Consider the following 56,709-nt stretch of genomic DNA (forward strand, 5'->3'; position numbering starts at 1 on the left):
GTCCGGGCTGACGCCGGGAAGCGCGACCAGGATCAGGAGCTCATGCTCGGTCTCGAGCACGTCGATCGGCGGCTCCCAGCAGGCTTCCTGGCGGCCGAACTGGTGGCGCAGCCGTTCGCCGCGGGTCAGCTGGTCCAGGGCTTCGGACAGCATCCAGTCGAAGGGGTTTTTGGGTTGCATGGCAAAAACTCGGGGAAGGCGCTGTGGTTGGAAAGCGAGGATATGGTGATGGTTCCAGCAAATTCCAGCATCGCGCGCTTGGAGCATGCCTGGCTCCTCGAAGCGGAGCAGGCCCTTGCAGTCTGACGCATCGACGCCGCGGAGTTGTTCCGCGGCGCCGAAGGCGATAGTCGCGATCATTATCGCGATCGTGTTCGCGGTCTGCCTGCTGTGCGTGCTCTGTTTCGTCTCGGCGAGCCTGATCGCGCGGACGCTGGGGCGCACCGGTAATGCCGTGCTGTCGCGCGTCCTCGGCATGCTGCTCGCGGCCTATTCGGTGCAGTTTGTGATCAACGGGATCGCGGCCGTCCGGGCGAGCCTGTCATTAGGCTGCGGCAATCTGTTAATCTGTTGATTTTACGATATAATTATCGGTGTGGCGGGCTCGCCGGCACGACGGCGCCTGAACAGGTCCGCTTTCGCTTGCACTGCCATGTTGCTTTGACGTACTTCGGGTCTAACAAGCGCCCATCGCCAAGAAGGTCGACAAGAAGGTCGAGATGAAATCGGGATGTCGATGACAACGGACGAGCTCGACAAGAGACAGGCCATCATCGACGCCTGCCGCCGCATGAACGCGCTCGGCATCAACCAGGGCACGTCCGGCAATATCAGCCTGCGGCATGGGGACGGGCTCTTGATCACGCCCACCAGCGTACCCTATGACGTCATGATGCCGGACCAGATCGTCTTCATGGCGATGGACGGCTCGCATGCCCCCGGCCAGAAGCCGTCCAGCGAGTGGCGCTTCCATCTGGACATCCTGAAGGCGCGTGCCGACGTCAACGCCGTCGTGCACGCCCATCCGACCTATTGCACCATTCTGGCGATCATGGGCATGGACATCCCGCCCGTGCACTACATGATTGCGGCCGCCGGCGGCGACAGCATCCGCTGCGCGCCCTATGCCACTTTCGGCACGGCGGACCTGTCCGGGCACGCGGTGCGCGCGCTGGTCGACCGGCTCGCCTGCCTGCTCGACCATCACGGCATGATCGCGATCGGCGCGACGCTCGACAAGGCGATGTGGCTCGCCGTCGAGGTCGAGACGCTGGCGCGGCAATATCACGGCTGTCTCCAGATCGGCAAACCGCCGCTGCTGTCGAGCGCCGAAATCGAACGGGTCCGCCAACGCATGGCCGGCTACGGCATGTCGGAGGGGTAGGGCAGGCGGTGTTCGCGCGGATCAGATATTTCGTCGACGGCAAGGGGACGAACCGCACCATGGTCCGGCTGCGCGCGCTCCTGCGCAGCAACGAGTTCTACCTGATCCCGCTGGCGCTCGTGATCGGCACGCTGGCCGGCGCGATCGTGACGCTGATGGCCGAGATCGCGCAGATCGCCCATGTCGTGATCTACGGCATTCCGATCGACGTGCGCCTCTCCGCCAACACCTATATCAGTCCCTGGGCGGCGATGATCGCGCCGGCGCTTGGCGGCCTGGCGCTCGGCATCATGGAATGGTGGCGGCGACGGCTGAAGCTCTCGAGCGCAGTCGACCCGATCGAGGCCAATGCGCTGCGCGGCGGCAATCTGTCGATGCGCGACAGCGTGGTGGTGTCGAGCCAGACCCTGATCTCGAACGGCTGCGGCGCCTCGGTCGGCCTTGAGGCCGGCTACACCCAGATCGGCTCGGGCATCGCCTCGCTGCTCGGCAAGTTCTTCAATCTCCGCCGGAACGACCTCCGCTTGATCGTGGGCTGCGGCGCTGCGGCGGCGATCGCGGCGGCCTTCGGCGCGCCGATCACCGGCGCCTTCTACGCCTGCGAGCTGATCGTCGGCGTCTATTCGGTCGGCAGCGCAGCCCCGATCCTGGCGGCCTCGCTTGCGGGCGCGCTGACCGCGCAATGGCTCGGCGGTGCGCCTTACTCGCTCGAAATCCCCAAGGTCAGCGCCGTCGGCGTCGAGCAATATCTCGCATTGATCGTGCTCGCACTCGTCACCAGCGGCGTCGGCATCGCGGTGATGCGCTCGTCCTCGGTGTTCGAGCGGCTGTTCAAGTGGCTGCCGGTCTGGCTGCGCCCGGTGATCGGCGGCCTCATCGTGGGCGGCTTTGCGATCATCACGCCGCAGGTGCTCGCGGCCGGCCACGGCGCCATGGTGCTCGATCTCTTCCACGACATGACCATCGGCCTGATCGCGATCATCATCGCGCTGAAGGTGACGGCCTGCCTGATCTCGCTGGCCTCCGGTTTCCGCGGCGGTCTCTTTTTCGCCTCGCTGTTCGTCGGCAGCCTGATCGGAAAGTTCTTCTCGGCTGTCCTGCTGCTGATCAGCCCGAATTTCGTGATCGATCCGCTGGTGGCGATGCTGACCGGCATGGCGACGCTCGGCGTCGCCATCGTCGGCGGTCCCCTGACCATGTCGTTCCTCGTGCTCGAGATGACCCGCAACGTCGACGTCACCGCCGTGGTGCTGGCCGGCTGCATCGTCACCTCGATCTGCGTCCGCTTCATGTTCGGCCACTCCTTCTCGACCTGGCGCCTGCATCTGCGCGGCGAGACCATCCGCAGCGCCAACGACGTCGGCTGGCTGCGCAACCTCACCGTCGAGCGGCTGATGCGCTCCGACGTCGGCAAGGTGCCGTCGACCACCACCATCGCCGCCACACGGGGGGAATTCGCGTTGGGGTCGCGGCCCGGCATCGTCATCGTCAACAATGCTGACGAATATGTCGGCCTCGTCCTGCTGCCCGATTTGTTCTCCAGCGACCTCGACGCCATCGCCGACGATATCCAGGTCATCGAGCTCGCACGCCTGACCGAGATCGTTCTGATCCCGGAAATGAACGTGAAGAGCGCGATGGCGGTGTTCGACGAGGCCGAGGCCGAGATGCTGGCGGTGGTCGATTCCACCGACAGCCGCAAGGTCGTCGGCTTCCTCACCGAGACCTTTGCCCGGCGCCGCTATGTCGAGGAAATCGACAAGGCAACGCGCGGCGTGCTGGGCGCATTGTCGTAAAGCGCGCGCCGCGCCCCGGGCAAGTTGACGCTGGCACGCGCAGCGGACTTGCCAGATCGTTCACAACCTCTAGGCTAGCGATGGACGGCGGGGCTGGTGCCTGGCCGCATTCAGCGACGAGGGACGTGCGATGTCGGACACGCTTCGCCTGTTGCTTGCCTTGCTCGAGCTAGGGCCCCGGTTGAAGGATCTGCTGGGCGACAAATGGCCGCCTTATGGCGAGGAATTGCAGGAGCTCGCCGGGCGCGCCGGCCGCGGCGAAGATCCGGACAAGCTTCGCCGGTCGCTCGACCTGCTGGTCGTACGGCTGCTTGCGGAGCCGCCGGCCATGGAGCTTGTCGAGCGCTTGATGGCAGACATGGCGGCGCCCACCGCCGCCAGGGAGACCGTGACCCGTCGCGGCCGGGTGTCGCCGCCCGTCGTCCCGGACACAGTCCGGCCGACCACGAATGAGACGACCGGCGTCGTCACCATCCCGGTCTTCTACGGCACCGACCGCGCCCGGGACGACGACACGCCGGCGCGTTATTTTGGCGGCGCGCGCGGCACGCTGTCCTTAGGCGTCGCGGAGGTCAGCGTGCCCACGCGCGGCCGCGACCTCGGCGAGCTCACCGGTCCCAGTTGGTGGCACTTCGAATTCTCGGCCGATCCCGAGAAGCACGTGATCCTCAAGACCGTCGGGGCGCTTGGCCGGGATGCCTTCGTCACGAGCCTGAAGGACTCGCTTGCCGCGGCGGGCGATCATGACGTCCTGATCTTCGTGCACGGCTACAACGTGACGTTCGAGGATGCGGCGCGGCGGGCCGGGCAGCTTGCCGTGGATTTGAAATTCGCAGGCCGGACGCTGCTGTATAGCTGGGCGTCGGCGGCTGACACCAGGAAGTACACGGTGGACGAGAGCACGATCGACTGGTCGCGCGATCATTTCGAGGCGTTTCTCCAGCTCGCGCTCGGCGAAATCGGCGCCGGCAAGGTTCACATTATCGCCCACAGCATGGGCAACCGCGCGGTGATCAACACGCTCGAACGCGTCACCTCCTGGCAGCTGCCGGCGGGCGCCGCAAAGCTCGGTCAGATCATCTTTGCCGCGCCCGACATCGACCGCGACCGCTTCGTCCAGCTCGCGGCGAAGTTCAAAGGCTGTGCTGCGCGCGTCACGCTCTACGCCTCGTCGCGCGACGTGGCGCTGCTGGCCTCGAAATTCGTGCACGGCTATCCCCGGGCGGGCGAGGCCGGCGAGGCCCTGACGATCGTTGACGGCATCGATACGATCGATGCGTCGCTGGTCGACACCAGCCTGGTCGGCCTGCACCACTCCTATTTCGGCGAGAAGCGTTCGATCCTGAACGACATGTTCAATTTGATCGCACAGCAACTCGCCCCCGACCGGCGCTTCGACCTCCAGGCCTCAGGCGATGCGCTCCGGAAATACTGGAGCTATCGGGCCTAGAGGTCGTGCGTGGTGTCATCCGGGTTGATCCAAAGCGTTCCAAGCGTGGCAGATTGCCGCGATCACGAAACCATTTCAGTGCTTTGCGCATTATATGCTGTTTCCATATCTTTCATTGGGCGAGAACAGAGGACGTGAAGATGAGTGACAGGTCCGTGAATTCGAGAGTTGGCCGCAACGCAGCGCTGGCCGCGTTCGCCAGTCTGGCCCTGGTCGCGGCGTCTATCTCGCCGTCGGCCGCCGCGTCCCCGACGCCGGCCAGGGCAACGCCCTCGACCGTGGCAGGGCAAGGCTCATCCAATGCTACCGATTTCAGCTCTGCGCGGCGTCGCCACTATTACCGGCGCGGACCGAACGCTGCGGGCCTCGCCTTCATGGGCGTCGCGGCCGGTCTGATCGGAGGCGCGATCGCCGAGAGCCGGCGCCAGGAGTACTACGACAACTATTACTATGGCGGCCCGCGCTATTATGGTCCCGGCTACGGGTACTATGGCGGCCCGCGCTACTACAATCCGTATTGAGGGTTGCCCGACGGGCAAAACACCTGCGCGGCCTGTCAACCTCTCCCGGTAAAAATATTCCGCTTTACCGAAATTCGGAAATGACGTATGTATCGCCCATCCCGGCTCGACCTGGAGGGGCGATCGTACGTCGTCACTGATCGAGAGCCGGACTTGCGGTGGACGCGGCAGCGTCGGCACGAGAGGTTAAGGGCAGGGCGGGTAGTCCCCGTGAGTCCGCGGCCACGTGTAGACGGACGGCGCTGAGAGCGTACGGCAAAATCGTGTGGTCCTGGCCGTCGTCGCTACGGCCAAGCCTGCTGCGGAGGTGCGGAGCGCCCAACCGGGTTAACCGCATCGCTAATCTGCGAGGCGAGGGAGGCCAGAAGGAATTCGGCTCCCGGGAGAGCACGGCATAAGCCGTCAACCCATTGCGCAGGGAAGGCCGTGTGTTCGGCTCCACCTGTATGCCGCTGTGCATTTTTCCTTGCGCTATATGCGCACAGCGGACCGTGGGTGCGAGGTCAGCACCCGGTCTTCCCTGCGCCCTCTTGGACAAGAGGGCGGAGTGACCAGGCAAAGCTCGGGCGAAATCAGCCGCGAGAATGCGAAGGTGTGTCTGCGAGTTGAAACATGCATTGGAGGATGGCAATGCCGCCCCTTGCTCCGTCATTGCGAGCGCAGCGAAGCAATCCAGTCTGTCTCCGCGGAAAGACTCTGGATTGCCTCGCTGCGCTCGCAAGGACGACGCTGAAGCAACCGCGCTCTACCCTCCCAACATCACCTGCCCGCAGGCGCCGACATTGCGCCGTTGGCGTAGCGCGACCAGTCGGGGGCGGTCGGCTGCGATGGCCACATGGCTGCGCTGGAGTCGCGGACCGATTGGGTGATGGGAGCAGGCTGGGGCTTGCGGGCGTGATGGCGGTCGCTCGCCGCGGCGGTCTGGATGGTGATGGCGGTTATCAGCATAGCGCCAAGAATGGCAAGAGTCTTCTGCATGGTTGTTTCTCCCGTGACGACGCTTCCGACTGAGGACGATCTCATCTGCGCGTCGTTGACGCTCACATGGCGATGCGTCCGGCCGAGTGTCACCGTCGCCGGCTTCACGATCGGCAACGCGGCTTCACGATGGTGCGAGCAACTTTTTTGGTCCCGGCTAAATATTCGGCAATCGCCCGGCCGGGCCCGATGGACTTGACCGGCGCAATCCGGTTGAATAGGGCCAATGAAGGTTTCAGGCGCGACAACGATGTCGAAATATCTGCTGGTCCTGCTTTTGATCGCCTCGCCGGCTATGGCACAGGTGAAACCTGCTCCCAAGACCTCGGTGGCGCATCCCGACCCCTGCGTGCCGATCGGACGAACCGCGGACGGCAAGCTGGTCTATTCCATGAAGTGCGACAACCTGCCGGCGCCGCCTCCGCCCCCGCCGCAGGCGGAACTGAAAGAGGCGCCCGCACCGGCTGCAGAGCCCGAGCCGGAGGTGCGGCGGAGCGGCCTGTTCGGCTGGTCTTACGACCGCAGGTGAGGGGGCGGCGCCACTTGCGCGAAGCTCGCTGGAATGCTCTTTGCTTGCAAGTTCCCCGTGGGGCCACCGTCCCCGATCCAGAGAGATGAGATGAGCAAACTCGTTATCCGCGCCGGCGATTTCACCTTCGACGCCCGCTTCGAGGAGCAGGCGGCGCCCAAGACCGTCGCGGCGTTTCGCAAGGCGCTGCCGTTCGAGAGCCATATCATCCATGTGCGCTGGAGCGGCGAAGGCGTCTGGATGCCGCTCGGCGATCTCGACTTCGGCGTCGGCTACGAGAACCACACCAGCTATCCCGCGCCCGGCCAGATCATCCTCTATCCCGGCGGCATCAGCGAGACCGAAATCCTCATGGCCTATGGCGGCGTGCACTTCGCCAGCAAGATGGGCCAGCTCGCCGGCAATCACTTCATCACGGTGACCTCGGGCCTGGAGAATCTGGCGACGCTGGGCAAGAGCGTGCTGTGGAAGGGCGCACTGCCGATCCGCTTCGAGGAAGTCTGAGTGACCAACGCCCGCTACCCGCGCGATCTCCGCGGTTACGGCCGCAATCCGCCGCATCCGCAATGGCCCGGCAACGCGCGGGTCGCGGTGCAGTTCGTCGTCAATTTCGAAGAAGGCGGCGAGAACAACATTCTGCACGGTGACCGCGCGTCGGAAGCGTTCCTGTCCGACGTGCTGGGCGCGCAGCCCTGGCCCGGCCAGCGTCATGCCAATATCGAATCCATGTTCGAATATGGCTCGCGCGCCGGCTTCTGGCGGCTGTGGCGGATATTCAACGAGCGCAAATGGCCGACCACCGTGTTCGGTGTCGCCACCGCGCTGAAGCGCAATCCGGAAATCGTCGCCGCGATGAAGGAGTCCGACTGGGATATCGCGAGCCACAGCCTGAAATGGATCGAGCACAAGGACATGACGCAAGCGCAGGAGCGCGCCGAGATTGCCGAGTCGATCCGCGTCCATACCGAGGCGACCGGTTCGCGGCCGCTCGGTTGGTACACCGGGCGCTCCTCGATCAACACCAACCGTCTGCTGATGGAGGAGGGCGGCTTCCTCTATCTCTGCGATTCCTATGCCGACGATCTGCCCTATTGGGTCAAGGGCGCGAAGGGCAAGCAGCTCATCATTCCCTATACGCTCGATGCCAACGACATGCGCTTCATCAATCCGCAAGGCTTTGCCGAGGGCGAGCAATTCTACACCTATCTGAAAGATGCCTTCGACGTGCTCTATGCCGAGGGTGAGACCGCGCCGAAGATGATGTCGGTGGGCCTGCACTGCCGTCTCGCCGGCCGGCCGGGTCGCGCGGCAGGCCTGATCCGCTTTCTCGACTATATAAGCAAGCACGAGCGCGTCTGGGTGCCGACGCGGCTGCAGATCGCGCAGCATTGGCACGACAAGCTTGCGCATCTTGCCACCGACGCGTTCGAGATCGGGTAGGGAAGCAATGTCGCAGATCGCCTTGTCTGATCTCAATGCCGCGAGCTTCGACGATTTCGTCGCTGTACTTGAAAACGTGGTCGAATATTCGCCTTGGATTGCTCAAGAAGCCGCGGCGCGCCGTCCGTTTGCCGGCATCAATCCACTGCTCGACGCGATCAAGGCGGCGATCGCGAGCGCTGAGCCCGAGGTGCAACTGGCGCTGATACGCGCTCATCCCGACCTCGCCAACAAGACCCAGCGCGCAGCGGGACTCACGCCTGACTCGAGTGCCGAGCAGAACAGCGCCGGTCTCGACCGTCTGTCGGACACCGAATATGCGGCCTTTGAGCGGGCGAACAATGCGTATCGCGAAAAATTTGGCATCCCGTATATCGTCTGCGCGCGCCGGCACACCAAGGATTCCATCCTGCAGGACTTCGAGGCGCGACTGCAGAACATCGCTAAGACCGAGACACGCCGCGCCCTCGAGGAAATATCTCGTATCGCTGCTCTGCGGCTCGACCAGCTCGTCATCGCGGATGACAAGCTCAAGGTGCACGGCCGGCTCTCGACGCATGTGCTCGATAATCACGCGGGCAAGCCCGCGCCGGGCATCGCGGTCGAGTTGATTGAGCTCGCGAGTCTCGGCGAGAGCCGCGTGATCGCGCGCACCCTCACCAATGTAGACGGCCGCACTGACCAGCCGCTGATCGGCGGGCGTCCGCTGCCGATCGGCCGCTACGAGCTTCGCTTCAGCGTCGCCAAATACTACGCCGAGCGCAACGTGCAGCTGTCAAATCCGCCATTCCTCGACGATATCCCGCTGCGGTTCGCGATCAGCGAGCCGGAGAGTCACTATCACGTGCCGCTGCTGGTGACGCCCTGGAGCTATTCGACCTATCGCGGCAGTTAGTCGCCGAACTTCTCGTGCAGCGCCGGAAACAACCGATCCGGCTTGAACGGCGGTGCGGTGAAGCGGATGCCGGTGGCATCGGCAATCGCATTGCCCAGTGCCGCTGCGACCGGATTGTACGGGCTCTCGCTCATCGACTTCGCCCCTAACGGTCCGATCGTGTCGGATGTCTCGGCGAACAACACTTCCGTGCGCGGCACGTCCGCGAAGGACGGCAGATGGTAGTCGCGGAATTTGGGATTGGTGACGCGGCCATTCGCATCGATCACCATCTCCTCGTAGAGCGCCGCGCCGAGGGCCTGCGCGACGCCGCCCTCGATCTGGCCGCGGCACTGCATGGGATTGGCGACGACGCCCGCATCCGCCGCCTGCACGCTCCTGAGAATCCTGATCTCACCTGTGCCCTTGCTCACGGCGACGCGAAAGCCCTGCACGTTGAAGCCGACGGATCTCGGCGTTCCCTCGGAATTGCCGTGCGCCACGAGCGGACGACCTGTCTCGCGTGCGAGCTTCGCCAGCTCAATAAAGGACATTCGCCGCACGCCGCTGACGACGAACTCCCCCTCGAGCGTGCAGATCCCGGCATCGCAAAGCCATGCACCGGCAGCGGCCGCCTTCAATGCGGTCGCAAGCTGCATGGCCGCGGCTTGGGTCGCCTTGCCGGCAACGAAAATGCCCGTGCTGCCATAGGCGCCGGTGTCGTGGCCGCCGTGGGCGGTGTCGGATTGGCGCAGGCGGATCCTGTCGACGGAGGTCGCGAGAACGGTCGCGGCGATCTGCCGGTGCACGGTGCTGGTGCCGTTGCCGAACTCGGCGGTGCCGACGGTGAGATCGAAGCTGCCATCGTCGTTGAGCGCGATCATCGCGTCGGCGATGTGGCCGGCGGGCGGCACGGTGTCGATCATGGTCAGCGCGATGCCGTCGCCGGTCAGCCAGTCCGGCGACAGTTCAGGTTGCGGATGATCCGCCTGCATCGCGCGCTCGACGAGGTCGATGCACTGGTCGAGCCCGTAGGAGCCGTACAGCACGTCGTGATATTCCGACGGCGGCGGCGACAGCATGGGATTGCCGGGCTTGACGATGTTGCGCCGGCGCATCTCGTAAGGGTTGATGCCGAGCTGCTTGGCCAGCTCGTCGATCGCGGCCTCGACCGCGATCAGCGTCTGCGGCAGGCCATAGCCGCGAAATGCGCCCGCCGGCACCGTGTTGGTGTAGACCGCAAAGCCGTCCACCTTCTTGTTCGGGCAATTATAGACGGCAATGGACTCGGACAGCGAGTGGAACATCACGGGGCCGGCGTGATTGCCGTAAGCGCCGGTATTGGAGAGCACGTCGAGCTGCAGCGCGGTGAGCCTGCCGTCGGCATCGGCGCCGGCCTTGATATGAACCCGCATCGGGTGCCGCGTCGAGGTCGCGATGAACTGTTCCTCACGCGTGAGCTCGAGCTTGACGGGCCGCTCCGTCCTCAGCGCGGCGAGTGCCAGAATATCCTCGACGAACATCTCCTGCTTGCCGCCAAAACCGCCGCCGACGCGCTCGCAGAACACGCGGACCTTATCCATCGGAAGTTGAAAGATGTCCGAAAGCGCACGCCGGGTCAGGAACGGCACTTGCGTCGAGGTGCGGATGTTGAGGACACCTGCATCGTCAAGCCAGGCGAGGCCGCCATGGGTCTCCAGCGCCGCGTGCTGCACACGGTGGCTGTGGAAGGTGGCATCAAAGGTGACCGCGGATGTGGCGAGGGCGGAGGCCACATTGCCGAATTCGCCATGCGTCTCCGCGACGAGATTGCGCCGCGCGTCGGCAACGCGGTTCGCGCTGGTCCGATCCGGATGCACGAGCGGCGCGCCCGGCATCATTGCCTGTTCGGGATCGATCAGCGCAGGCAATATCTCGTAGTCGACCTTCAGCAATCGGCATGCCTCCTCGGCAGCGCCTTCACTCTCGGCGACGACGGCGGCGACCTTCTGGCCAATGAAGCGGACGACGTCATCGAGGATGCGGGTGTCCTCGGGGTCCATCCAGTCCTTCTCGTGCCGCGCCGTCGAGAACAGCACCGATGGGGCGTCCTCGTGCGTCAGGACCGCGTGTACGCCGGGCACGGCCATTGCCGCCGATCGGTCGATCGCGACGATTCTTGCGTGCGCATGCGGCGAGCGCAGCAGCTTGATGTGCAACAGGCCTTCGATCGTGGTGTCGAACGTATAGCGCGCTGTGCCGCGGACGACGTCCGGGCCCGCGGGCGCCGGCAGGCTGCGGCCGAACGCGCCGCCGGCCTCGACGCTATTATCGACATTGGACTTGCCGTGGATCGCGTCCTCGATCGCGCCATAGCCAGTGCAGCGACAGATGTTGCCCTTCAGCGCGGCGCCGAGATCGGTGCGCTGCGCCTGGTCCAGCGAGGCGCAGGTGAGGATCATGCCGGCGGTGCAGAAGCCGCACTGGAATCCCTGCGCGTCGAGGAAGGCTTGCTGCATCGGATGCGCGCCATGTTCGCCGCCGAAACCTTCGATCGTGGTGATTGCGCGTCCCTCTGCGCGAAACGCGGGGATCAGGCAGCTGTGCACGGGCTCACCGTCGAGCAGCACGGTGCAGGCGCCACAGTCGCCGGCGTCGCAGCCTTTCTTCACCCCGAAATGGCCAAGCTCGCGCAGGAACGTGCGCAGGCACTGGCCGGCGCGTGGGGCTTGCGGAAATGTCGCGCCATTGACCTCGAAGCTCATGGCGGCGTTGCTCCCAGGAGCTCGACGCGGATCTCCTCGGCGAGCCGCAGCGTCATGTGCTTGCGCCAGAGCGGCTTGCCATGAATGTCGGTGTGATAGAGATCATCCGTGATTGCCTCGGCTACTGCCGAGCGAAGCGCGTTCGCATCGGGTGGCTTTGGAAACGACAACGGAATCGGGCGCACGGTCGATGCGGTCACGGTGAGCTTCAGCGCGCCAGCGCTGTCAAGGCTTCCGATCAGAAGGGCCGCGGAGCGGCCGACCGGCGCGAGCGAGATCTGGCGAAACGCGGAGCGGCGCTTCAGTGCGGCAAGTGGAATGTCGATCTGCCGCAGCAGATCGCCCGGCGACAGGCGGTTGCGCTGGTTGCCCGTGACGAATTCGACGATCGGAATCCTCTGCTCGCCGCCGCCGGCTTTCCAGATCGTGCAGACGCCATCGAGCGCGGCGGTGAGCGAGATCATCGGTCCTGCCGGCAGCGACATGCAGAGATTGCCACCCACGGTCGCCGTCTTCCAGATTTTGAAGGAGGCGAGAAAAGCGCGGCAGCATTGGCTGATCAGCGGTGCTGCGAGCCAGTCGGTTGGGCAGGTGAGCGCATCGAGTTGCGAGATCGTGCAGGTCGCGGCGATGCTGAGGTGGCTCCCGGTGATCGTCAATGCCGGCCATTTCAGATCGGTGAGATCGATCAGCCGCATGAGGTGGACTTGCGGCTCCGAGAACAGCCACGTGCCGCCCGCGAGCCAAGCATCGCCTGGCGTCCAAGCGGGCAATTGCGCGCGCGTTTGCGGATGGGCGACCGCTGTGATGGTATTCAAGTCCATGGCTGCGCCAACGCTTCCACCGAACGCATTATTCTCCCGGAAAGTCTTGCAAGACCAGCGCCAACTGGCAACAACAAGTCGCAGCAATAACGCGCTCGGAATGGCCTCTGCCTTGCAGGCCATTCGTTGACGAGGGCGAGGAGAAACAGGATCATGAGCGACGCAGAGCCGATCTGGATCAGGGATCCCCTGGCCATTCTCGCCGATGGTGCCGGGCGCGGTGTAGTCGTGAGGGATGGTCGAATCATTGAACTCGTGCCGGTGGGCGGCACGCCTGCGACGGCAGATGTCACGGTGTTCGATGCGAGCGAACATGTCGTGCTGCCGGGTCTCATCAACACCCATCATCATTTCTACCAGACGCTGACGCGGGCACTGCCGGCGGCGATGGACCGCGAGCTGTTCCCCTGGCTGCAGGCACTCTATCCGGTGTGGGCGAGGATGACGCCGGAATCGCTGGAGCTCGGTGTTACCCTGGCGATGTCCGAGCTGCTGCTGTCCGGCTGCACCACCACGACCGACCATCACTATGTTTTCCCGGCGGGGCTCGAAGAGTCCGTCGATATCGAGGTCGGCGTCGCAAAACGACTCGGCGTGCGCGTGCTGCTGACGCGCGGTTCGATGAACCTGTCGCAGCGCGACGGCGGCTTGCCGCCGGATAGCGTCGTGCAGGACGAGGATACGATCCTCGCCGACAGCGCGCGCGTGGTCGCCAAGCATCACCAGCGCGGTGCGGATGCCATGGTGCAGATTGCGCTTGCCCCTTGCTCGCCCTTCTCGGTAACGACCTCGCTGATGCGCGCCACCGCCGATCTCGCCGACAAGCTCGACGTGCGCCTGCACACCCATCTCGCCGAGACCGAGGACGAGAACAAATTCTGCCAGCAGAAGTATGGCTGCCGTCCGCTCGACTATCTCGAGCAATGCGGCTGGCTTAATTCGCGGACCTGGCTCGCCCACGGCATCTTCTTCAATGCCGACGAAATGAAGCGGCTCGGCAAGGCCAAAACCACCATCAGCCATTGTGCGTGCAGCAATCAGTTGCTGGCCTCCGGATGCTGTCCGGTGTGCGAGATGGAAGAGGCCGGTGTCGGCATCGGGCTCGGCGTTGACGGCTCGGCCTCCAACGATGGATCGAACCTGATGCAGGAGGTGCGGGCCGCGTTCCTGCTGCAGCGGGCGCGCTACGGCGTGACCAGGGTTAGCCACAAGGATGCGCTGCGCTGGGCTACCAAGGGCTCGGCGGCGTGTGTCGGTCGGCCGGAGTTGGGCGAGATCGCGGTCGGCAAGGCCGCCGACCTCGCGCTGTTCAAGCTGGATGAGCTCCGCTTCTCCGGCCACGGTGATGCCGTGGCTGCACTGGTTCTGTGCGGGGCGCATCAGGCCGATCGGGTGATGGTGGCAGGGAATTGGGCCGTGGTCGACGGCGCGATCCCGGGACTGGACGTGCCGGACCTCATCCGCCGGCACAGTTCCTCGGCGCGGGCGATGCAGGCGGGGTAAAATAGAAGGAGGGGGCGACCACAAGTGCCGGGTGCTTCTGGCCACCCCCTCCGAACCTCCTCCGGGAGGAGCAGGTGATTTAGTCAATGCAAGAAGCGTGCTACTTGCCCGGCAGCTTGTCGTCGATACCCTTGACGTAGAAATTCATGCCGAGGATCTGGCCGTCGGCGAGATTGGCGCCGCCCTTGCACTCGATCTCCTTGCCGTCCTGCCCAATCACCGGGCATTTGAACGGATGCAGCTTGCCCGCGGTGATTGCCGCCTGGGCATCCTCGGCGATCTTCTTCACGTCGTCAGGCATGTTGGTATACGGCGCCATCGCGAACATGTGGCTATCGAGACCGCCCCAGCTGTCCTCGGATTTCCAGGTGCCGTCGAGCTCGGCCTTGACGCGTTCGATGTAGTAGGAGCCCCAGGTGTCGAGGATCGAGGTCAGCTGGGTCTTGGGCCCGAACTTGATCATCTCGGAATCCTGGCCGAAAGCGAGCTTGCCGCGTTCGCTGGCGATCTGCATCGCGGCGGGCGAATCCGTGTGCTGCATGATGATATCGGCACCCTGGTCGATCAGTGCCTTGGCGGCGTCGGCCTCCTTGCCTGGATCGAACCAGGTGTTGGCCCAGATGATCTTGACCTTGATGTTCGGGTTGATGGTCTGCGCCGCGAGGATCGTCGCGTTGATGCCGGAGACGACCTCGGGAATCGGGAATGAGCCGATATAGCCGAGCACGCCGGACTTCGACATCTTGGCCGCGATCAGGCCTTGAATGTAGCGGCCCTGATACCATTTGGCCGAATAGGTCGACATGTTCTTGTCGCGCTTGTAGCCGGTGGCGTGCTCAAAATGCACGTTCGGATATTTTTTGGCGACCTTCAGCGTCGGGTCCATGTAGCCGAACGAGGTGGTGAAGATCAGCTTGTTGCCGGCGCGGACCAGTTGCTCGATCGCGCGTTCGGCATCGGGTCCTTCCGGCACGTTTTCGAGATAGGTGGTCTCGATCTTGTCGCCGAGCTCCTTTACCAGAGCCTGCCGGGCGAGCTCATGCTGATAGGTCCAGCCGAGATCGCCGATCGGGCCGAGGTAGATGAAGCCGACTTTCAGCTTGTCGGCGGCGGAGGCTGCACCGATGCTCCCGGCAATCAGAAGGCCGGCAGCCAGCGCAAGAAGTGATTTCCTCATTATCAATCTCCAAACATCAGGGGAAAGCCACGATCCGCAACGTGCGCGCCCCATCGCGCACGTTGCGAAAATGAAAACGCTAGCGGTCAGGCACGAACACGGTGCCGAGCGCGGCCGGTGCGGTCGAGCCGCCGGTGCGCGCACGGGAGAGCAGGACCAGCACGATGACGGTCGCGAGATAAGGCAGTGCCGACATGAATTGCGAGGGAATGCCGACGCCCCAGCCTTGCGCATGCAGTTGCAGGATCGTCACAGCTCCGAACAGATAAGCGCCGACCACCAGCCGGCCCGGGCGCCAGGATGCGAACACGACCAGGGCCAACGCAATCCAGCCGCGGCCCGCGGTCATGCCAGGAATGAAGAAGGGCGTGTAGGCGAGCGGCAGATAGGCCCCGGCCAGCCCGGCGCAGGCGCCACCGAACATCACGGCGAGGGTGCGAATGTGCAGCACGCGATAGCCGAGCGCGTGCGCGGAGATGTGGTTGTCGCCGCAGGCACGCAGGATCAATCCTGCGCGCGTGCGGTACAGGAACCACCAGACGCCGATGATGAGTGCAATGGAGAAATAGATGAAGGCGTCTTCGCCGAACAGCACGCGACCTACCAGCGGAATGTCGGTGAGGCCGGGAATGTTGAGATGAGCTGCCGGCGTGATGCGTTCGCCGACGAAGCCGGCACCGATCAAGCCGGAGAGACCGACGCCGAGAATGGTCAGCGCCAGCCCCGTCGCAACCTGGTTGACGGCGAGCCCGAGCGCCATCAGCGCGAACATCAGCGACATCAGCGTGCCCGCGACGATGCCGAACAGCGCGCCGACGAAGATCGAGCCCGTCAGCCACGCGCCGCCAAAGCCGCAGGCCGCGCCGACGATCATCATGCCCTCGACGCCGAGATTGAGCACGCCGGAGCGCTCGGTCACGAGCTCGCCGGTTGCCGCGATCAGGAGCGGCGTCGACGCCGCGAGCACCGACAGGATGATGGCTTCAACCAGCTCCACGGGCCACCTGTCGGCTCGGGAAGACCAGCTTGAAGCGGTAGAGGATGAGGGAATCGCAGGCGAGCACGTAGAACAGCAAGATGCCCTGGAAGACCTTGGTGACGTCCAACGGGATCTTCATTGCGATCTGCGCCTGCTCGCCACCGATAAAGGTTAGTGCGAGAAAAAGGCCTGCAATTAATATTCCAATCGGGTTCAACCGGCCGAGGAACGCGACGATGATCGCCGTGAAACCATAGCCGGGCGAGATGCCGGGCTGGAGATGTCCGACGGGACCGGCGACCTCGATGATGCCTGCAAGGCCAGCCAGCGCGCCCGACACCGCGAAGGTCAGGATGATCAGCTGGTTGGCGTTGAAGCCGCCGAACCGTGCCGCGCGCGGCGCGGCACCGACGACGCGAATTTCGAACCCCTTGATGGTGCGCCCGAGCAGGATCGCAGCCGCCGCAACCACCAGCAGCGCGATGATCGAGCCGAGATGCAGCCGGCCGCCTTCGATCAGCAGGGGCACCGTCGCAACCGGATCGAACTCGGCCGTCGTCGGGAAATTGAAGCCGTTCGGATCGCGCCAGGGACCGCGCACGAGATAGTCCAGCAGGAGGTCGGCGACATAGACCAGCATCAGGCTGGTCAGGATTTCACTTGCGCCGAACTTCACCTTGCAGATCGCCGGGATCAGCGCATAGAGCGCGCCTGCGGCGGCCGCGAGCACCAACATCGCCGGCAGCACCCAAGGGCCGGCGTCGGTGCCTTGCGTCTTCACCGCGATCCAGCTTCCGGCGACGGCGCCGATCAAGAATTGCCCTTCTGCGCCGATGTTCCAGGCGTTAGCGAGATAGCAAAGCGACAGCCCGATCGCGATCATCACCAGCGGTGTCGCCTTGACCGCAATCTCCTGGAGCGAATAGCTGTCGATCAAAGGCGCGACGAAATAGGCTTGCAGCGCGAGAAACGGATTCTTGCCGAGGATCGCGAACAGGATGGTCATGGTCACGATCGTCAAGCCGATCGCGATCAGCGGCGAGACCAGCGCGATCGTGTTGGAGCGCTCGGCGCGCTTCTCAAGCACCAACTGCATGCGCGGCCTCCTTCGGCTCCAGGCTGCTGCCGCCCATGAGAAGGCCGAGCTTTTCGCGTGTTGCGTCGCGTGTGGCGAGCGGCTCCGAGAGCCGGCCGTGGAACATCACGGCGATGCGGTCGGCGATTTCGGCGAGCTCATCGAGATCCTGGCTGGTCACCAGCACCGCGGCGCCTGCGGTGGCGAGATCCAGCAACGCCTGGCGAATGACGGCGGCGGCACCGGCATCGACGCCCCAGGTCGGCTGGCTCACCACCAGCACTGCAGGGTTGCGCAGGATTTCGCGGCCGACGATGAATTTTTGCAAGTTCCCGCCGGAGAGGGATGCTGCTTCCGGATCGCGCTTGGCCTTGCGCACGTCGAAAGTTTCGGTCGCCTTGTCCACGGTCTTCAGCGTTGCCGCGGTGTCGATGAAGCCGTGATGGACCATGCCGCTGGCGGCGTGTCCGGTAAGCAGCGCATTCTCCGACAGCTTCATGCGCGGTGCGGTGCCATGGCCGAGCCGCTCTTCGGGCACGAAGGCGGCGCCGAGCTTGCGCCGCTTGGTGATCGAGAGGTGGCCGGCGGCGATGCCTTCGATCACCACCGTACCGGGATCCTTCGACAGCCGTTCGCCGGACAGTGCTGCGAACAACTCGTCCTGGCCGTTGCCGGCAACGCCGGCGATGCCGAGGATTTCGCCGCCCTTCAGCTCGAAGGAGATGTGCTCGAGCCGCACACCATGCGCCTCGTCGGGCGCGAGCGAGAGATCGTTGACGACCAGCCGCGGTATCGTGGTCTGCCGGCCGGCGGCTGCCTTCACCTCCTTGATCTCGCCGCCGACCATCATGCGCGCGAGCGAGGCGGCGGTCTCGAGCCGGGGATTGCAGGTCTGGATTTTCTTGCCGCCGCGCAGGATCGTGGCGGTATCGCAGAGCCGCTTCACCTCCTCGAGCTTGTGGCTGATGTAGAGGATGGCGCGGCCTTCGGCCTTGAGCCGCTCCAGCACGATGAAGAGCTGGTCGGCCTCCTGCGGCGTCAGCACCGCGGTCGGCTCGTCCAGGATCAGGAATTTCGGGTCCTGCATCAGCGCGCGGACGATCTCGATGCGCTGGCGTTCGCCGACGGACAGCTGCCAGACCTCGCGCCTGGGATCGAGCGGCAGGCCATAGGTCTTCGACACCTGCTCCAGCCGCGCCGACATGTCCTTGAAGGATTCCGTGCCGTCGAGCCCAAGCGCGACGTTCTCGGCGACGGTGAGATTGTCGAACAGCGAAAAGTGCTGGAACACCATGCCGATGCCGCGGCGGCGCGCTTCCGACGGGCCGGACAGCACGATTCGATCGCCGTGCCAGCGGATCTCGCCGGCAGAGGGCTGGATCAGCCCATAGATCGCCTTCACCAGTGTCGACTTGCCGGCGCCGTTCTCGCCGAGCAGCGCGTGGATTTCGTTCGGCCAGATCTCGATGTCGATGGAATCGTTGGCAAGGAAATCCCCATAGCGTTTGGTGAGTCCCACTGTCCTGAGTAACGGGGACTCGCCGGAATGCAGGCCGTTGGATGTCGGATCTAACATTCGCTGATGCGCTTGCATGGGATGAAGTGCCTTAATACTGGGCTAGTTTGAACCGCTGCGTAAGGTGTGAAAAAGCGTCATCCCTTGCTTAACGCTTCGGCAGAAGGCCGGTCGCGCGAGTCGCGGCTGTTTCGGGGACGCCAGGCGTCCGCAATGGCCCCTTGCACGGCTCTTGCGGTTGCGCGCTGCACGCGGCGGCTGTTGCAAATTTGTGACGGTTCTAGCCAAATCGGAACCCGCTAGGCAGGCCTGACCTGAAGCTGAGCAAAGTCGCGCCACCCGCCTGTATGCATTTCTCCGTGACCACGACGGCCGCCTTCGACAGTCGCGCTTGGGTTATCGCGCCGATGCAAAAGCTAAACAGAATCAAACGGGAATGTTCGGCAAGACGTTGTCCACGGCCGTTGACGATGTCGCATCGGATACCCTCAAAATTCCGCAGTGAAATGCGATACGCTGCCGAAACAAGCGCCATGCCTTGAAAGAAGTTGAGGCTTCTCACTTCGGGACTTCGGCGCAAGTGTCGCTCTCAAGGGACATTAATTTTTGCGTGTCCAAGCTTGGGGGTATTCAGAATGTCGTTTCGTTTCAGGGCAATTGCAGCTGCAGTGCTGTCACTTGCTTCGCTCGCCACCGGTGGTCTGGCGCAGGCTGCGGATCTGCCGGTCAAGGCCGCCAAGAAGGCTCCTGATCTCCCGTTCTTCCTGGTGATCGACGACCGCGTGTCGTTCTCCTGGATGCCCAAGGGCACCGACCCCGGCATGTGGAGCACCCGCCCGGACGGCAGCATCAACGGCACCACCGCCAAGCAGGTCTATTCGTTCACGCACTTCGACCTCTGGGCCTACGGCACCAACTTCTTCACGATCTCGATGTTCAAGTCGGGTCATAACGACCCCGCCTCGCCCTGCGTCGCGCCGGGCGTGACCATCACCGGCGGTGTCGGCAACTGCGCGGGCGCAACCGAGATCTATGGCCTGTTCCGCTCGACCTTCGGCTGGAACGAGCTGTTCAACACCAAGACCTTCACGATGGGGCCGCTGCACAACATCTCGTTTGAAGTCGGTATGGACGCCAATACCGAGAACAACTTCCTTGCGCCTGCCAAGCGTGACGTGGTCGCTGGTCTCCAGTTCGCCTTCGACCTTCCCTACAAGGGCTATATCAACGTCGCTCCGTTGATGTATTGGGAGTTCCTGAACCACAACGCCTTCACCCAGTGCGGCCTGTTCGGTGCCGGCGTCGCGGGCGTGACCTGTAATTCCGACGGCAATGTCAGCTACAACCCGACTTGGGCCGTCGAAGTCAACTACTACATGGACCTCGGCTTCCTGCCGCCGAACATGCAGTTCTGGTCGATCAGCGGCCGCGCCGGCTGGTACGGACCGAAGGGCGACTCGAACGGCCTTCCTGCGCTTTCGGGCACCGGCATTTTCAGCACCAAGTCCAAGACCGAGTTGAACAGCGAACCGATCCGCCTGACCTTCGATGCGTCGAAGGCGGCTTTGGGTGACAAGTACTCGCACTTCGTCGACCTCTGGGTCGCCTACCGCTACTGGCAGAACAAGTTCGGCCTCGACCACAATGCCATGGCTGGCGTCTGCACGGTCGCCGCGACCGGCCAGAGCACCAAGAGCTGCACCGAGTCCACGGTCTACGGTGGTATCACTGTGAAGTTCTGATCGGCTGAAGGTTTCCGAGCTACAACGATGGCGCCGCGCAGCAACGCGGCGTCATCTTGTTTTCTTCACCTCGCCCCGCCTGCGGGGAGGTCGGATTGCATCGTCAGATGCGATCCGGGTGAGGGGGATTCTCCGCGAATCCAACTCTTACGATATTTGCGGAAGCAGCCCCTCACCCCAACCCTCTCCCCGCAAGAGCGGGACGAGGGAGCGCATCGACCCCGCGGCGCCTACTTCGTCCACACGCCGTCGTGCAGCGCTTCGGCCTCGTCTTCGAGCAGCGGTCCGACCACCGTCGTCGGCCGCTGGCCGCTGGCAAAGACCTCACGGCAGGGCAGGTCGAGCGTCGGGTTCTCCGGGTGATTGCCGGTGACGCCGCGCAGGCGGTGCTCGCTGAGGCCATAGACCACGCGGCCGATGCCGGCCCAGTAGATCGCGCCGGCGCACATCGCGCAGGGTTCGGCGGAGGAATAGAGCGTCGCCGTCGCCAGCACCCCGCGGCTCAGCGTGCGGCAGGCCTGAGTGGCCGCAAGGCGCTCGGCATGTGCGGTGCCGTCGTGGTCCGGCATGTAGCCGTTCTCGGCCTCGATCAGCACCTTGCCATCGGCGTCGACGACGATGCAGCCGAACGGATGGTTGCCATGGGCAAGGGAACGGCGGGCGACCGCGAAGGACAGACGCAGGAAATACTCGTCGCGTTCGCTTGCGCCGTCCATCGATGCTCCCACAGCATGATCCGGAAAAGTGTGCAGCGGTTTTCCGAAAAAATCATGCTCAAACGATTAGTCAGTGCCCCGCCATGTGCCGGCCGACCTCGGTAAGATCGGCTTCGCTGGTCCGTGCTTCATACACGAATTCGCCGTGGAACATCACCACCAGCCTGTCGGAAAGTTCTAGCAATTCGTCGAGATCCTCGCTGACCAGCAGCACTGCGGCGCCGCGGTTGCGCGCCGCCATGATCTCGGCGTGGATTTGCGCCACGGCAGCGAAATCGAGGCCGAAGCAGGGATTGGCCGCGATCAGCACCTCGACATCGCCCGCAAGTTCGCGGGCGAGCACGGCACGCTGGACATTGCCGCCCGACAGCGCCGAGATCGGCGTATCCGGGGTGCGGGTCTTGATCTTGTACTGCCCAATCTTCTTCTTCGCGTCGTCGCGGAAGGCGCCGCGGTTGAGCCACCAGCCGCCGCTGGCGAAGGGTGCGCGGTCGAACTCGCGGAAGGCGATGTTGTCCGCAACGCTCATGCCGCCGACGCACGCGTTCTTCAGCGGCTCTTCGGGCAGAAGCGACATCCTGTGGCGCCGCATCTCTTCGCGGCTGGCGTGATAGGGATCGCCTGCGACGCGGATTTCACCGCCCTCCGCTTCGCGCTGGCCGGCCAGGACTTCGACCAGCTGGCGCTGGCCGTTGCCGGAGACGCCGGCGATGCCGACGATCTCGCCGGCACGCACGGTGAGGGAAACGTCATGCACGGCGATGGCGCCGGCATCGTCGAGCGCGCGGACTTTTGCCAGCTCCAACCGCGCCTGTCCGGCTTCGCCGGTCCGCGGCGGCTGCACGGTCAACTCCTCTGCGCCGATCATGGTGCGCGCCATCGCGTCCGGCGTCAGCTCGGCGACCTTGCCGGCACCGGCGAGCTTGCCGCGGCGCAGGATTGTGACCTCATCGGCGAAGGCCATGACCTCGCGGAACTTGTGTGTGATCATCAGGATGGTGAGCTCGCCCTTGACGACCATGTCGCGGAGCATGCCGAGCACCTCGTCGGCTTCGGCCGGCGTCAGCACCGAGGTCGGCTCATCCAGGATCAGGAAGCGGCGCTTTAGGTAAAGCTGCTTCAGGATCTCGCATTTCTGCCGCTCGCCGGCCGAGATATCGGAAACTTTTGCCGAGAGCGGCACCTTGAAGGGCATCCGCGCCAGGAACGCCTCGAGCTCCTTCATCTCCTTCGACCAATCGACCACGGCCGGCACATTGTCGCGCGCCAGCACGAGGTTTTCGGCAACCGTCATGGCCGGCACCAGTGTAAAATGCTGGTAGACCATGCCGAGGCCGAGCGCATGCGCGTCCTTCGGATTGGCGATCGCCTGCTCGCGGCCGCCGACGAGGATGTCGCCTTCGGTCGCGTGGTAATAGCCCATGATGCATTTGACGAGGGTCGACTTGCCGGCGCCGTTCTCGCCGAGCAACGCATGGAACGAGCCGGGCCGCACCTTCAGCTCGACATTGTCCAGCGCAACGAAATCGCCAAAGCGCATGGTCATGGCGATGGCGTCGACGCCGAAGGCGCCGGAGGGCGGAGGCGGTTCGCCGATGATCACGAAATCGCTCCGATGAAAGCATCCGATGTTGAGACGGCGCCGAACACGCCGCCCTGCATCTTGATCATCTTCAGCGCATGGTCGTGGTTGCTCTTGTCGGTCGCGCCGCAGCAATCATGCAGCAGCACGCATTCGAAGCCGCGGTCGTTGGCCTCGCGCATGGTGGTGTGGACGCAGACATCGGTGGTGATGCCTGTGAGGACGATGTTCTCGATGCCGCGCACGCGCAGGATCAGCTCCAGGTCGGTGGCGCAGAACGAGCCCTTGCCGGGCTTGTCGATGATCGGCTCGCCCGGCAACGGCGCGAGCTCTTCGATGATGTCCCAGCCGGGCTCACCGCGCACCAGGATGCGACCGCAGGGGCCGGGATCACCGATGCCGGCGCCGATCTGGCGCGAGCGCCAGCGCTTGTTGGCGGGAAGATCGGAGAGATCTGGGCGATGGCCTTCGCGGGTATGGATGATGTGAAAGCCTTGGCTCCGCATGGCGGCGAGCAGCTTCTTTATCGGCTCGATCGGCGCTCGCGTCAGCGACAGATCATAGCCCATTTTGTCGACATAGCCGCCGATGCCACAGAAATCGGTCTGCATGTCGATGATAATGAGCGCCGTGTTCTCGGGACGGAGATCACCATTGTAAGGCCAGGCGTAGGGCTCCGACTTAATATAACGCTCGGGCATGGTTTTGCTCTCTAGCGGGTGATCGACAATTCGGCCGGGGCTCCGGTCAGCGTGCGTTTCGGCGAGCAGGTGATGATCATGATCGCCAGCGTCAGGATGTAGGGCGCGGCGTTGAAGAGGTGATAGCCGGAGGTAACGCCGACCGATTGCAGTGCCGGTCCGAGCGCCGCGGCGCCGCCGAAGGCGAGCGAGGCCCACAGGCAGAGCAGAGGATCCCAGCGCGCGAAGATCACGAGCGCCACCGCGGTGATGCCTTGGCCCGAGGAGAGGCCCTCGTTCCAGCTCCCGGGATAGAACAGCGATAGGAAGGAGCCGCCGATGCCGGCGAGGAAGCCGCCGACCATGGTCGCGCGCAGGCGGATCAGCAGCACGGAGTGGCCCATTGCACGCGCGGCGTCTGAGCTCTCGCCCGCGGTGCGGATGAGCAAGCCCCAGCGCGTGGTGCGGAAGGCCCAATAGAGGATCGGTGCCAGCGCGACGCCGATCAGGAACAGGACATTGACGCGCAGCGCGGCGCGGAGCTGCGGGATGTCGCTCCACCAGCCGAAATCGATTGCGGGTAGCCGCGGCGCGGTCGGCTCGATCAGCGGCTTGCCGAGATAGAAAGCGAGCCCGGTGCCGAACAGCATTAGCGCGATGCCGACGGCGACGTCATTGACGCGCGGCAGTGAGCAGATGCCGGCATGCAGCGCGCCAAGAAGCGCGCCGGTGATGCCGGCGGCGAGTACGCCCAACCAGGGCGAGCCGGTGAGGTAGGAAATGCCATAGGCGCTCATTGCGCCCATCACCAGCGTGCCTTCAAGGCCGAGATTGATGCGCCCCGAACGCTCGGTGATGCATTCGCCCAGGCTCACGAACAGGAAGGGCGTGGAGACGCGGATGGCGCCGCCGAGCACGGCGAGCGGGACGGTCCAGAGTCCGATCGATCCATCTGCCATCTCAGGATTTTCCCTTCAGGAAACCGATGCGGCCGTACAGGGCATCGCTGGCGAGAACGAAGACGAAGATGATGCCCTGGAGTACCTGGACGGACGCGTCGGGCAGTCCGAGGCGGCGCTGCAACAGGCCGCCGCTGGCGCTGATGCCGCCGAGCAGGATCGCGACGGGAATAATTGCGAGGGGATTTTGCCGCGCCAGGAAGGCGACAAGAATCCCGGTGAAGCCATAGCCGGCCGCGAGATTGGCGTTAGTGCGGCCCTGCACGGCCGCAACCTCGACCATGCCGGCAAGTCCAGCGGCACCGCCGGCGAGGAAGCAGATGGTCAGGATGAGCTTGCTGACGCCGAGGCCGACGATCTTGGCGGCGCGGATATTGCCGCCTGCCACGCGCGCGGCGAAGCCGAACACGGTGTGATAGATCAGGATGTAAGCCGCGATCGCGGCGATCAGGCCGAAGACCAGGCCCCAATGCACGTCGGTGCCGGGGATCGAGCCGATCATGTTGGCGGCGCCGATCTCGCGGGTTGACGGCTTGTTGAGGCTCGCGGGGTCGCGCATCGCGCCTTCGACGAGATGGTTGAGGATCGCGAGCGCGATGTAGACCAGCAGCAGGCTCGAGATCGTTTCGTTGACGCCGCGATATTGGCGTAGCGCGCCCGCCAACATGATCCACAAGCCGCCGCCGATGACGCCGGCGCAGACCATGGCGATCTGGATGACGAGTGGCGGCATGCCCTGGAGTGCGAGCGCCGCGCTCGTCGCCGACAGCGCGCCGATCAGCAATGCGCCTTCGCCGCCGATGATGACCATGCCGAGTTGCGCCGGCAGCGCCGTGCAGAGCGCGGTGAGGATCAGGGGCGCAGCACGCGTCAGCGTGTTCTGCCAGGAGAACCAGGTGCCGAAGGCGCCGTAGTACATGTAGAAATAGAGGTCGAGCGGGTTCTTGCCGAACAGCATGACGAAGATGCCGAAGACCACGAGCGCGCCGGCAAGCGCCGCGCCCGGGATCAGGATATATTCGATCGTGCGGCCGTGGCGTTGGAGAAACCCCGGGTTGGCGGCCGGGGCAATTGTCCCGACCGCCTCGGCAGAATCTGCCGCTTCTGCTGTCACGAAGTCGCTCCGATCACGCCCTCGACGAGGTAGTCCATCTTCTCGAGCTCGGGATCCTTCTGGCCGCGATCGGTGCCGGCCGCGATCACCGTCTTGCCCTTGTTGTCGACCAGCCCACCCTTGAAGATGGCGTAGCCTTCGGCCGAGAGGAATTTTGCCTTGACCTCGTCGGCGTGCTTGCGCGCCTCGGCAGAGACTGCTTCGCCATAGGGCGAGGTCTTGACGATCTCCTCCTTGAGGCCGCCGCGGTAGAAGTTCGCAATGCTTTCGCCGGCGGCGATCATCTTCACAAACTTCGGATAGAGCGCTTCCCAATTCCATTCCGCGCCGGTCAGATACGCCTTCGGCGCAAGCGGCGACTGGTTGGTGTGATAGCCGCAGACGAAGGCGCCGCGGCGGGCGGCGTTCTCGACCATGGTCTTGGGGCCGTCGACGTGGCAGGTGAGAACATCGACGCCCTGGTCGATCAGGCTGTTGGTGGCCTCGGCTTCCTTGACCGGCATCGACCAGTCACCGGTGAAGATCACCTGCGTCGTGGCCTTCGGATTGGCGAGTTTTGCACCGAGAGCGAAGGCGTTGATGTTGCGCAGCACCTGCGGGATCGGTTTCGCAGCGACGAAGCCGAGCTTGCCGCTCTTGGAGGCGTAGCCGGCGACGATGCCGGAGATGTACTGGGCTTCGTCGATATAGCCGAAATAGCTGCCGGCGTTCTTCGGGTCCTTGTCGGTCCAGAGGCCGCCGCAATGCTCGAAGCGCAGCTTCGGGAACTTGTTGGCCATCTTGATCATGTGCGGATTGTAGTAACCGAACGATGTCGGGAAGAGCAGGGTGGCGCCATCGAGATTGATCATGGACTCGATCGTCTTCTCGACCGCGTCGGTCTCCGGCACCTTCTCTTCCTCGACAACCTTCAGTCCGGGAAGCTTCTTCAGCGCCGCCGCGCCCTGCGCGTGGGCCTGGTTGTAGCCGTAGTCGTCGCGCGAGCCGACATAGATGAAGCCGATGGTCGTGTCGGCCGCGAAGGCCGGGCGGGCGCCAGCCGCCGCGCCGAGGGTCAGGGCGGCACCGCCCTGCAACAAGTGACGTCGTGAAATCCTGCCAAAATCCATTGCTTGCTCCCCTTGGCGGCTGGACCGCCCTAATCTCGCGGCTGCGCCGGTCTGGCGGAGCCCGGAACTGGATGTCGCAAGCTTCGTGCCAGAGACTCTGGAGCGGGCATTTCGGTATAGGCAATTGAAAACTATAAGATATATCTGCTGCTGAAATCCTGATCAGGAAACCGGCAGATTAAATTATGAGCAGTATTGTCCGATTGTATGCAAGGTAGTTAAGCAGTCTTAACTCGCACTCGCATGTACATGAGGGCACCGGGGCGGTCGGCCGACCACCCGCATTCATGCTAACCACGCGCTGACTTGAAGCGGCGCCGGCGGCCTGAATTCGCTGGCACCGAACTTGTATCGATTGGGGTTGCGACCGCGGCGCGGTCTCCAGAATGGAAAGCTTGACCGAGATGGCTGCCGTGACTGCCGTTGAACATGCATCGCTCGGCGAGGAGATCGTGCGCCGGATCAACGAGCTTGCGGCGATCTCGGAAGAAGACGGCAAGCTCACCCGGATCTATCTCACGAAGGAACTGCGCACAGCCTCGGACCTCATCCTTGGCTGGATGCGTGAGGCCGGCATGAGCGCGCATCTCGATGCGATCGGCAATGTCTGCGGCCGCTACGAAGGCGAGCGGCCGGGGGCGCCCTGCCTGATGCTCGGCTCGCATTACGACACGGTACGTGACGCCGGCAAATGGGATGGGCCGCTGGGCGTGATCACGGCGATCGCCTGCGTCGCCGCGCTCAACCGGCGCGGCAAGCGCCTTCCGTTTGCGATCGAGGTGGTCGGCTTTGCCGACGAGGAAGGCGTGCGCTTCGCCTCGACCCTGCTCGGCAGCCGTGCGGTCGCCGGCACTTTCGACGAGAGCGTCTTGAACACGCGCGACCGCGACGGCGTGTCGATGCGCGATGCGCTTATCAAGTTCGGCCTCGACCCTGACCATATCGGCGCGGCCGCGCGCGCGCGGCGCGAGCTGCTGGCCTATCTTGAATTGCACATCGAGCAGGGGCCGGTGCTCGAAGCCCGCAATCTCCCTGTCGGCGTCGTGACCGCGATCGCGGGTGCGACGCGGCTGGCGGCCCGGCTCACCGGCATGGCTGGGCATGCCGGCACCGTGCCAATGGCGCTGCGCCGTGACGCGCTCAGTGGTGCTGCCGAATGCATTGGCGCGATCGAGCAGTTTTGCCGGACCGACGAGGGGGGCCTGGTTGGCACCGTCGGCTATATCCAGGCGAGGCCCGGCGCGACCAATGTCATTCCGGGCGAAGTATCCTTCACCATCGACATGCGCGCGCCGACCGACATGCATCGCAAGCGCGCGGTCGCCGACGTCGTCCGCCAGATCGAAGCGATCGCAAGGCGCCGGCAGCTGGCGCTTCAGCTCGACGTCACCCATGAGAACCGCACCGCACCTTGCGCGCCCTGGCTGAAGGAACAGATCGCACAGGCGATCGCCGCCGAAGGTTTTTCCGCATTCGAGCTGCCGAGTGGAGCAGGGCACGACGGCATGGCGATGATCGATATCGCTGATGTCGGCATGATCTTCGTCCGCTGCCGCGGCGGCATCAGCCATCATCCGGACGAGCATGTCGAGCTGGCGGATGCCGACGCCGGCGCACGGGTGCTGCTGCGGGTGGTCGAGAATTTCAGGCCGCGAGTGGGCTAAGCCCCCCGCAAGTCACCGGGTAGAGATACGAATCAGGCAGGGCTAGAATAGCGACTGCCCAGCTCCGGGATCACCAGACATCGGCCGACCTACACAGATGAACAGCGATATTTCCCTTTCATCCCATCGAGAGAACCGGTTTTACCAGGGCATGGCCGCGACCTTTGTCGCGAATGCGCTCCAGGCGGTCAATTTTCTCGGTGATCGCTTCCTGAGACAGTCGCATCATTCCTTGTCAGTCATCGAGGACCTTTACCGGCACTCGATGGACAGCGCCTTCTCGGTGACCGAGGCGTTCCTCGTCACGGGCGCACCGCACGCCTCAGCCTATTACCCGCGCGACTTTGCCTGGTTTTATCCCGACGTTCTCGACCCCGAGACCATCATGGATGCGCAGGACGCGGTGCGCCGGGCGCGCCTGCTCGAAAAGAGCGTGCGCCTGCTGCTGGAGGCGGTTCGCGCCGACGTCGTGACGACGACCATCGTTCCGGCGGGACGCGGCCGGTATCTCGGCGTGAACTATTTCTCGCGTCCTTCGGACACGCTGCTCGGCATTCTCGCTGGCCTCCGGCAGATGCTCTCCGCCGAGGCGCGGGCGTCGTCCTATCTGGCGATGTCGCAATGCGCGCATGCCGGCCGTCTGCTGCTGGCCGAGTACGGCGGCGATCTGAAGCGCACAATCCTGAAGCTCGCAAGCGAGCTCGAGCCGTTCGAGGCTGACGGCGCCGGATATTTGCTGTGCGATGCCAGCGGGCCTCGCTCTGCGGCAACGGACACCCGCGCCGAGCGCCGGCGTTTTGTCACCAATGCCTGCGTCTACACGACCTTCGTGTGGGGCGTGCAGCTCGGTGTGGTCGACGAGAACGAGCTGAAGCGGCTGCTTGGGCGCGACCTCGGGCAGTATAAGCGGGACCTGCTCCGGCTGTTCGGCAAGGACGGCTATATCAGGCATTCGCTGGATGGACCGGCTGGCACGCCGGTGTCCCTGGTCGCGCTGGATTTCGTCAGCGTGCATCGCGGCTTCTGGGACATGAGCGATGCCAGCGAACGCGCGTTGTTTGCGGCCACGACGGATTTGATCATTGCCGAGCCGCGTTTCCGCATCCCCAGCACGTTCCACTTCCTGGTGTCGGCGGATAATCCGCGGAACAAGATGATCCACAAGATCGCGGCGCCGGCCTATCAGGGGCGCTCGTCCTGGCCGACCTTCAACGTCGAGTTCGCGGACCGCATGCTGGACTTTGACGAGTTCGCGGGGAGCGACACCTACCGCGCCTGCGCGCAAGGGATATTGAAGGACATTCGCACTGCGACCGAAGTCCACGGCGGCTATCAGGAGCTGATCTCCGAGCAGGGCCTGAAATACCGCACCTGGGCCTATAAAGGTGCCGTGGCGCATTCCTGGTTTCCGCGTTTCCTGTCCGTCTGGAGCAGGGCGTCCGGAACGCCCTTGCTCCATTGGAATGATTGAAGGCGCCTCAACGAGTTTGCGGTTTCCCGCTCGCTCCGGGCCCTTCATGCGATCGAACCTCGGGTGAGATCGCCGGCAAGCCATTGGCAGCAATTCATAAGCGACGGCCAGTTGCGACAACGTGTCTCTGCACGTTGTCATAATCGCGTAATCCAAGTGACATCCTCGCGCAGCACTTCTGACAAGTGCGCCCCCTAGCTTGAAGTGCACTGAAACAATCTTTCAGCCTTCAGAAAAGAACAAAGGGGTGTGCAATGCTTTCGAGAATGACACGACGTCTACGCGATCGCACCGTGGTCACCGCCGCGATCCTGTCGCTGATGGGATATGACGTTTATGCGGCCGACGCCAATTCGCTCGGGGGGAGCAACAGGAACGGCGATCGGACCGAGTCGCCGATCAAGCATGTGATCGTCATCCTCGGCGAAAACCGTACCTTCGACCACGTCTTCGCGACCTATGAACCGCACCGCCCGGGCGAGCGTGTCGACAACCTCCTTTCCAAGGGCATCATCACCAAGGATGGCTTGCCCGGACCGAACTACGCCAAGTCGGCGCAATTCTCCGCCGTGGTCAACAACACCTACTCCATCAACCCCGGCCAGAAGGCCCCTTACAACAACACGACCAACAAAGTTCAGGCGCCGGGAACCTCCTACGCGCCGCAATCCTGCTACACATCCGTCGATCAGGCCGCGCTCAATGGTCCGGGATGTCTCGCTACTCTGCAAGTCGCGGCGCAGGCCGACTATGGCCTCAGTAAGCAGGACCTGCCGCTGCTGACGACTGGCGCGACCGGTCTGCCCGGCAATTCGCCGGACTCGCGCGTCCTGGATTTCGACAATCTGCCGAATGGTGCCTATCCGCTGGTGACACTGGCACAGGCCGGCGAAACTCCCACCAGCCTTTACAAGACCTACGGCGGCAGCCCGGTGCACCGGTTCTACCAGATGTGGCAAGAGCTAGACTGCGACGTCGCCAAGGCCACGCACCATAATCCGAGCGGCTGCCAGGCCGATCTCTTCACCTTTGTGGAATCGAGCGTCTCCTCGGGGAGCAACGGCAATCCGACCCCGCACGCGCTGAAGGAAGGTGCGATCGCGCTCGGCTTCTACAACGTCGCCAGGGGCGACGCGCCTTATCTGACCGAGCTTGCGCGCAAGTACACGCTCAACGACAATTTCCATCAGAGCGTAATGGGTGGCACGTTCGCCAATCACATGATGATAGGCTACGCCGATGCTCTCTATTATGCCGACGACAAGGGCGATCCCGCTAAGCCCGACCACGTCCTGGTCCCCGGTTCCAATCCGCCGCAATATGTCAACGAGGTCGAGAATCCCAACCCGGCGCCTGGCACGAACAACTGGTATCTCAACGACGGCTACGGCGGTGGCAGCTATTCGAACTGCGCCGATCCGAGCCAGCCCGGCGTTGGCGCCGTCGTCACCTACCTCAACGCCATCCATGTGTCGCCGCGTTGTGCGCCTAACGCTTATTATCTCCTGAACAACTACGTTCCGGCCTATATCGGCAGCGGTGCCACCGACCCGATCAACAACGGTCCGTTCACCTTGCCGCCTGTCATCAAGCAGCGGCATATCGGCGATGCGCTGACCCAGGCCGATGTCTCCTGGGCCTATTTCGGCGAGCGTTGGAATGACTTCAAGACCGCCCCCGGAGAAGGCACCAATTTCGGCGCGCTGGACCCGGTCGCCTATCTCTATTGCAACATCTGCAATCCGTTCCTGTTCTCCGCCTCGGTCATGACCAATGCGGCACAGCGCAATGCGCATATGAAGGACACACTCGATTTCTACGACGCCATCGCGGACGGTAATCTTCCGGCCGTGTCGTTCGTCAAGCCGAGCACTTTCAACGACGGTCATCCGTCGTCGTCGCGTGTGGATATTTTCGAGGCGTTCACCAAGAACATCGTCGACAAGGTGAAGTCCAACAAGGAACTTTGGAAGTCGACCGCCGTCGTCATCACCATGGACGAAGGCGGCGGCTACTACGATTCCGGCTATATCCAGCCGGTCGACTTCTTCGGCGACGGCACACGGATTCCGTTGCTGGTCGTGTCGAAATATTCGCGCGGCGGACACGTGTCGCATGAATATGGCGATCACGTCTCCATCACCAAGTTCGTTGAGCGCAACTGGCATCTCAAGCCGCTCGGGCCCAAGACGCGCGACACGTTGCCCAACCCTGTAGCCTCGGATGACAATCCCTACGTTCCCGTCAACCGGCCTGCGATCGGCGATCTCTTCGGCAATTTCAATTTCGCCGATCGTCGCGACGATGATCGTGACGATGAGTGATCACAACTCATAATCTTAGACTTGTCGACCCGGAGGCTGACTGGCCACCGGGTCGATTTCTCATCACTCTTCGTTGCATGGAGTGTTTCGCGTGAATGTTACTCTCGCGGGGAGCGCCGCTTCGATCGATGCGGCGCGCGATGCGTTTGCCGGAGGCAAACTGGATGTCGCCGAGCAGATCTGCGCGGGCATTCTCGGACGGAATCCTTCCGAGTGGCGTGCCTGGGCATTGCTGACAGAAACTGCGCTGCTGCGAGGCCGGCACGATGCAGCAGCCGTCAGCGCCGATCGCGCCGTCGCACTCGCGCCGACGAATCCGATTGCGCTGGTATTGCGCGCGAAATGCCTGTTCATGACCGGCGAGACACGTCAGGCCTGTGCGGCGACGGACGTCGCGGCACGGCATCTCGACGATACGCCGGATGCGCTCGATGCGGTTGGCGCGATGTTTGGTCTGCTCGGGCTACAGCAGCGGGCGAGAGAGCTCTTTCGTCGCGCCGTCCTCGGGCGGCCGGGCGTGCCGCAATATCTCTTCAACCTGGCTGCTGCCGAGCGGATGATCGGCGCACTCGGCGATGCCGAAGCGCATTGCGATGCGGCCGTTGCCTGCGACCGCCATTACGGCCTTGCGCACTATTTGCGATCGGACCTGCGTATTCAGAGCTCCAATCACAATCATATCGACGAGATGGAAGCGCTGATCGGTGAGGGAGGTTTGTCCACCTCGAGCGAAATCATGCTTCGTTTTGCGCTCGGCAAGGAATACGAGGACGTGGGACTCTGGGGGCGCGCCTTCGATCATGTCGAGGCGGGCTGCGATTTGCAGCGTCGATCGCTTCCTCGTGATCCGGCCGCCGAAATTACCGAGATCGATGCCATAATCCAGGCGCACACGCGATGCTGGATCGATGCAGCGCCGAGCGGCTATGCCGACGCTGCGCCAGTCTTCGTCACCGGCCTGCCGCGCACCGGCACGACGCTGGTGGAGCGAATCATCGCGAGCCACTCGGCGATGCATTCCGCAGGCGAGACCGGCGCGTTCGCGGCCGAGATGCGCCGCGCGATGGCGAAGGGTCCGGGCGTCCGCGACCCCGAAGGCATCGGCAGGCGCTATCTGGATTCAGCCGCGGCGCTTCGCGTGCCGGTCAATGTGCGTTTCATCGACAAAACGCTGGAGAACTACCTTTATTGTGGCCTCATTCACGCGGCGCTTCCGTCCGCGAAGATCATCCTCGTGCAACGGCATCCGATCGATTCGTGCTGGGCGATCTACAAGGCGCACTTCCGCGGGAAGTTCTCGTTCTCATATCAGCAGACCGAGCTTGCGGAGTATTATCTGGCGTACCGCCGTCTGTCGCGGCACTGGCGCGCTGTGCTGCCGCCGGATGTGCTCATGGAAATCAACTACGAGGATATTGTGCGGGATCAGACGGCGGCAAGCCAGCACATCATCCGCTTTCTCGGGCTGCCCTGGGAAGATGGGGTGATGCGCTTTCATGAAAGCCCGGCGCCATCGGCAACAGCCAGTGCCGTACAGGTGCGCCGACCGGTCTACGCCTCCTCGGTCGGCAAATGGCGTCACCATGCCGATCGGCTGAAACCGCTGCGCGAGCGCCTGGCGCGCGAGATTCCGGAGGCGGAGCTGGCATGACAACGCTGCGACCATCGCTGCTCCTTTTGACCGCGTCTGCCGTTCTCCTGGCCTTCGGTCAAGCTGCGTCGGCCGAAGTGAAGGTCGGAGGTAGGCCGGAGGCCGTGCACCTCGAAGTCCACGACGCTTCGCTCCAGGATGTGCTGGCTGCGCTGCAAGAGCACTTCAATCTGCGTTATCGCACCATCGATGCGCTCGATACGCAGACCACGGGGGTCTTCGATGGACCACTGCGGCGGGTGGTGGCTCGGCTCCTCAGCGGTCATGATTATGCGATGCAGGTTACCGCCGACGGCGTCGACGTGCTGGTGCTGGCGGCGCAGCGATCCAGCACCGCCGTGTTCGCTGCGGTAACGCCGGCGAATGCAGCCAGGCCCCCGCTAACAGCAGCGGAGCGCAGCCATTTTGAGCGTGGGCACTTGCGCTAAGCGCCGCGGCCTAGCCCTCGGTCACGTCGACGAGCTCGCCGCCCCCGAGAACCTTGGTTGCCTTGGCGCGGTCGAGGTCGCCTTCCCAGGCGGCCACGACGACCGTCGCAACGCAATTGCCGATGAGGTTGCCGACTGCGCGGGCCATGCCGATGAACCAGTCGACCGACAGCACCAGCACGAGGCCGATCGCCGGAATGCTCGGCACTGCGTTCAGCGTCGCGGCCAGGATCACGATCGCCGAGCCCGGTACGCCATGCGCGCCCTTTGACGTGATCAGGGAGACGCCCAACACCAGCAGAAGATCGCCGAACGACAGTGGCGTGTTGGTGGCCTGCGCGATGAAGACGACGGCAAGCGTCAGGTAGATCGAGAAGGCGTCGAGGTTGAAGGAATAGCCGGTCGGAATGACGAGGCCGACGACGGAATCCTTCACCCCCATCCGCTCCAGCTTCTTCATGATCTGAGGAAGCACCGCGTCGGAGGAGGCGGTCGCGAGCACGATGGTCAGCTCCTCGCGCAGGTAGGAGAGGAACTTGAGGATGTTGATGCCGGCGAGTGCCATCACGCTGCCGAGCACGCCGAGGACGAAGATGCCGACCGAGACGTAGAACAGCATCACCAGCGAGACCAGCTGCTTCAGCGAACCGACGCCATATTTGCCGACCGTGTAGGCGACCGCGCCCAGCACGCCGAGCGGGGCGACGCGGACGATCAGCCCCATGACGCGGAACAGCACGGTTGACGCCGCGTCGATAATCGACGTGACGAGCTTGCCCTTTTCTCCACCGACCAGCGCGAGGCCGACGCCAAACAGCACCGCGAAGAACAGCACCTGAAGCACGTCGTTGCGTGACAGCGCGTCGAACGAAGTGCTGGGAATCACGTTGAGCAGGAAGGAGCCGATGCCGGCGCCTTGCAGCTTGTGGGCGTTGTCGGCATAGGTGTTGAGCGCCTTGGCATCGAGCGTCGAGGGATCGATGTTCATGCCATGGCCGGGACCGAAGAGGTAGGCGAGGATGAGCCCGACAACGAGCGCCACGGTGGTCATCACCTCGAAATAGAGCAACGCCTTGACGCCGACCCGCCCGACCTTCTTGAGATCGCCGGCGCCGGCAATGCCGTGCACGACGACGCAGAACACGATCGGCGCCACGATCATCGAGATCAGCTTCAGGAAGGCGTCGCTGAGGATCTTGAGGCTGATGGCGAAGTCCGGGGCGACCACGCCGAGGATGATGCCCAGGATCAGCGCCGCCAGAACCTGGACGAACAGCGAGGCGTAAAGTGGCTTGCGCTCTGCGGCCGGGGCCGCGGCAATGGTCGACATGACAAATCCCCCGTTTCAACGACGTCTTGATCGTTAATAGGAGCAACAACCGTGCCAGAATGTCGCGTCTTTTGCAGAAAGCGGGCTATTCGGCCGCTTTCGCCGTCTTGCCGTACATCCGGCTCGGGGTCGGGAACCCGCAGGAGCTGCCGTCGGTGACCTTGACCTGATCTTCCCATGGCAGCCGGTAGGTGCCCGCGACCATGTCCTGCATGAAGGTGTAGGGGCAGTCCATCGCGCCGCCCGTCACCGCGACATAGCCGCGGTGCCAAAGCTGGTAGATGTTGTTTTCGACGCCCCAGTTGATGCGGGCCTCGCGCACGAGATCGGGTCGCACTTCTGCTGTGATGATCTCGTCGGCCCGGCCGTTGGTGCCGTGCGCCAGCACGGTGCCGTCGAAATTGACGATCATGCCTTCGCCCATGGAATCGAACGAACCGTCCGAGCCGCACATGCAGACGTTGGCCGTGACCATCAGGTTCTGGAACGAATTGGCCTGGTTGGTGAAGCGCCAGGCGTCGCGGATCGGCGCAGTGTAGCCAGCGGTCCGGATCATGATCTCAGCGCCCTTGTAGGCGCATTCGCGCGCCATCTCCGGGAACATGCCGTCATGGCAGATGATGAGCGCGATCTTCGCCCCGTTCGGGCCTTCGATCACGGGAATGCCGATATCGCCCGGCTCCCACGGCTCGACCGGAATCCAGGGATGGAGCTTTCGGTAATAGAGCTTGATCTCGCCGTGATCGTCGATGATCAGGCCCGAATTGTAGGGATTGCCGTGCGGGTTGAACTCCATGATGGAGAAGCAGCCCCAGATATTGTTGTCGATGCAGGCCTTCTTGAATGCCGCGACCTCGGGCCCGTCGAGCCGGCACATGATCTCGGGATTGGTGTCCATCGAGAGGCCGTGCAGCGAGTATTCGGGGAACACCACCAGATCCATGGTGGAGAGATTGCGGCGCGCCTTGCCGACCATCCAGACGATGCGCTCGGTCTGCTTGGCGAGATCGGCCTTGGTCACGACGACCGGCAATTGCAATTGAACCAGTCCGATGACCACGCCCTCAGGCGATTTGTTCAACCCGCCCAGCCCGTTCATGATCAGCTCCCTCCGTCGGCTTCCTTGCCATCCGCGCGACGCCGTTGCGCGCAGTTCTCGGCAGAGCAAATCCGATTTTGGCAGCGCGCAAAAGTCCATTTTTCAGGCGGCAGGCATAGCCGTGCCCGCATGGGCCGCCCGGCCCCAGAGCATGCCGACGCCCATTGTCGCGGCGGGGTGTGCCTCAAGTCTCGGCTTGACCCTCCAATCCGCCTGATGTCAGACTTATGACATGAGTACAGCAAAGCGACATGTCGCCAGCCTTCGCGACGAATATGCCGAGATGACGCGGCAGCGCATCGTCGCGGCTTTTGTCGAGACGCTGGAGGACGAGGCGGCCGACGACATTTCCATGGCCGCGGTCGCCAAGCGCGCAAAAGTGGCCGAGCGAACCATCTATCGGCACTTCAAGACCCGCGCTGAGCTGTTTGCGGCGGCCGGCGAGTGGATCGAGGACAACGTCTTCAGCTATATTCCCTTCACCTCGCCCGACGAGCTGCCGGAGATTTTCCGCAAGCTCTGCAAGCGGTTCGACCGTCATCCGAACCTGGCGCGCGCGATTGCGATGACGCGGGCCGGCCGCCGGGTGCGTGCCGGCTTCCGGCGGCACCTGATCGAGCAGCATCGCAAGGCGATGGCGCCGCTGGCGCGGCACCTCCCCGCAAAGGAGGTCCGCCAGGCGGAGGCGGTCGCGTCCTATCTCAACAACGTGCTGGCCTGGAATGCGATGCGTGAGGACTTTGGCATGTCCAGCGTCGAGATCGCCGACACGGTCGAGTGGGCGCTCACGACCCTTTTGAACGATGTCCGTCAGCGCGATGCCGCTGCGGCGCGCAACGGCAAGGCCGGCAGATCGCCGCGCAAGCGAACCACCGCGCGCGAGAGCGCCGGCGTAGAGTGAGGCAGGCCATGAATGCAATCCCCGACGACCTCCTGATCAACGCGCCCGACGAGGTTCGCATCCGCCAGGACCTGGTGCTGACGGCGCTCGGCCGGCGCCCGGCCGATCGCTCCTTGCGGGTCGGCAGATTGCTCGATGTGCACAGCCGCACCTGGAGCGAGGATCAGGAGATCGTCTTCAAGGGCCGGCGCATTGCCTGGGTCGGGCCGGCCGGCAGCTATCCCGGCGAGGTCCGCGAGCGCGTGCATCGGCCGGATCTTGCGGCCGTCCCCGGCTTCGGCGAGGTGCACAAGCACATCGAAAGCTCGCATCTGACGCCGGAATGGGAGGCGGCACTGGTGCTGCCCCATGGCAATACCTGGACTTGCGAGGCGAGCCACGAGTTCTCCAACGTCAACGGCGCGCGCAATCTCGAATTCTGGTTCGAGGCACGGCGCCGCGGCTCGCCGCTCAAGATCTTTCCGCAGCCGGGATCGGCGGTGCCGCCGACGGCCTACGAATGGGGTGGCGGCTGGTATGGCCACGATGAGCAGGCGCGTTTCATGAGCGAGAGCCTGATGGTCACCGGGCTCGACGAGGTCATGGATTGGCCGGCGGTGTGGAATCCCGACAATCCCTCCTACAAGCGGCTCTGGGGCATGATCGAGGCGACGTTCGCAGCGCGCGGCGTCGTCGAAGGCCACGCCTCCGGCCTGCGGGATCTGCCTTCCATCAACGCCTTCGCCGCGGCGGGGCTCGCCTCCGACCACGAAGTGCAGACTCCGGAAGAGACCTGGGACAAGCTCACCCGCGGCTTGTTCGTCGAGCTGCGTGTCTACGCGATGGATGAGATCGTGAAATGGCTGCTCGCGAAGGGTCTGCAGGACTGGTCGCAGATCGCGTTCACCACCGATGACCGCAGTGCCAGCCACACGCTCGAGCTCGGCGCCAGTGATCACAATGCGCGGGTTGCGATCGAAGCCGGTCTTGCGCCTGAAATCGCAATCCAGTGTCTCACCATCAACCCGGCGCGGCATATGCGCATCACGCCGTTCGTCGGCAGTCTGGCCCCGGGGCGTTTCGGCGACGTCGTGCTGCTCTCGGACGTCGCCAAGCTCGCGATCGCCGAGGTGTGGGCCGATGGCGCGCAGGTCTCCGAGGGCAAGCGCTATCTTGGTCAGGTGCCCGAAATCCAGTGGCCGGATTGGGCAACGAAGACGATCAACATCAAGCGCTCGATCAAGCCTCAGGATTTCGAACTGCCGGCCGCGCCTGGCCGTGCCACGATGAAGGCGGCGGTGATCCGTCCCTTCCATTGGCATCCCGACTTCTACACTCTCGAGCTGCCGGTCCGTGACGGTGCCGTGCAGCGAGACGAGAGCGAGGCCATCACCAAATTCGCCATCGTCGATCGCTTCTCCGGCGATGGGCGCATCGCAAAGATGTTCTGGCGCGGCTGTGGTCCGCGTACGCCGGAGACGGCGGTTGCCTGCTCGGTGGCGCACGACAAGCACAACATCTGGGTGGTGGGCTCGTCCGACGCGGCGATGGCAAAGGCGGTCAACGCGCTGATCGAGCTTCAGGGCGGCTGGGCGCTGGTGCGCGAGGGCGAGCTCGTTGCCACCGTGCGTTTCGAGGTCGGCGGGCTGATGAGCTGCCGTTCGGCGCAGGCGCTCGATGACGAGATGCAGGCGCTTTATGCGGAAGGTCGGAAGGTCGACTGGATGTACGAGCCGACGTTCCGGCCGCGCTGGTATCCGGGATTTCCGGAGAGGCTCATGTTTGCGACGCTGACCTGTGCGCCCTGGAGCTGGGTGCTGGTGGCGCCGTGCGAGCAGGCGCCGCTCGGCTTCATCAATGTGCAGACCGGCGAAGCGCACCCGGTGGTCTGGTAGGGGAGAACTGGGATGAACGAGATGACGAAGCCGCAAGCCGCTCCTGCCGAGCCGGCACCGCGCGCAGCCTCGGGACTGCTTGATCGTACCTTTGACCTCACCGGGCGTGGCACGAGCGTCGGTCGCGAGGTGATGGCCGGCGCGACGACGTTCGCGGCGATGGCCTATATCATCGCCGTCAATCCTGCGATCATGTCCAACGCTGGGATGGACCGTGCCGATCTCGTCAGCGCCACCGCGCTCGCCGCGATCGTCGGCTCGGTGATGATGGGGCTGTGGGCCAATCTGCCGCTTGCGGTAGCACCCGCGATGGGCTCGAACGTCATCTTCACCTATGTCATCGTCAAGCAGATGGGGATGCCCTGGCAGGGCGCACTCGCCATGGTCGCCTTCACCGGCGTGCTGTTCCTGATCCTCAGCCTGTCGAAGCTGCGCGAGAAAGTCGCAAAGGACGTGCCGGAAGCGCTGAAGATCGGCATCCAGGCTGCGGTCGGCACTCTCATCGTCTTCATTGCGCTACGGGGCGCCGGATTCGTGGTCCAGAACCCGTCGACCTATGTCGCCATGGGCTCCTTGCGCAGCCCGCCGGTGCTGCTGACGCTGTCCGGCCTCCTGCTCACGCCGGTGCTGGTGGCGCGCCGGGTGCCGGCGGCGCTGATCCTGTCGATCGCGGTGCTCACGCTGATCGGCTTCTTCGTCCCAGGCGCCAACGGCAAGATGGTGACGTCAGTGCCATCAGCCATCATGGCTTGGCCGCGCTGGCCGACCAGCACCTTCATGGCGCTCGACATCGGCTATCTCTTCAGCCACTTCGTCGTGGCCCTGCCGCTGCTGTTCTATTTCCTGTGCGCCGAATTCTTCTCGACGCTGGGCACGCTGATCGGCGTGACGGGGGCCGCCAATTTGCGCAAGCCCGATGGCTCGATCCCGAATGCTACCGCCGCCTTTGCGACCGACGCGACGGCTTCCATCGTCGGACCGTTGCTAGGGACCTCCGTCGTCACGGCCTACATCGAATCCATCACCGGCGTGCAGGCCGGCGGTCGCACCGGCCTGACCTCGCTGACAGTTGCGGGATTCTTCTTCCTTGCACTGTTCTTCTGGCCGATCTTCGTCATCATCCCGCCGCAAGCGACCGCGCCCGCACTGGTGCTCGTCGGCGTGCTCATGATGCAAGGACTTGCCCGCATCGACATGACCGATCTCGTCAACGCGGTTCCGATCGTGCTGACGCTGCTCGTCACCGTGCTGACCAACAACCTCATCAACGGAATGGCGCTGGGCACGCTGAGCTACATCGCTCTCGAAGTGGCGGTCGGCCGGCGGTCGCAGATTCCGGCGATGGTGTGGGGACTCGGGGTCGTGTTCGTCGCATACGCGATCGTGATCGCACAGATCTTTTGACGCGTGCGTCAAGCCGCGAGGTCCAGCAGTCGACACGATCCGCGCACGAGCACCTTGCGTCCGATGGGGGTCATCGCGGGCACGCCATCATCAATGACAACGAGACCAAGCTTGACCAGGCTGTCGACGAGATAGGCCTTCGCGAGGCGATTGTTCGCTACGGGATTACGAAGTGTGCGCAGGGCTGCCCATTGATCCGGCGAAAGATCGAAGTCGAAATCGTCGTTCATGTTGCCTCAAGCGATAGTCACGTTCGCGCGCCCCTGTTAGCGGCGCTGCATGAAGACCGTGCGACGACAATGAGTCGGGAATTCGGTGAGCTGTTTAGAATTTCTCTTCACGAATTGCCGCAGTCTATTGCGCCACAATAGTTAAGATCGCCCGGACATGATGATTGTCCCGATCATTGATCACTAATTGATGATCTTCTTGATGTTGCGCTGCGGCGGCCGCAGTGCATGGGAAGCGCTGCTGTCTCATTCTGCGTCGCGATATGCATGGAAACGGTGAGACACCGGGTTCGTGATTCTGCTACGCTGATTCACGGGGAATGGCTTCACACGACAAGGAGTGTGAGTGCATGAACAGGCTGGTGGAGATTCGCAGTCAGGAATCCCTGTGTCGCGAGCGTGCGGCGCGCGATTTTGAGCGTCGGGTTTTCTGGCTTACACAGGCCCGGGAATGGGAACAGCGCGCGCTCGACGAAATTGCCTATCACTTTCGCGAGTGCAATGTCGTTCATGCGGAGCTTGCGCGAAGCTGATGTTGGCGTGAGCTGGGGACTTACTGGTAAGTCGCAACGATATCGGAGACCGCGCGCTCGAGCTGCTGCGCGGTGGCGCACTGCCGCACCACGCTGCAAAAGGTCGCATAGCGCGGCATCTCGGAATCGCCAAAGCCCCAGGCGAGCCGTCCTTCGGGGTTGAGCCAGACCAGTCGCTTCGATCGTTCGGAGACGCGGCGCAGAATGTCCGCACGTGGGTCGAGATTGTTGCTGCGGGCATCGCCGAGCACGATCACCGTGGTTTGCGGCGTCAGTGCGCTCATGAAGTCCTTTTCGAAATCGACCAGCGAAGAGCCGTAATCGGACGAGCCGAAACCGACCTTGGACATGATCTCGGCCATCGCCTCTTCGGGCGACTTCTTCTCCAGGATCTCGCTGACCTCGATCAGATGCGACGAGAATGCGAAGGAGCGGACGTCGTCGACTACCTCGTGCAGCGAGTGGATCAGGAGCAGGAAGAAGTCGGAGACCTGCGCGACCGAGCCGGAGACGTCGCAGATCGCCACGATCTTCGGCCGGTCACGGTGCTTGCGCTTCCATGCGGTGAGGAAGGGGACGCCACCCCAGGCAGCGTTGCGGCGAAGCGTGCGGCGGACGTCGAGATGGCCCCGGCGCTGGCGCTTGCGCGGTTTCGAATAGCGCTCGCGCAGCCGCCGCGCAATCTGGCGGATCAGCGCGCGCATCTCCGCAACCTGACGCCGCTCGATGCGCGCGAGGGGCGCATTGCGGAGGATCTCGTTGCGAAGGTTCTCGGCCTCTTCGCGCGCATAGAGCGCAAGCCCTTGTGAGACGGTGTCGCGCACGGCCTCGCGCAGGCCATCGAGCGCGGCCCGCAGGCGCTCGGCCAGCGCGGGATTGGTTGCCGTCAATTCATCGAGATCGTCGCGCAGGCGCTGAAGGCCCATGGCGTCGAGGATGCGGCTGGAGAAGATGCCGCGCTGGGTGGAGTAGCGAATGTCGGAGAGCGAAGCTGCGCCGGAGGCGCTGGCGATGGCGGCCGAGATCGCATTGCGATCCTGCGACATCAGCATTTGTGCAAGTGGACCCAATGCTTCGGAAGGATGTCCTTCGCCCGCATCGCCGGCCGAGCTTGAGGAGGGCGATTGGTCCGAGTCCCGAGAGGCGTCGTCTGCGTTGTCGGCTTCAGGCTGATCCTGTCGCGGCTCGGGCTGGCTGAAGAACAGATCAAAGCAGTCGCCGAGCGCGAGCTTCTCGTCCTGCGACTTGGCGAGCGTCAGAAGCAGCGCGTCGCGCAGGACGGCGCGATCGGTGAAACCGACCTGCGCGACGGCGCGCATCGCGTCGATGCTTTCGGCGGGCGAGACGTGGACACCGGCCCCGCGCGCCGCCCGAAAGAAACGATGAAGGTTCTCGCGCATCGGACGTCAACCGAAGACGTTGGACCGGGCCGCCTTGGCAATGAAGGTGGTGATTTGCGGGTGAGCTGCCTCGATATCGGCCTCGTATTTCAGGAGCACGTTGAGCGTGTCCTTGACCATCTCGGTGTCGAGCTCGGTGGCCTGCAGCAGCACCAGCACGCGCGCCCAGTCGATCGTCTCGCTCACCGAGGGCAGCTTCTTCAAATCCAGCGAGCGGATCTCGTGGATGAAACCGACCATCTGCCGGCGCAGGGTCTGCGAGATGCCGGGGACGCGGCTCTCGACGATGCGCTCCTCCAGCCGCTGCTCGGGGAAGCCGATATGCAGATGCAGGCAGCGCCGCTTCAAGGCGTCGCCGAGATCGCGCTCGCTGTTGGAGGTGAGGATCACCGTCGGCGGCGTGATCGCCGAGACGGTGCCGAGCTCGGGGATCGTGACCTGGAAGTCGGAGAGGATTTCCAGCAGCAGCGATTCGAATTCGGCATCGGACTTGTCGATCTCGTCGATCAGGAGCACGCAGCCGCCCGGCTGCTCCAGCGCCTGGAGAAGAGGGCGCGGCTCGACGAATTCCTTGGAGAAGAACACGTCGCCGAAATCATGAAGCTGTTCGAGCGCAGCGTGCAGTGTCTGCGCGCCGCCAAGAACTTCGCCGAGCTTATCCTTGAGGATTTGCGTGTAGAGCAGCTGCTTGGCGTATTTCCACTCATAGAGCGCCTTGGCCTCGTCGAGGCCTTCGTAGCACTGCAGGCGGATCATCTTCAGGCCGCGCCAGGCGGCAATCGCCTTGGCAAGCTCGGTCTTGCCGACGCCGGCAGGGCCCTCGACCAGGATCGGCTTTTCGATCTGCTGCGACAAATAAACGGCGGTCGCGATCTGGCGGCTCGCGATATAGCCTTGCGCGGCGAGGCCGCTCTCCACTGCCTCGATCGAGGTCGAGGCCTTCTGTTCAGCCACGAAAGGGCGCTCCCAAAGGTCTTGCTTGAGGCTTGTTCTGCCTGCGTTCCCGGCAAAGAACAAGCCTCGTTTGGGACGGGCCTGATCCGCGCTTGCGGCCGGTTTTTCCGCTCAGCGCAAATACTTAGGAGGCGGTGCGGTCAGTGCCGCTGCAGCTCCGGTTTGCGGATGGTCTGCCTGACCTCGGCGCCGCAATCGGCGCATTCATAGACGAAGTCGATCTTGGCAAGGCTCCAGTGCGGCTCGACCTCGCGCACATACATCGGCAGGAACCCCATGCATGTCGGGCAAATCACTGGCGCGATCTCGACATCCTGATGATGCTGTACATAAGCTGGCATCTCGGCTCTCCTTCGCAGGCGACCACCAAACCCCGCGCAAAAGCTACTGCCGGCCGCGTCGATGTCGTCATCAACTCTTTCGAACAGAGGCGGAACGGCGAGGGTTTGTCGTTCGCTGTGACATTCTTGTTACGTCTTTGGACTGTAACGGGCGGGCCGAATGCCTATTTCTCCGGCCGATCCGCTTTTCTCGGACGATCAACGCAACAATAAGGGAGCAACGCCCATGACCCATGCCATTCGTTTTCACAAGACCGGCGGTCCGGAAGTCCTGGTCTGGGAGGAGGTCAATGTTGGCAAGCCGGGGCAGGGCGAGGCGCGCATTCGCCACACTGCCGTCGGTCTCAATTTCGTCGACATTTACAACCGCTCGGGTGTGTATCCCGCGCCATTGCCGAGCGGTCTCGGCAGCGAGGCGGCGGGTGTTGTCGAGGAAGTCGGGCCGGGCGTCACCGATCTGAAGCCGGGCGATCGCGTCGCCTATGGTGCATCACCGCTCGGCGCCTATTCCGAGGCGCGGCTGATCCCGGCCGACCGGCTGTTGAAGCTGCCTGACGGTGTCGACGACAAGACTGCGGCAGCAATGATGCTGAAGGGGCTGACCACGCAGTACCTGATCCGGCAGACCTATCGCGTGAAGGCCGGCGATACCATTCTGCTGCATGCGGCGGCCGGCGGCGTCGGCCTGATCCTGAGCCAGTGGGCAAAACATCTCGGCGCGACCGTGATCGGCACGGTCAGCAGCGACGAGAAGGCAAAACTCGCCAGGGCGCATGGCTGCGACCATGTCATCATCTACACGCGCGAGGATTTCGTGAAGCGCGTCGACGAGATTACCGGCGGCAAGAAGGTGCCGGTGGTCTATGATTCCGTCGGCAAGGACACGTTCCTGAAGTCGCTGGACTGCCTCGCGCCGCTCGGCGTCGCCGCGCTGTTCGGTGCGTCCTCCGGGGCGGTCGAGCCGCTCAATCTCGGCCTGCTCGCCCAGAAGGGCTCGCTCTACGTCACCCGCCCGACGCTGTTTACTTACGCTGCCAAGCGCGAGAATCTGGTCGCGATGGCGAACGAGCTGTTCGACGTCGTCAAGTCCGGCGCGGTCAAGATCGAGGTTCACCAGACCTACGCGCTGAAGGATGCTGCGAAGGCGCATGCCGATCTCGCCGCGCGCAAGACCACGGGATCGACCGTTCTGACGGTGTGATCCCGGATTGAGCAATGGCGCAGGTTGCCTGAGCTTGCGTCAAGCTTTCTCGTGCTTGCGCAGGTCGCGGGCGTGATCGAGGCGGATCGCCTGGAGGTCGACTTCTTCAGGCGGAACTTGCGGAAGCGCGGCCTCGGCCAGGATCGCCTCGGTCACGTCCTCGACCGAATTCTCCACGATTTCGTGGATGAATGAGATGTTCTGGTACTCGCCTGAGGTGACGCGGGAGACAACCCCGCGCCTTGTGATCTCGGGGTCGACGATCGCCTCGCGGCCGCGCCGCCCGTAGTCGATCATCACGACGAAATACTGCATGAAACGATCCTGCCGCGCGCCCCAAGGCCGGGTGCGCGGCAGAGTATTTCTGAAAAACGGAATTAGGTCAAGGTAGATTTCCAGAAATCGGAAATTGGCGCTATCTGCCCTTTTTGCGGGGCCGGGCCGACTTTGCGCGCATCCGCTCGAGCTGGCCCTTGGGCATGGAGAGACAGATCTCTCCGACCCAGTCGAGCTTGACGCCGACGATCGGCTTGGCGTTGAAGCTGTTGAGATTGACGACGGAGGGCGTTTTCCCGCGTTCGATGGTCTTCAAATAGCGTTCACCGGTCTTGAGCCGGACCACGGCCTCCTCGCCGTAGAAGCTCGACAGCGGATGACGCTGGTCCTTGTAGACCACGATCACGTCGCCGCTTTCGTATTTGGGCAGCATCGAATCGCCGACGATCTCAAAGGCGACGGTCTCTTCCATGATCGGGAAGGGCAGCGCGATGTCGCCGAGCCCCTCCGGCGGAACCTGCTCGAAATCCGGCTCGATCACGGCGCCGGCACCCACGCGGCCCATGATCGGCGCGAGGTTCAGCTCAAGATATTCCATGATCGGAATGATTTCCGAGGCCTTCACCAGGCGTTCGCCGCCGAGGATCTCCGATACCGCGCCCGGTCGAACGCCCATCGCCGCGGCCAGCCCGCCCTTGCTCTTGCCTGTCTTTTCCAGGCCCCGCTCGATCATCGCAACGTCTAACATGGTGATTCCCTCGATTGCCCATTGGCTCTGCCTCTTGTAATCCGAAATTCGGAATTGATGCAATTATGAATATCAGAATTATTGCTTGACTTCGTATTCGGAATAACGGAATGTGTGTTCCGCCTCCGGATCGTGCATCGGGGCGCATCACAGGACAGCAGCATGGAACCGGGCCATTGGTCGTCGGAGCATTCCGACGCGCTTCGCGACTATTTTTTCAAGGGATTGTCATATGCGGAGATCGGAAGGGAGATTAACGCAAGGTTTGGAACGGCTTACACGCGCAATGCGGTGGTCGGCCGCGCCAAGCGGCTCGGGCTTGCCGAGCCCGAACGCATGACGAGTCCATCGATCGTGCCGTCCTTGCCGGGCGAGCCCGGCCCCCTCTCGCCGCTTCGTGTTGCAATACCCGGCCTGATCCTGCCGCCGCCATCGGCACTGAGGCCGGCGAATCCGGTCAAATTGCGCTGTGTCGGTGTCCGCCCGCGCCTGATCCCGCTGCTCGAGCTCGAGCGAGGCGATTGCCGCTATCCCTATGGCGGTGACAGGGAGGGAGAGGAGATCCGCTTCTGCGGTCACCCGCGTCAGCTCGGCTCGAGCTATTGCGCGCCGCATGCGCATCTAACCCGCGGTCCTGGAGCGGCGTCCGGCCGTAGCGTCGGTGCCGCCGTGCTGAGGCTGGTCTCCGCCGCCTGACCGGCGCCCCTTCTCAATTCAGTTTGCAAGGAGTTTTCGAGTGGCACGTGCCAGACGCAACATGTCCTACAAATTGACCGGGCTTCACGACCGCCGATTGCGCGATCTGCCGTTCAACGCAGAATTGGCGGAGGTCGAGGTCGACAATCCGCTGGCGCTCGATCTGGACGAGAAGATCGTGGCGATGCGGTCGATCCGCAGCGATCCGCTCGGCCGGCTGCACTCGCACCACCAGGTCGACGAGGCGCAATATCGGGGTGGCCGCGCCTACCAGAACGACTGGGAGCGGGCGGAGCGGGGCCCTCAGGCCATGGATCCGACCCGCGAATATGTCGACGGCACGCGCTCGCGCGCGCCCATTACCGAGAGCCAACGCCAGGCCGTATTGCGGCTGAACCGGGTCGAGCGCGAGCTTGGCACCGACGGCGCCGCGCTGGTGCATGACGTGCTGGTGCTTGGTTTGACGATGGACCAGATCGGCGAGCGACGCGCCGTGCGCACCCAGCGCTGGAACGACTATTTTGCGCGGCGTTTTCGCGAATGCCTCGACCGGCTGGCGCTGGTCTACGGCTTTGCGACGGATGCGCCGGCGCGGCGCCGCTGAGCGGGACGTGCCTGCGGCTTTCACCGTCGGCACGTCCTCCATCGCTCCTCACGGATGCGGCATGATTTGGTAGGGCGTGGTGTAGGGCTCGACGCGGAGCGAGGCGTTGGCCAGCAGCCCGATCTTGGCAGTTGGCGCCTGCTGCATCTCACCGTTCTGCCCGCGATGCACGTTGTACTGCCAGGCCGTGAGGTCGCCCTTCTGCGCCAGTGCGTGCGCGACCGCGCTCGCGTCGTTGCCGCCGAGCGCCTGAAGCTCCTCGGACGATAGCCCGATGACGATCTCGTCCTTGATGGTGACGATCTTGAAAAGGTTCATTTTGGTCTCCTGCGCCCATGCGCCCTGTGCAGAGAGTGTAAGAAGCGCAACCGCGGCGCCCTTGATGAGATCGCAGCGAGAAAGCATGCCGTCGTCCTTTGGTGCTGACGCGCGCCCGAATCAAACAGTCCATCAGCCATGGCGCCCGTGATCTGCGTGGCCGTTTCGCAACCGCTTGGTCGTGCGATCTTGAACAACGGTTCACGGAGCGGGAAATATCGGATGGACCCCGACGTTCGTGGACGATGCAACCGCCGAAACGGGACTCAACGATTACGTGTATACGCTGAAGAAGCGTTAGTTCGCGGCTGCCAATCTCCGTCCACACGGGAAATAAGCGGAAACTCAGGTCTAATTGACGGCGATCGGGGCCACGTCGTGATCGATTGCTGCTTCTTGACGCAGGTGGGTGACGGCGGCGCGTATTCCTGTTATCCGGAATTGCCGTAGCACGATGCCGACGAAGCATCGCTAGCCTTACGGTTTGGCTTGATCGAGGGGTTGTTCCTTGCCATAATTGCAACTTCTCGGGTCGTGCCGAGTCTCTTCAGATCTGCAGGTCGGCATGCCGACCTGCTCGGGTGCTCCGACCTAGAGTTCGGCGTCGCCATCGCGTTCGGTGACGGCGTGCGGTTCTCCATCGGGCTGCCGACGCCCGACCACGAAGAGCCGAGTCCTGTCATAGGTGCGAGATGAAAAACCTCAATTTCGCGGCTGAACTGCATCTTAAGCTCGGCGCGCCCGCGAACGGTACCGTCGAAAGTCTCCGCCTGCTGCGCGCCTTTCTCAAGCTCGCTCCCCGGCAGCGCTTTGAGGTCATCAAGCTCGTCGAAGACCTCGTCACCGACGAGACCATCCCCGAACACCCGCTGTCTTGAGCCCGGCCACGGGCCGATATTACGCTTTGCCACCCTTCAGACCGGCAAGCGGACCGCCAGGTGGCGTCCGTTGCTGGCGCCTGGCCGCTGGAAGGCGGCGCGACAAATGTGCTAATCAGTCAGGAAAAAGAGGGAGGAGTGCGACCATGATCGAACCGAAGCTCGAAGTTCCGGCCGAACTGCGCGACCTGGCTGAGAAAACCATTGACCAGGCCGAAAGGGCCTTCGGCATGTTTTTCGATGCCGCCACCAAATCGATGTCGTCCGTTCCCGGAGCGAGTGCGGACGTATCCAAGCAGGCGCTCGCCTTTACCGAGCAGAACATGAAGGCGGCGTTCGAACACGCTCGCAAGCTGGTTCACGCAACCGACCTTCAGGAAGCGATGCGAATCCAGTCCGAGTTCCTGCGCAGCCAGTTCACCAATGCCGGCGATCACATGCGCCAGATGACCGGCAATTTCATGCAGCCGGGCAAGGACAAATCCTGACCAGGGAAAGTTCGGATGTCCCGCACCACGGCCGTGTGCTTACAAATTGATCTTGCGTACTGACGCGTTGCGCCTTTCAATTCCGGTGCAGGTCCATGACGGGCCACCGGGTGAACCTCATTCGCCGTCTGTCATCCTTTCTGCTGATCCCTGTCGGTTCACCCGGCAGGGATTTGCATTTTGAGGGCTTGTTTGCGCGCTTGGCGCAAAGCTTGATCTGCCGCAAAGGATCCCGGCTAGTAGTCACCGGGATTCATGATCATCGGGGTGGTCGTATCGGCCGGCGCGAGTGCGCTGCTGGCGCTGTCGCGCAGGAAGCGGTCAAGTGTTGCCTGGATCTTCTCCTTGACCGAGTCGGGTCCGCGATCGCTCATCTCGGTATGCTGCGCAGCGGTATGGATGATGTCGATGCCGCGTGCCTTGGCTTCCTCGGGCGTCGGCAGCACGCCGGGGTCGGTCTGAAAATGCGGATCCTTGGAGCGGAACGACAGGATCTTCATTCGGTCGTTGTGCACGAAGGGCACCCTGAGATTGTCGAGCGTGATCACCTTCGACACCAGCTCGGGATGCTGCTGGGCGACATACATCGAGACGTCGCCGCCATTGGAATGACCGACCAGCGTGATGTGATCGTAGTCTGCGTTCTCCTGGCGCCCCTTCAACGTGTTCAGCACGTAGAGGATGTTGGCTTCGCAACGCATATAGACCCCGCGCCGGCCGACATATTTCTGGCCGACATGGGTCATCAGGGGCGGATCGCTCGGCAGATCCTGCTGAATGCTTGCAACGAGATAGCCGCGCGCCGCAAGTATGTTGGCGAGGAAGGAATACTCGGTTGCCTTGACCGTGTTGCCATTGCTGATGATGGCGACCGGAAGCTTCCACAGGCCAAGATTGGCCTTGGTCTCGTAGTCGCGCCGCACCGCAATGTCGACCGAGATCGGCCGCTGGCGCGCGGCGTCGAACAAGGACAGCATCTCGTGACGGATCGCGAATTTGCTGACGACGAAATATTCGCCCGCCGCGAGGACGCAGAGAAAGGCCAGGATTGCAAACACCCTCTTCATGGTTCCGTCTCAATCACTTTTGACTGAACATGGCTATCGAAAACCCCCGGATCGAGCGATCGTGAGCACGTTACGGGATTAAATTTAGGCAAGTCTGTGAGCAAGTCTGTGAGAAGGGCCCCAAAAGGGCCGCATCGAGGCGAAGACCGCGCGGCTAGAGACAGCCGCCCCTGCCGCGTTCGGGGCAAAGCCGGAACGCGCTCGACAGGGTGAACAGGAACCGAGGGCTGCGGCGCTCATTGTCCGGCGCCCGGTAGCTCAAGGGCACGGCGACGCCGAAATCCGCCTGGAAATCCTGCGGCAGAAAGAACCGCACGCCAGCACCGGCCGACGTCAGCGCCAAGCCGTCGCTCAGACGGTAGCCATCGTTCCAGACTGCGCCGGCGTCGCCGAAAGCGTAGAGCTGGTAGCCGCTCCAGTAACGGAAATTGAGCTTCTGGTCGAAGCGCAGCTCGAGCGAGCCGGCAAGACCGTTATCGCCGCTGATCTCGGCCGCACCATAGCCGCGGCCGAAGGCTGCACCCCCGAGATAAAATTGCTGCGAGGTGAACAGCGGCCGCGACGCGGTCTGGCTTGCCGCCGAGAGCTTGAGCGACCAGTCGTCATTGAGGGTCTGGTAGCGCGTGAACCAAAAATTCAGCACTGAGAAATTCGAGGACGCGCCATCGCGCGACAACAGATCATCGTCGAAATGCGAGGCGCCGAAGACGTCGAGGCCCTGGCGATAGGTCAGCGTTGCGTAGTTGGTGCCGCCGAAGCGATCCTGAAGCCGGTAGTCGGCGGTGAGGCTCGCGGTCCTGATGTGGTCGTTGTAGTACGGGCCGAACAGGTCGTGCTCCGACACGTTGCTGAAGGTCCCGGCCATGGTGAGCGTCAGTCCGGACGATTGCGACATGAAGGGAACGGTGCTTGCCCGCACCTCGAAAGCCTCCGTTGTGGTGATGTCGCCGTCGAGACGGCGCGCGTCACCTGGCCGGACTGCACTATAGAGGACGGAGGCGCCGAGGCGTACCCCGTCGACGCCGACCGGCGCGTCATAGGACAACCGCGCGAAGCCGAGCTCGCGCGGATCGTTGGCAATGGTCGACAGGTTCACCGCGAGCGTGTCGCCGGGTGTGAGGTATGAGTTAAAGGCGCCCGTCGCGTAGGTCTGCCATGGGCCGACCGACGACGAGCCGAGATTATCCAGGCCAAACGACGTGAAGACGTGCCAGGTCTTCAGAAAGACGGTGAGGCGGAAGCGACCGGTTGCGCCGCTGATCTCCTCCAGCGCGGTATCGGTGATCCGAACGCCCGGCCTGCCGTTGATGAGGAAGAGCTGGCGTTCGAGCGTTGCCAGACGTGACGGCTGCTCGGCCAGGACCGGCCCGAGCATCGGCCTCACGCCGAACTGCTCGGCGCCGTCGCCCTTCAGATCGGCTTGGACGATCGCGCCTTCGATCACCTGGATCCGGACACGACCGTCGGCGATGTCCTGCGGCGGCACGATCGCGCGGCTGAGATGGAAGCCGTCACCGCGGTAGAGATCGCTGATCGCGCCGGCGATCGCAGCGAGATCGGCTTGCGAGACCTTCTTGCCGAGATAGGGCTGATAGAGGACGGCGATGCGATCCCGGGAGATGACGTGGGCGCCGCTGATGTTGATGCCGCGCAGGACAAATTGTGGCTTGGTGTCGCCGCCAATGTTCGGCTGGCCAACCGAGGGTAACTTCACCGGAGGGCGGTTCAGAGATTCCTGCTCTGTTTGGTTTTCAAAATACTTCTCCTGCTGGCGTGGATCGAACCCCGGCTGGTTCGCCTGCTGCGCGAACGCCTGCGGAGTTCCCGCAAACGTCGGTCCGAGTAGCACCAGCGTGGCAGCAAGATACCGTCCAACCGCGCCACGCGCGGACCATTCTCCGTAGTTTGACGGAGAGGTCTCCAGGCGCCGGTAAGGATTCAGTAGCCACATGATTTTTCATAGTTTTTTATGGTCAACTATTGGTTAATGCGGCCGCCGGACTCCAGGCGTCCTGCTAAGCCAATCTTGAGTGATTTCGGATACGCATCAGGCTCGCAGCAACTCAGACTGAGGGTCATCATGCTTGTTCGAATTGGAATGCGGTGCGCCGTGATGGCAGCGCTGATCCTGGGAACGGCATCGGGTGCATCCGCTGCGGATGACGGCGTCTGGTCGGTCAGCAAGTCATCGGGCGAGGTCTGGCTCGCCACCAATGGCGCCCAGCAGGTGTCGTTGAATCAGCAGGAGACTCTGAAGCCGGGCGATACCATCCGCACCGGGCGGAACGGGCGCGTGCTGCTCCTTCGCGGCGAAGAGACCATTTTGATCTCCCCCAACTCGGTGGTCGGTGTGCCGACCGAGAAGAAGGAGGGACTTTCGACCACCATCATCCAGCAGGCGGGTTCGATCCTGCTCGAGGTCGAGAAGCGTAACGTCAGGCATTTCGAGGTCGAGACGCCCTATCTCGCCGCCGTGGTCAAGGGCACGCATTTCAGCGTCACGGTGGGCGCAGGCAGCACCAAAGTCGGCGTGCTCCGCGGCCAGGTCGAAGTTTCCGATTTCAGGACGGGGCAGCTTGCCCAGGTCATGCCGGGGCAGGTGGCCACTGCCTTCGAGCACGGCAAGCCCGGTCTCAGCCTGAGCGGTGCCGGCACGTTCAATCCGATCGAGCAAGGCAAGCCGCGCGCGTCGATGATCGAGCGTGTGCCCGTGCCGAAGTCGGGCCTGTCGGCGCCGCGCGATGCGGGAGGCGGCCATGCGATCCATGCGCTTGGTACGATCGACAAGGGCACCAAGACAGCCGGCGCGCCGACGCAGTCGCGTCAGGTGAGCGAGACTCACGCACCGAAGGCCGGCGTCGTGCGTATCTCGAGCTCGCTCGGCGAGGTCAAGCTGAACTTTCACAAGGTCACGCACGGGCTGGCCCACGACGCCGTCGCGCCGAGGCGGGTGCGTAACGCGCATGCCGGCACCGACACGGTGTGGAGCGATAGCAAGTCGAGCACGACGACCACTGCCGCGAATAGCTCCACCGTCACGGCGGTCACCGTGAGCAGCAGCGCTTCTGCAGCCAGCGGAACATCGACTCCGTCGAGTGCGACGACAACCGTTGCGACCACCGCCGGGTCCACCAGTGATGCGCTTGGTGGCAGCTCTGGAAGCGGAACCGGCGGGACAAGCGCGACCGGCAACGGCAACAGCGGCAACGGCAATAACGGGAACGGTAATAGCGGGAACGGTAATAGCGGGAACGGCAACAGCGGCAACGGAAATGGAAATAGCGGCAATAATGGCAACCACTACGGTTGGTACAAGCATCACTAGGGCCGTGCCGTCGTAAAGGGGCGCACGTAAAGGGGCACGTAAAGGGGCACCTGGCGGCGAGCGCCGTCGGTGCGGGGGAAGCAAGGTGAAACACTATCGGCCACATATCCTCGTCGTGATCGCTCTGGCAGTCGTGCTGTCCACGGGATGGCACGGCTCGCTTCGCAATGCGCTGACTGATCTGCGCTTTGCCTGGGAGTCGCGGGCGGCCAGCGGCAACGTGGTCGTCGTGGCTATCGACGCGCCTTCGATCGATCGGATCGGCGTGTGGCCCTGGCCGCGCAGCCTGCACGCTGACCTCCTGCACAGGCTCGAGGCCGCCGGTGCGCAGGAAGTGGCTTTCGACATCGATTTCAGCACGCCGTCGGATCCGGGCTCCGACGAGGCCTTCCTCACAGCGCTTCGAGAGGTTGGCGGCTCGACGATTCTGCCGTCCTTCAAGCAGCCGACACCAAATGGTGGCGCGGCTCACATCAATCGTCCGCTGAAGCTGTTCGGCAACCAGTCGTGGCCGGCCGTCGTCAATGTCGCCGTCGAATCCGATGGGCTCGTTCGCCGCTATCCGGTCGGGGAGAAGCTCGGCGATGCGCAGATGCCGTCGATGGCCATCGTGTTGGCCGGGCAGGACGCCAATCGGCGGCCGCCTTTTCTGATCGACTTCAGCATTCGTGCGACGTCTATCCCGAGTGTTTCCTATGCCGATGTGCTGCGGGGCGATGCCGCGACCCTCGACAGGCTGAGGGACAAGAAGGTCATCGTCGGTGCTACGGCACTCGAGCTGGGGGACCGGTTCAGCGTTCCAAATGGCCGTATCGTCCCGGGACCCGTGCTCCAGGCGTTGGCGACAGAATCGGTCCTGCAGAGCCGCATGCTGCGCTGGACGTCCGATGCCGGCATGATTGCTGGTCTTGGCGCGATCTGCCTGCTGATGATGTATTCATGGCGCCGCGTCGCACCGGGTTTCCGCGTCGCGATCCTGGTCGCAGCCGGAGCAGGGATCGAACTGACTGCGGTGCTTGTACAGGAGCGCTGGCCGCTTGTCATCGACACGTCGCTGTTCCACATCGCGATCGTCGCCTATCTGACGGCGATCGCGCTGGACGAGATCGATTTCCGCAGTCTGCTGGGTCGCATCGCCGAAAGCCGATTTCATCGCATCGCGATGTCGCTCGGCGACGGTCTGGTCTGCACCGACGAAGATCACCGGATCACGGTCTGGAATCCCGGCGCGAGCGCGGTCTTTGGCTACATGCCGACCGAGATCATCGGTCGCCCGTTCGAAACGCTTTGCGCAGTACCGGTGGAGGCAGGCACAAGGACCTTCGCCATGCGCGACGCTGCGCGCCAGGCGCTGCTGGTCCCCGGCGGAGCCGTGGTCGTCGAGTTCGAGGGCCGGCGCAAGAATGGCGAAACGTTCGCGGTCGAGGCGAGTTTCTCGGGTTGGCAAGGAACGGAAGGTTTCCAATACGGCGCGATCCTGCGCGATATCTCCGTACGCAAGCGCGAGGCCGAACGCGTCAGATATCTCGCCGAGTATGATGCGCTGACTGGTCTCGTTAACCGCAACACGCTGCATGCGGGACTCGCCACCCTGATTGTTGCGGCGGAGCGGCGGTCCTCCGAAGTCGCGCTGCTCGTGCTGGGACTCGATGGTTTTCAGCAGATCAACAACATGCTTGGACACTCGATCGGCGATCTCGTGCTGCGGGCGGTCGCTGAACGCCTGCGGACCGAGGTCGATGGCAAGGCGGTGGTGGCGCGGCTCAGCGGCGACGAATTTGCGATTGCGCTGGATTGTGTGGAGAGCCATGAGCTGATTGCCGCGTTCGCTGAGCGGATTGCGCGCGCGTTCGAGGCGCCGCTGGTGACCGGCGCGCGACAGCACCGCGTCAGGATCAGCATCGGCGTCGCCGCCTATCCGGAGGGCGGACAGAGCGCGGATGATCTCCTGAGCAACGGTCATCTGGCGCTGAGCCGCGCCAAGGCGACCCGGCGTGGTAGCCATGTGATCTTCGAGAGCGCGATCAGGCAGGAGCTGGAGAACCGGCTGACGCTGGAGAGTGAACTGGCGCTTGCCGCCGACCGCGGCGAGTTCGAGCTGTTCTACCAACCTCAGGTTCGCCTGATCGACGGCGGCCTGATTGGGGCCGAAGCGCTGATTCGCTGGCGGCACCCGGTGCGCGGCTATGTCTCGCCCGGAGAGTTCATGCCGGTGGTCAACACCTCGGCCCTGTCCGAGCGGATCGCGAACTGGGTGATGGAGACCGCCGGCCGGCAGGCGCGCGCGTGGGAGCTGTCGGGCAACGCTGTCCGCGTCGCAATCAACCTCTCGCCCTCGCAGCTCCACTCCGGCGATCTCGCGCATTCAGTTGCGGAGTTGCTGAGAACGACGGGGCTAACCCCCTCGCTGCTCGAGATCGAAGTCACCGAGGACATCCTGCTGCACGACGAGGGCCGCGTGCTCGACATGTTCAAGCGGATCCAGCAGCTCGGCGTGCGTATCCTGTTCGACGATTTCGGAACGGGCTATGCAAGCCTGAGCTACCTGAAGAAGTTTCCACTCGACGGGCTCAAGATCGATCGCTCGTTCGTGCTCGATCTGCTCGCAGATTCCGACGACGCGGCGATCGTCGGCTCAACCATAGGCCTCAGCAAACAGCTCGGTCTTACGGTCGTTGCCGAAGGTATTGAGAATCGCGCCACCGCGGATTTCCTGGTCAGCATAGGCTGCGAGGAAGGGCAGGGCTACTTCTTCGGCCGTCCGATGCCTGCCGACGCGTTCGAGAAGCAGTTTTTGGCGGCCGAGCTGAAA

At 63.6% G+C, this 56,709-nt stretch carries 51 protein-coding genes and 2 pseudogenes (2 of these 53 only partly in view); 28 read left to right on the forward strand and 25 right to left on the reverse strand.

Features of this window, described 5'->3' with window-relative positions; translation table 11 throughout:
* On the reverse strand, positions 1-180 hold the 5' end (the start) of the coding sequence (locus ABID58_RS25275; RefSeq protein ID WP_354035430.1) for an Hsp20/alpha crystallin family protein. It extends 204 nt beyond the left edge of the window; 180 of the gene's 384 nt are visible here — the first part of the coding sequence; the start codon lies at positions 178-180; the stop codon falls past the left edge of the window.
* Positions 181-349: 169 nt separating this feature from the next.
* Here ABID58_RS25275 and ABID58_RS25280 point away from each other — a divergent pair.
* From ABID58_RS25280 to ABID58_RS25300, 5 genes and pseudogenes are all read left to right on the forward strand, one after another.
* A pseudogene (locus ABID58_RS25280) lies at positions 350-574 on the forward strand (MarC family protein); the annotation flags it as partial.
* Positions 575-730: 156 nt separating this feature from the next.
* Positions 731-1,384, forward strand: a complete 654-nt coding sequence (locus tag ABID58_RS25285) for a class II aldolase/adducin family protein (RefSeq protein ID WP_354035431.1) — start codon at positions 731-733, stop codon at positions 1,382-1,384.
* A gap of 8 nt (positions 1,385-1,392) precedes the next feature.
* The gene (locus ABID58_RS25290) at positions 1,393-3,180 is read left to right on the forward strand and encodes a chloride channel protein (protein WP_354035433.1); all 1,788 of its coding nucleotides are present in this window, start codon (positions 1,393-1,395) and stop codon (positions 3,178-3,180) included.
* 130 nt (positions 3,181-3,310) lie between these two features.
* The gene (locus ABID58_RS25295) at positions 3,311-4,630 is read left to right on the forward strand and encodes an alpha/beta hydrolase (protein WP_354035434.1); all 1,320 of its coding nucleotides are present in this window, start codon (positions 3,311-3,313) and stop codon (positions 4,628-4,630) included.
* A 140-nt stretch (positions 4,631-4,770) separates the two neighbouring features.
* Complete coding sequence (locus ABID58_RS25300) at positions 4,771-5,151, forward strand: hypothetical protein (protein WP_354035436.1); 381 nt, start codon at positions 4,771-4,773, stop codon at positions 5,149-5,151.
* Positions 5,152-5,910: 759 nt separating this feature from the next.
* Here ABID58_RS25300 and ABID58_RS25305 read toward each other — a convergent pair.
* The gene (locus ABID58_RS25305) at positions 5,911-6,129 is read right to left on the reverse strand and encodes a hypothetical protein (RefSeq protein ID WP_354035438.1); all 219 of its coding nucleotides are present in this window, start codon (positions 6,127-6,129) and stop codon (positions 5,911-5,913) included.
* A gap of 250 nt (positions 6,130-6,379) precedes the next feature.
* Between ABID58_RS25305 and ABID58_RS25310 the strand changes: the two genes are divergently transcribed.
* The 4 genes from ABID58_RS25310 (at position 6,380) to uraD (ending at position 8,993) form a co-directional block, all read left to right on the forward strand.
* Positions 6,380-6,658, forward strand: coding sequence for a hypothetical protein (locus ABID58_RS25310; protein WP_354035497.1), 279 nt, complete (start codon positions 6,380-6,382; stop codon positions 6,656-6,658).
* 90 nt (positions 6,659-6,748) lie between these two features.
* Positions 6,749-7,162 carry a DUF3830 family protein gene (locus ABID58_RS25315; RefSeq protein WP_027531871.1) on the forward strand — a complete coding sequence of 138 codons (414 nt, stop codon included), beginning with the start codon at positions 6,749-6,751 and terminating at the stop codon, positions 7,160-7,162.
* Positions 7,163-8,098, forward strand: a complete 936-nt coding sequence (puuE, locus tag ABID58_RS25320; RefSeq protein WP_354035440.1) for an allantoinase PuuE — start codon at positions 7,163-7,165, stop codon at positions 8,096-8,098.
* Positions 8,099-8,105: 7 nt separating this feature from the next.
* Positions 8,106-8,993, forward strand: coding sequence for a 2-oxo-4-hydroxy-4-carboxy-5-ureidoimidazoline decarboxylase (gene uraD / locus ABID58_RS25325; RefSeq protein ID WP_354035441.1), 888 nt, complete (start codon positions 8,106-8,108; stop codon positions 8,991-8,993).
* Here uraD and ABID58_RS25330 read toward each other — a convergent pair.
* The gene (locus ABID58_RS25330; protein WP_354035442.1) at positions 8,990-11,716 is read right to left on the reverse strand and encodes a molybdopterin-dependent oxidoreductase; all 2,727 of its coding nucleotides are present in this window, start codon (positions 11,714-11,716) and stop codon (positions 8,990-8,992) included. The two genes, uraD and ABID58_RS25330, sit on opposite strands and share 4 nt — an antisense overlap.
* Positions 11,713-12,540 (reverse strand): FAD binding domain-containing protein, encoded by an 828-nt coding sequence (locus ABID58_RS25335; protein ID WP_354035444.1) that lies wholly within the window; start codon positions 12,538-12,540, stop codon positions 11,713-11,715. The genes ABID58_RS25330 and ABID58_RS25335 overlap by 4 nt, the downstream gene beginning before the upstream one ends.
* Before the next feature lie 153 nt (positions 12,541-12,693).
* Between ABID58_RS25335 and ABID58_RS25340 the strand changes: the two genes are divergently transcribed.
* The gene (locus tag ABID58_RS25340) at positions 12,694-14,043 is read left to right on the forward strand and encodes an 8-oxoguanine deaminase (RefSeq protein ID WP_354035446.1); all 1,350 of its coding nucleotides are present in this window, start codon (positions 12,694-12,696) and stop codon (positions 14,041-14,043) included.
* A gap of 100 nt (positions 14,044-14,143) precedes the next feature.
* Here ABID58_RS25340 and ABID58_RS25345 read toward each other — a convergent pair whose 3' ends face one another.
* The 4 genes from ABID58_RS25345 to ABID58_RS25360 form a co-directional block, all read right to left on the reverse strand.
* Entirely contained in the window at positions 14,144-15,220 is a 1,077-nt protein-coding gene (locus ABID58_RS25345) for a BMP family ABC transporter substrate-binding protein (protein WP_354035448.1), read from the reverse strand.
* A gap of 79 nt (positions 15,221-15,299) precedes the next feature.
* The gene (locus ABID58_RS25350; RefSeq protein ID WP_354035449.1) at positions 15,300-16,217 is read right to left on the reverse strand and encodes an ABC transporter permease; all 918 of its coding nucleotides are present in this window, start codon (positions 16,215-16,217) and stop codon (positions 15,300-15,302) included.
* On the reverse strand, positions 16,204-17,295 hold the full coding sequence (locus ABID58_RS25355; protein ID WP_148753467.1) for an ABC transporter permease: 1,092 nt from the start codon (positions 17,293-17,295) through the stop codon (positions 16,204-16,206). Before ABID58_RS25355 ends, ABID58_RS25350 begins: the two co-directional genes overlap by 14 nt.
* Positions 17,279-18,850 carry an ABC transporter ATP-binding protein gene (locus ABID58_RS25360; RefSeq protein ID WP_354035450.1) on the reverse strand — a complete coding sequence of 524 codons (1,572 nt, stop codon included), beginning with the start codon at positions 18,848-18,850 and terminating at the stop codon, positions 17,279-17,281. The genes ABID58_RS25355 and ABID58_RS25360 overlap by 17 nt, the downstream gene beginning before the upstream one ends.
* Before the next feature lie 575 nt (positions 18,851-19,425).
* Here ABID58_RS25360 and ABID58_RS25365 point away from each other — a divergent pair.
* Positions 19,426-20,532 carry a hypothetical protein gene (locus ABID58_RS25365; RefSeq protein WP_354035451.1) on the forward strand — a complete coding sequence of 369 codons (1,107 nt, stop codon included), beginning with the start codon at positions 19,426-19,428 and terminating at the stop codon, positions 20,530-20,532.
* A 230-nt stretch (positions 20,533-20,762) separates the two neighbouring features.
* On the opposite strand, the gene ABID58_RS25370 is transcribed toward ABID58_RS25365, so the two are convergent.
* From ABID58_RS25370 to ABID58_RS25395, 6 genes are all read right to left on the reverse strand, one after another.
* Positions 20,763-21,248: a nucleoside deaminase gene (locus ABID58_RS25370; RefSeq protein ID WP_354035453.1), complete on the reverse strand. Its 486-nt coding sequence runs from the start codon at positions 21,246-21,248 to the stop codon at positions 20,763-20,765.
* Between the two features lie 70 nt (positions 21,249-21,318).
* Positions 21,319-22,851 carry an ABC transporter ATP-binding protein gene (locus ABID58_RS25375; protein ID WP_354035454.1) on the reverse strand — a complete coding sequence of 511 codons (1,533 nt, stop codon included), beginning with the start codon at positions 22,849-22,851 and terminating at the stop codon, positions 21,319-21,321.
* On the reverse strand, positions 22,848-23,531 hold the full coding sequence (gene biuH, locus ABID58_RS25380; protein ID WP_354035456.1) for a biuret amidohydrolase: 684 nt from the start codon (positions 23,529-23,531) through the stop codon (positions 22,848-22,850). The genes ABID58_RS25375 and biuH overlap by 4 nt, the downstream gene beginning before the upstream one ends.
* An 11-nt stretch (positions 23,532-23,542) precedes the next feature.
* Positions 23,543-24,469: an ABC transporter permease gene (locus ABID58_RS25385; protein ID WP_188096507.1), complete on the reverse strand. Its 927-nt coding sequence runs from the start codon at positions 24,467-24,469 to the stop codon at positions 23,543-23,545.
* A 1-nt stretch (position 24,470) separates the two neighbouring features.
* Positions 24,471-25,583 (reverse strand): ABC transporter permease, encoded by a 1,113-nt coding sequence (locus ABID58_RS25390; protein WP_148753460.1) that lies wholly within the window; start codon positions 25,581-25,583, stop codon positions 24,471-24,473.
* The gene (locus ABID58_RS25395) at positions 25,580-26,692 is read right to left on the reverse strand and encodes a BMP family ABC transporter substrate-binding protein (protein ID WP_354035458.1); all 1,113 of its coding nucleotides are present in this window, start codon (positions 26,690-26,692) and stop codon (positions 25,580-25,582) included. The genes ABID58_RS25390 and ABID58_RS25395 overlap by 4 nt, the downstream gene beginning before the upstream one ends.
* A gap of 404 nt (positions 26,693-27,096) precedes the next feature.
* Between ABID58_RS25395 and ABID58_RS25400 the strand changes: the two genes are divergently transcribed.
* The 6 genes and pseudogenes from ABID58_RS25400 to ABID58_RS25425 all read left to right on the forward strand — a co-directional run bounded on the left by ABID58_RS25400 (position 27,097) and on the right by ABID58_RS25425 (position 34,230).
* Complete coding sequence (locus ABID58_RS25400; protein ID WP_354035460.1) at positions 27,097-28,356, forward strand: allantoate amidohydrolase; 1,260 nt, start codon at positions 27,097-27,099, stop codon at positions 28,354-28,356.
* Positions 28,357-28,453: 97 nt separating this feature from the next.
* Positions 28,454-29,827, forward strand: coding sequence for a hypothetical protein (locus tag ABID58_RS25405; RefSeq protein ID WP_354035461.1), 1,374 nt, complete (start codon positions 28,454-28,456; stop codon positions 29,825-29,827).
* A 266-nt stretch (positions 29,828-30,093) separates the two neighbouring features.
* The gene (locus ABID58_RS25410) at positions 30,094-32,151 is read left to right on the forward strand and encodes an alkaline phosphatase family protein (protein ID WP_354035463.1); all 2,058 of its coding nucleotides are present in this window, start codon (positions 30,094-30,096) and stop codon (positions 32,149-32,151) included.
* A gap of 91 nt (positions 32,152-32,242) precedes the next feature.
* A pseudogene (locus ABID58_RS25415) lies at positions 32,243-32,458 on the forward strand (hypothetical protein); the annotation flags it as partial.
* A 138-nt stretch (positions 32,459-32,596) separates the two neighbouring features.
* On the forward strand, positions 32,597-33,802 hold the full coding sequence (locus tag ABID58_RS25420) for a sulfotransferase family protein (protein WP_354035498.1): 1,206 nt from the start codon (positions 32,597-32,599) through the stop codon (positions 33,800-33,802).
* Positions 33,799-34,230: a hypothetical protein gene (locus tag ABID58_RS25425; RefSeq protein WP_354035464.1), complete on the forward strand. Its 432-nt coding sequence runs from the start codon at positions 33,799-33,801 to the stop codon at positions 34,228-34,230. Before ABID58_RS25420 ends, ABID58_RS25425 begins: the two co-directional genes overlap by 4 nt.
* 10 nt (positions 34,231-34,240) lie before the next feature.
* Here the strand turns inward: ABID58_RS25425 and ABID58_RS25430 are convergent, their stop codons facing one another.
* Both ABID58_RS25430 and ABID58_RS25435 read right to left on the reverse strand, forming a co-directional pair.
* Positions 34,241-35,560, reverse strand: a complete 1,320-nt coding sequence (locus ABID58_RS25430) for a dicarboxylate/amino acid:cation symporter (RefSeq protein ID WP_148753453.1) — start codon at positions 35,558-35,560, stop codon at positions 34,241-34,243.
* Positions 35,561-35,645: 85 nt separating this feature from the next.
* On the reverse strand, positions 35,646-36,659 hold the full coding sequence (locus ABID58_RS25435; protein WP_354035466.1) for a formamidase: 1,014 nt from the start codon (positions 36,657-36,659) through the stop codon (positions 35,646-35,648).
* Between the two features lie 232 nt (positions 36,660-36,891).
* On the opposite strand from ABID58_RS25435, the gene ABID58_RS25440 reads away from it, so the two are divergent.
* The 3 genes from ABID58_RS25440 to ABID58_RS25450 are packed head-to-tail and all read left to right on the forward strand — an operon-like array spanning position 36,892 to position 40,838.
* Entirely contained in the window at positions 36,892-37,560 is a 669-nt protein-coding gene (locus ABID58_RS25440; protein WP_354035468.1) for a TetR/AcrR family transcriptional regulator, read from the forward strand.
* Positions 37,561-37,568: 8 nt separating this feature from the next.
* Positions 37,569-39,434: an adenine deaminase gene (locus tag ABID58_RS25445; protein WP_354035469.1), complete on the forward strand. Its 1,866-nt coding sequence runs from the start codon at positions 37,569-37,571 to the stop codon at positions 39,432-39,434.
* A 12-nt stretch (positions 39,435-39,446) separates the two neighbouring features.
* Positions 39,447-40,838, forward strand: a complete 1,392-nt coding sequence (locus ABID58_RS25450) for an NCS2 family permease (protein ID WP_354035471.1) — start codon at positions 39,447-39,449, stop codon at positions 40,836-40,838.
* An 8-nt stretch (positions 40,839-40,846) separates the two neighbouring features.
* On the opposite strand, the gene ABID58_RS25455 is transcribed toward ABID58_RS25450, so the two are convergent.
* Positions 40,847-41,068, reverse strand: a complete 222-nt coding sequence (locus tag ABID58_RS25455) for a hypothetical protein (RefSeq protein WP_148753448.1) — start codon at positions 41,066-41,068, stop codon at positions 40,847-40,849.
* 350 nt (positions 41,069-41,418) lie between these two features.
* On the opposite strand from ABID58_RS25455, the gene ABID58_RS25460 reads away from it, so the two are divergent.
* Positions 41,419-41,601: a hypothetical protein gene (locus ABID58_RS25460; RefSeq protein ID WP_354035472.1), complete on the forward strand. Its 183-nt coding sequence runs from the start codon at positions 41,419-41,421 to the stop codon at positions 41,599-41,601.
* A 20-nt stretch (positions 41,602-41,621) separates the two neighbouring features.
* On the opposite strand, the gene ABID58_RS25465 is transcribed toward ABID58_RS25460, so the two are convergent.
* From ABID58_RS25465 to ABID58_RS25475, 3 genes are all read right to left on the reverse strand, one after another.
* A complete protein-coding gene (locus ABID58_RS25465) occupies positions 41,622-43,001 on the reverse strand; it encodes a vWA domain-containing protein (protein WP_354035473.1) in 1,380 nt (459 codons plus the stop codon).
* A gap of 6 nt (positions 43,002-43,007) precedes the next feature.
* Entirely contained in the window at positions 43,008-43,955 is a 948-nt protein-coding gene (locus tag ABID58_RS25470) for an AAA family ATPase (protein WP_354035474.1), read from the reverse strand.
* A gap of 140 nt (positions 43,956-44,095) precedes the next feature.
* A complete protein-coding gene (locus ABID58_RS25475; RefSeq protein ID WP_148753444.1) occupies positions 44,096-44,296 on the reverse strand; it encodes a hypothetical protein in 201 nt (66 codons plus the stop codon).
* 226 nt (positions 44,297-44,522) lie between these two features.
* Between ABID58_RS25475 and ABID58_RS25480 the strand changes: the two genes are divergently transcribed.
* Complete coding sequence (locus tag ABID58_RS25480) at positions 44,523-45,497, forward strand: quinone oxidoreductase family protein (RefSeq protein WP_354035475.1); 975 nt, start codon at positions 44,523-44,525, stop codon at positions 45,495-45,497.
* 39 nt (positions 45,498-45,536) lie between these two features.
* Here ABID58_RS25480 and ABID58_RS25485 read toward each other — a convergent pair whose 3' ends face one another.
* Together ABID58_RS25485 and ABID58_RS25490 are read right to left on the reverse strand one after the other, a co-directional pair.
* The gene (locus ABID58_RS25485) at positions 45,537-45,812 is read right to left on the reverse strand and encodes a hypothetical protein (RefSeq protein ID WP_354035476.1); all 276 of its coding nucleotides are present in this window, start codon (positions 45,810-45,812) and stop codon (positions 45,537-45,539) included.
* 100 nt (positions 45,813-45,912) lie between these two features.
* Positions 45,913-46,521 (reverse strand): S24 family peptidase, encoded by a 609-nt coding sequence (locus ABID58_RS25490; RefSeq protein ID WP_354035477.1) that lies wholly within the window; start codon positions 46,519-46,521, stop codon positions 45,913-45,915.
* Between the two features lie 162 nt (positions 46,522-46,683).
* Here ABID58_RS25490 and ABID58_RS25495 point away from each other — a divergent pair, with 162 nt between their 5' ends.
* Positions 46,684-47,217, forward strand: coding sequence for a GcrA family cell cycle regulator (locus ABID58_RS25495; protein WP_354035478.1), 534 nt, complete (start codon positions 46,684-46,686; stop codon positions 47,215-47,217).
* A gap of 40 nt (positions 47,218-47,257) precedes the next feature.
* On the forward strand, positions 47,258-47,821 hold the full coding sequence (locus ABID58_RS25500) for a hypothetical protein (RefSeq protein ID WP_354035479.1): 564 nt from the start codon (positions 47,258-47,260) through the stop codon (positions 47,819-47,821).
* A gap of 48 nt (positions 47,822-47,869) precedes the next feature.
* Here the strand turns inward: ABID58_RS25500 and ABID58_RS25505 are convergent, their stop codons facing one another.
* Positions 47,870-48,226 carry a hypothetical protein gene (locus tag ABID58_RS25505; protein WP_148753438.1) on the reverse strand — a complete coding sequence of 119 codons (357 nt, stop codon included), beginning with the start codon at positions 48,224-48,226 and terminating at the stop codon, positions 47,870-47,872.
* Between the two features lie 605 nt (positions 48,227-48,831).
* Here ABID58_RS25505 and ABID58_RS25510 point away from each other — a divergent pair.
* Both ABID58_RS25510 and ABID58_RS25515 read left to right on the forward strand, forming a co-directional pair.
* Positions 48,832-49,017, forward strand: a complete 186-nt coding sequence (locus ABID58_RS25510) for a hypothetical protein (protein ID WP_027531907.1) — start codon at positions 48,832-48,834, stop codon at positions 49,015-49,017.
* A gap of 146 nt (positions 49,018-49,163) precedes the next feature.
* The gene (locus ABID58_RS25515; RefSeq protein WP_148753437.1) at positions 49,164-49,505 is read left to right on the forward strand and encodes a phasin; all 342 of its coding nucleotides are present in this window, start codon (positions 49,164-49,166) and stop codon (positions 49,503-49,505) included.
* 236 nt (positions 49,506-49,741) lie between these two features.
* On the opposite strand, the gene ABID58_RS25520 is transcribed toward ABID58_RS25515, so the two are convergent.
* Positions 49,742-50,572, reverse strand: coding sequence for an alpha/beta fold hydrolase (locus tag ABID58_RS25520; RefSeq protein ID WP_148753436.1), 831 nt, complete (start codon positions 50,570-50,572; stop codon positions 49,742-49,744).
* A 154-nt stretch (positions 50,573-50,726) separates the two neighbouring features.
* On the reverse strand, positions 50,727-52,523 hold the full coding sequence (locus ABID58_RS25525; protein WP_354035480.1) for a ShlB/FhaC/HecB family hemolysin secretion/activation protein: 1,797 nt from the start codon (positions 52,521-52,523) through the stop codon (positions 50,727-50,729).
* Between the two features lie 129 nt (positions 52,524-52,652).
* On the opposite strand from ABID58_RS25525, the gene ABID58_RS25530 reads away from it, so the two are divergent.
* The gene (locus tag ABID58_RS25530) at positions 52,653-53,897 is read left to right on the forward strand and encodes a FecR family protein (RefSeq protein WP_354035481.1); all 1,245 of its coding nucleotides are present in this window, start codon (positions 52,653-52,655) and stop codon (positions 53,895-53,897) included.
* Positions 53,898-53,982: 85 nt separating this feature from the next.
* Positions 53,983-56,709, forward strand: partial view of an EAL domain-containing protein gene (locus tag ABID58_RS25535; RefSeq protein WP_354035482.1) — the 5' portion only. It continues 18 nt past the right edge of the window; only the first 2,727 of its 2,745 coding nucleotides appear in the window; it begins with the start codon at positions 53,983-53,985; its stop codon lies off the right edge, out of view.

This window comes from Bradyrhizobium sp. S3.2.6, from assembly GCF_040546885.1.
In the GTDB taxonomy this organism is placed as follows: domain Bacteria; phylum Pseudomonadota; class Alphaproteobacteria; order Rhizobiales; family Xanthobacteraceae; genus Bradyrhizobium; species Bradyrhizobium cytisi.

What these genes read in the sequence shown, in the direction of transcription:
- ABID58_RS25285 (WP_354035431.1), top strand. Translation starts at nt 731, where the DNA reads ATGTCGATGACAACGGACGAGCTCGACAAGAGACAGGCCATCATCGAC.
- ABID58_RS25295 (WP_354035434.1), top strand. Translation starts at nt 3,311, where the DNA reads ATGTCGGACACGCTTCGCCTGTTGCTTGCCTTGCTCGAGCTAGGGCCC.
- ABID58_RS25300 (WP_354035436.1), top strand. Translation starts at nt 4,771, where the DNA reads ATGAGTGACAGGTCCGTGAATTCGAGAGTTGGCCGCAACGCAGCGCTG.
- ABID58_RS25305 (WP_354035438.1), bottom strand. Translation starts at nt 6,129, where the DNA reads ATGCAGAAGACTCTTGCCATTCTTGGCGCTATGCTGATAACCGCCATC.
- ABID58_RS25310 (WP_354035497.1), top strand. Translation starts at nt 6,380, where the DNA reads ATGTCGAAATATCTGCTGGTCCTGCTTTTGATCGCCTCGCCGGCTATG.
- ABID58_RS25315 (WP_027531871.1), top strand. Translation starts at nt 6,749, where the DNA reads ATGAGCAAACTCGTTATCCGCGCCGGCGATTTCACCTTCGACGCCCGC.
- uraD (WP_354035441.1), top strand. Translation starts at nt 8,106, where the DNA reads ATGTCGCAGATCGCCTTGTCTGATCTCAATGCCGCGAGCTTCGACGAT.
- ABID58_RS25330 (WP_354035442.1), bottom strand. Translation starts at nt 11,716, where the DNA reads ATGAGCTTCGAGGTCAATGGCGCGACATTTCCGCAAGCCCCACGCGCC.
- ABID58_RS25335 (WP_354035444.1), bottom strand. Translation starts at nt 12,540, where the DNA reads ATGGACTTGAATACCATCACAGCGGTCGCCCATCCGCAAACGCGCGCG.
- ABID58_RS25340 (WP_354035446.1), top strand. Translation starts at nt 12,694, where the DNA reads ATGAGCGACGCAGAGCCGATCTGGATCAGGGATCCCCTGGCCATTCTC.
- ABID58_RS25345 (WP_354035448.1), bottom strand. Translation starts at nt 15,220, where the DNA reads ATGAGGAAATCACTTCTTGCGCTGGCTGCCGGCCTTCTGATTGCCGGG.
- ABID58_RS25355 (WP_148753467.1), bottom strand. Translation starts at nt 17,295, where the DNA reads ATGCAGTTGGTGCTTGAGAAGCGCGCCGAGCGCTCCAACACGATCGCG.
- ABID58_RS25360 (WP_354035450.1), bottom strand. Translation starts at nt 18,850, where the DNA reads ATGTTAGATCCGACATCCAACGGCCTGCATTCCGGCGAGTCCCCGTTA.
- ABID58_RS25365 (WP_354035451.1), top strand. Translation starts at nt 19,426, where the DNA reads ATGTCGTTTCGTTTCAGGGCAATTGCAGCTGCAGTGCTGTCACTTGCT.
- ABID58_RS25370 (WP_354035453.1), bottom strand. Translation starts at nt 21,248, where the DNA reads ATGGACGGCGCAAGCGAACGCGACGAGTATTTCCTGCGTCTGTCCTTC.
- biuH (WP_354035456.1), bottom strand. Translation starts at nt 23,531, where the DNA reads ATGCCCGAGCGTTATATTAAGTCGGAGCCCTACGCCTGGCCTTACAAT.
- ABID58_RS25385 (WP_188096507.1), bottom strand. Translation starts at nt 24,469, where the DNA reads ATGGCAGATGGATCGATCGGACTCTGGACCGTCCCGCTCGCCGTGCTC.
- ABID58_RS25395 (WP_354035458.1), bottom strand. Translation starts at nt 26,692, where the DNA reads ATGGATTTTGGCAGGATTTCACGACGTCACTTGTTGCAGGGCGGTGCC.
- ABID58_RS25400 (WP_354035460.1), top strand. Translation starts at nt 27,097, where the DNA reads ATGGCTGCCGTGACTGCCGTTGAACATGCATCGCTCGGCGAGGAGATC.
- ABID58_RS25405 (WP_354035461.1), top strand. Translation starts at nt 28,454, where the DNA reads ATGAACAGCGATATTTCCCTTTCATCCCATCGAGAGAACCGGTTTTAC.
- ABID58_RS25410 (WP_354035463.1), top strand. Translation starts at nt 30,094, where the DNA reads ATGACACGACGTCTACGCGATCGCACCGTGGTCACCGCCGCGATCCTG.
- ABID58_RS25420 (WP_354035498.1), top strand. Translation starts at nt 32,597, where the DNA reads ATGTTTGGTCTGCTCGGGCTACAGCAGCGGGCGAGAGAGCTCTTTCGT.
- ABID58_RS25425 (WP_354035464.1), top strand. Translation starts at nt 33,799, where the DNA reads ATGACAACGCTGCGACCATCGCTGCTCCTTTTGACCGCGTCTGCCGTT.
- ABID58_RS25430 (WP_148753453.1), bottom strand. Translation starts at nt 35,560, where the DNA reads ATGTCGACCATTGCCGCGGCCCCGGCCGCAGAGCGCAAGCCACTTTAC.
- ABID58_RS25435 (WP_354035466.1), bottom strand. Translation starts at nt 36,659, where the DNA reads ATGAACGGGCTGGGCGGGTTGAACAAATCGCCTGAGGGCGTGGTCATC.
- ABID58_RS25440 (WP_354035468.1), top strand. Translation starts at nt 36,892, where the DNA reads ATGAGTACAGCAAAGCGACATGTCGCCAGCCTTCGCGACGAATATGCC.
- ABID58_RS25445 (WP_354035469.1), top strand. Translation starts at nt 37,569, where the DNA reads ATGAATGCAATCCCCGACGACCTCCTGATCAACGCGCCCGACGAGGTT.
- ABID58_RS25450 (WP_354035471.1), top strand. Translation starts at nt 39,447, where the DNA reads ATGAACGAGATGACGAAGCCGCAAGCCGCTCCTGCCGAGCCGGCACCG.
- ABID58_RS25455 (WP_148753448.1), bottom strand. Translation starts at nt 41,068, where the DNA reads ATGAACGACGATTTCGACTTCGATCTTTCGCCGGATCAATGGGCAGCC.
- ABID58_RS25460 (WP_354035472.1), top strand. Translation starts at nt 41,419, where the DNA reads ATGAACAGGCTGGTGGAGATTCGCAGTCAGGAATCCCTGTGTCGCGAG.
- ABID58_RS25465 (WP_354035473.1), bottom strand. Translation starts at nt 43,001, where the DNA reads ATGCGCGAGAACCTTCATCGTTTCTTTCGGGCGGCGCGCGGGGCCGGT.
- ABID58_RS25475 (WP_148753444.1), bottom strand. Translation starts at nt 44,296, where the DNA reads ATGCCAGCTTATGTACAGCATCATCAGGATGTCGAGATCGCGCCAGTG.
- ABID58_RS25480 (WP_354035475.1), top strand. Translation starts at nt 44,523, where the DNA reads ATGACCCATGCCATTCGTTTTCACAAGACCGGCGGTCCGGAAGTCCTG.
- ABID58_RS25485 (WP_354035476.1), bottom strand. Translation starts at nt 45,812, where the DNA reads ATGCAGTATTTCGTCGTGATGATCGACTACGGGCGGCGCGGCCGCGAG.
- ABID58_RS25490 (WP_354035477.1), bottom strand. Translation starts at nt 46,521, where the DNA reads ATGTTAGACGTTGCGATGATCGAGCGGGGCCTGGAAAAGACAGGCAAG.
- ABID58_RS25495 (WP_354035478.1), top strand. Translation starts at nt 46,684, where the DNA reads ATGGAACCGGGCCATTGGTCGTCGGAGCATTCCGACGCGCTTCGCGAC.
- ABID58_RS25505 (WP_148753438.1), bottom strand. Translation starts at nt 48,226, where the DNA reads ATGCTTTCTCGCTGCGATCTCATCAAGGGCGCCGCGGTTGCGCTTCTT.
- ABID58_RS25510 (WP_027531907.1), top strand. Translation starts at nt 48,832, where the DNA reads ATGAAAAACCTCAATTTCGCGGCTGAACTGCATCTTAAGCTCGGCGCG.
- ABID58_RS25515 (WP_148753437.1), top strand. Translation starts at nt 49,164, where the DNA reads ATGATCGAACCGAAGCTCGAAGTTCCGGCCGAACTGCGCGACCTGGCT.
- ABID58_RS25520 (WP_148753436.1), bottom strand. Translation starts at nt 50,572, where the DNA reads ATGAAGAGGGTGTTTGCAATCCTGGCCTTTCTCTGCGTCCTCGCGGCG.
- ABID58_RS25525 (WP_354035480.1), bottom strand. Translation starts at nt 52,523, where the DNA reads ATGTGGCTACTGAATCCTTACCGGCGCCTGGAGACCTCTCCGTCAAAC.
- ABID58_RS25530 (WP_354035481.1), top strand. Translation starts at nt 52,653, where the DNA reads ATGCTTGTTCGAATTGGAATGCGGTGCGCCGTGATGGCAGCGCTGATC.